We start from the raw sequence: 55,947 nt of genomic DNA, 5'->3' as shown, positions 1-55,947 counted from the left end.
CCTCGTGGGGCAGCTGAGCGCGCGGGAGGAGGAGGTCATGGACCTGATCGCGGCCGGTATGAACAACCGCCAGATCGCCGCGACCTGCTTCATCAGCGAGAAGACGGTGAAGAACCACATCAACCGCATCTTCGCGAAGTTGCAGACGTCAACGAGGAGCGAGGCGATCGCCCGCTGGCTGGGCACGGCGCACCCCGCACTGGGAGGCCCCCATGCCTGAACCCGCCGGTTGGGCCCAGGGACCCTCCCCGACCCTGGCCCTCCACACTTACGGTCACGGTGCCATGACCGTAAGCACACCGGAAGGCCCCTCCGATGAAGCGACCCACCCTCTGGCTCCCCACCCTCCTGACCCGCCTCAGGCGAGACGACGGCGCGGGCTTCGTCGAGTACGCCGGCCTTCTGATCATCATCGCGGGGATCTTCGTGCTGATCGACGGGCTGGGGCTGGACGGGATGATCTCGGGCGCCATTCTCGATGCGGTGAGCAGCGTCGTCGGTGGCTGATGAGGTGCCGGCCCAAGGATGAGGGCCAGGTTCTGCCCTTGTACGTCTGGGCGGCTGGAGCCGTCCTTTTCGCCGCGTTCGCGTTCTTCGCCTTTGCTCAGGCTGCTGTCGCCCGTAACTCCGCTCAGTCAGCGGCTGACGCGGCCGCTCTTGCTGCTGCGCAAGAGGGGCGCGACGAGCTGATGCATAATTTTATCGCTGTCATTGACGGTGCCCCCCTGCAGGACTGGCTGACGGGGAGTGGCATCACGGGGACCGGGGCGCAGCAGGCCGCACAATCTTTGGCTGCTTTCAACAACTCAAAGGTCACTGCCGTCCGGGCAGTCGAAGTCGACGGAGCTCCTGGGTTCAGAGTGGCTGTTCAGTCGCTCAAGTCAGTTGGTCACACTCTTGTCCCCGGAACCGAGGGCAAGTTCGCCGAAGCGCATGCCACTGCTGTGATCCAGCCTCGTTGTGCGGCGGACGATGCTGAAGAGGACGCGGACTCCCTGAGTTTCACCTGCACCGGAGGCCGGTCCTTTTCGTTTGATCCCGAGAAATTTGATCCACAAGATCTCCCCGATTCTTCCACTTTATTCGCGGTACACCTTGCTGAATGAATTGTGGTTGGACAAGAAAAGGATTGGTATGAATCGGCGTAGGAGGAAGCCCGACACCACGGTGCTCGTAGCTGCGGCCCTCACCACCGTACTGAGCCTCGTGCTCGGTGCCTGCGGTGACTCTGGCGACAGCGGCGACGACGCGTCAAAATCAACTGCCCCCTCTGCTCCTGTCGCCGCCAGTGGAAATCAGGGTGAGCCGTCGGAGGAACCGTCACAACCAACTGCGGACAAGACCCTGTCCGAGGTCCGGGGTGAGAACGGGATCACGCTGACGATCACCGCAGCCATGAGGGACAGTTCGGGCTTCGTCACGATCTCGGGTTCGGTCACCAATGGCACCGGGAGGGGGTGGACCGCGGCGAACTGGACCGGGGACGAGAAGGAACTCGTCAACAACGGCGGGTCAATGGCAGGAGCCAGTCTCGTGGATGGGGCTGAGAAGAAGAGGTACCTCATACTTCGGGACACTGAGGGGCGCTGCCTGTGCACGAAGTTCACCGGAGGGCTTCTTCGCGGTAGGTCCACCGACTGGTACGCCCAATTCCCCGCCCCCCCCAAAGAAACAACCACCGTAACCTTCCAGGTCGGCGCCATGCCCCCCGCCGAGATCCCCCTCACCGAGGCGCAGTGATGAGGCAGGCCGGCGTAGTGACCCTCCTCGCCACGGTCACCGTGTTCGCCCTTTCCGTGCCCCCGCTCGCCGTGGCCGACGACGGTCCCAGCGTGCCCCCGGGGAGTACCACGACCTCCCCGCCGCCGAAGGTCGACGGGCACAGCCCCGGGCTGAAGCTGGCCGACGGGGCCACCCTCGCCCCCGCCAAGGTGCTGGACATCAAGTCGGTGGTCGAGGATCTCGGCGGCGAGGAGCGCCGCGAGGACACCAACACGGACGTGAAGTTCGCCCTCCAGGCCGAAGTCCTCTTCGACAAGGACGAGTTCGACCTGAATCCCGCCGCCAGGGGCCGTATCAAGGCCATCGCCGACGAGGCCAAGGCCCAGCAGGCCCGCACCATCCGGGTCTTCGGCTTCACCGACAACCTCGGCTCGTACGAGCACGGCAAGGTCCTGTCCAAGCGCCGCGCCGACGTCGTCCACGACGAACTCGCCGCCGACCTCGGCTCCGACGTCACCTTCGAGGTGCGCGGCTACAGCGAGGACTACCCCATCGCCGACAACTCCTCCGAGCAGGGCCGCAAGAAGAACCGCCGGGTCGAGGTCTCCTTCCCGCGCGGCGGCACCGGAGCGGGCGGCGGCGGCAGCTGACCACCGGAGGGCCCGTCCCCGCCAGGGCGCGATGGAGGAGTTCCGGTCGCGCAAGCCGGACTTCAGGGTGATGAAGGGCCCCTTCGAGCGGGGGCTGAGATGTAGGCAGGCGGGGCCCTCCGGCCCCGCAGGGCGTCCGTGGCCCGCGAAAACCCCTGGAGCCCGGAGCCCCGCCGCGTGACCATGGGGCCATGCCTGAGTCATCCCCCCTGCCCTCACCCGCTCCCCGCCCCGACTTCGAGAGCCTGGTCGCCGAGGCGGATGCCGCGCCCGTCGACGGCTGGGACTTCTCGTGGTTCGAGGGGCGGGCCACCGAGGCGCGGCCGTCGTGGGGGTACGCACGGCTGATGGGGGAACGGATGGCGCGGGCCGGCGCCTCGCTCGATCTGGAGACCGGCGGGGGAGAGGTGCTCGCCTCCGCGCCCGTCATTCCACCCCGCGCCGTCGCCACCGAGTCCTGGCCGCCGAACCTCGCCCGTGCCGCCGCCCGGCTCCACCCCCTCGGCGTCACCGTCGTCGGCACTGCAGGTGACCGTCACGCGCTGCCGTTCGCGGACGGCGCCTTCGACCTCGTCACCTCCCGGCACCCCGTCAGTACGGACTGGGCCGAGATCGCCCGGCTGCTCGCACCCGGCGGTACGTACTTCTCGCAGCAGGTCGGGCCGGCCAGCGCCTTCGAGGTCGTCGAGTTCTTCCTCGGCCCGCAACCCGCGCACGTACGCGAGGGGCGCGACCCCGAGGCGGCCCTGGCGGAGGCGGAAGCGGCGGGGCTGGAGGTCGTGGACCTCCGGCCGGAGCGGCTGCGCATGGAGTTCTACGACGTCGGCGCCGTCGTGCACTTCCTGCGCAAGGTCATCTGGATGGTGCCCGGTTTCACCGTCGGGCAGTACCGGTCCCGCCTGCGCGACATGCACGATCTCATCCAGCGCGAGGGACCCTTCGTCGCGTACAGCGCGCGGTTCCTCGTCGAGGCCAGGAAGCCCGCCGCCTGAACTCGTCCTCCCGGCCCGCGGCCCGCCGGGGGCTCACGGCTTGCGCGCGACCCCCACGTACACGCCGTTCGGCCGGAACTCCGGAGCCGCGCCGCCCCGGTACCACTCCGGGCCCGTGACGAGTCCCGGTTCCACCAGGTCCAGGCCCTCGAAGAAGCGGAGCACCTCGGCGTGGGTGCGGCCCACCAGAGTCATCCCGCCCTGCGTGTACGCCCGGTGGATCCGGGCCCCGGTCTCCGGCGGGAGGAAGTCGCTGGTGCCGTGCGACAGGACCAGGAAGCTGCCCGAGGGGAGGGCGTCGACCAGTTCGCGCACGAGGGCGTACGGGTGCTCGCCGTCCGGCAGGAAGTGCATCAGCGCGATCAGCGAGAGGGCCACCGGGCGGTCGAAGTCCAGGAACGTACGCGCGTGGTCCAGGATCCTGCCCGGGTCCCGTACGTCCGCCTCGATGTAGTCCGTGGCCCCCTCCGGGGCGCTCGTCAGCAGCGCTTCCGCGTGCCGCAGCACGATCGGGTCGTTGTCCACGTAGACGACCCGGGCCGTCGGGGTGATCCCCTGCACCACCTGGTGCAGGTTCGGCTGCGTCGGTATCCCCGTCCCGATGTCCAGGAACTGGCCGACGCCCTCGCCCGCGACCCAGGCCACCGCCCGCCGCATGAAGGCCCGGTTGAGCACACAGGCCGTCCGAGCCGCCTCCGGCAGCTTCTCCGCGACCTCCTGGTCGACCAGGTAGTTGTCCTTGCCGCCCAGCAGGTAGTCGTAGACCCGTGCCGGATGCGGCCTGCTCGTGTCGATACGAGATGAGTCGCTACGGGACGCGGACGGCGACGTGTCGGTCATGTCGGCGGGCTCCTGTCGAGAGAGGACGGAGGGGACGGAGGAGACGGGGCAAGCCGTGCTGCCGGTCCGGCGGTGTCCACGCCGATCACGCCAACGCGGGGCGCGGGCAGCCCGGTTGACGCAGTCTGCCACGGCGGTGCGGCGCGCGGACCCGGGCCCCCGGCGGCGCGACGGCCCCCGGCGTCGCTCCCGCCGTCGATGCGGCATCGTTATCCGGCCCCCTTCCCCTGCCGCCGGTCACCTCGTAGGTTCAGACCATCCGCAATTCGCGTGAGCAAATCCGGTACCGCGCGGCGGAGGGGGCCGCGCGGTACCGGGAGTGCGTGGCGCCCCGCCCCCACCGGTGTGATCAGCGCGCCGGATCAGGCGCCGGGGGAGCGTTCCGCGGGGTGCGGTCGAAGGAGACCGCGTCGGCTCCCACGCAGCCGGGCAGCGACATTGGCCCCGCCCCCCCTCGGACGTCGGCCGCCCCCGGGCATCGGCCGCCCCCCCCTGGAACCTCGCCCCCCCGCTCCGCCCCTCTCCTCACCCCGCCGCGCCGTCCACCTCCACGCTCGCCCCCCGCTCCAGTCCCCAGCCGGCCATGGCGCCCGCCTCCGCCTCCAGGACGTGGCGGGCGGCGGGGCGGGGCAGGCCCAGGCGGCCCGGGCGCATCGTGCGGACGGCGAGGACGCGCAGGTCCGCGTCGAGGTAGGCCACGTCGATCGCGAAGCGCATGCCCAGGGTGTGCACCCCGCGGGCCGGGCTCAGCAGCAGGGCGCCGTCGATCCCGTCCCGGCCCAGCAGGCCGCGGCCCCGGGCGCGCGGGCTCGCGGCGACCTCCAGCGGGACGAGCGGGCCCGCCGCGCCGGACGCCCGCCGTATGCGCAGGGAGCCGTCCGCCGTACCGCCCGCCGGTCCGCCGCCGTCCGTGCTCCTCGTCATGCCGCGACCGTAGCGAGCCCGCCGCACCCCCGTGGGCCGCTTCGGTCAAGTCGGACGCTCCCCGGTCCCTCATGTGGGTGCGCGGACGGCGCGCCGGGCCCCTGCGGCAGCCTTGCGGCAGAAAAACGGCAGAAACGTGCGGGTAAGGGCCGAGAGCGGCGTGAAACGCACAGCCCGGCGTCGCCGGGTGAACTCGGAGAGTAGTTTTCCGGTGGCGATGTCCCCGTTTTCCCTCACGAAGGGTTATGGTGGAACACCCCCCCTCGGGCCGGTCCGTACCCCCCCACGGACCGGCCCGTTTTCTTTCCCGGGCGCGGCGGTGTGCACGTGAGCGCACCCGGGCGCCGCATCGGGCACGCCGAAGGGCCGGGCCCCCTCGCCGGGGCCCGGCCCTTCGCGCGTCGTGCGCCCGCCTCAGAGGCCGGCGGACGTCACCAGGTCAGCGTCAGCTCGTCGATCCGCCGCAGTTCGTCCCCGGTCAGCTCCGGCGCCGACAGCGCCGCGACGTTCTCGTCGAGCTGCCGCGTGCTGGACGCGCCGATCAGCGCGGAGGTCGTCCGGCTGTCCCGCAGGACCCAGCTCAGGGCCAGCTGCGCGAGCGACTGCCCGCGGCCCTGGGCGATCTCGTCGAGCGCGCGCAGCTTGCCGATCCGCTCCTCGTTGATGGTGGCCGGGTCCAGGGACTTGCCCTGGGTGGCCCGCGAGCCCTCCGGGATGCCCTTCAGGTATTTGCCGGTGAGCACACCCTGCGCGAGCGGCACGAAGGGGATGCAGCCCATCCCGGCCGCCTCCAGCGTGTCGAGCAGCGCGTCCTTCTCGGTCCACCGGTCGATCATCGAGTAGGCCGGCTGGTGGATGAGCGCGGGCACACCCATCTCCTTCAGCAGCCGCGCCGCCTCGGCGGTCTGCTCCGAGCTGTACGAGGAGACACCGACGTACAGCGCCTTGCCCTGCTGGACGGCCGTGGCCAGCGCGCCCATCGTCTCCTCAAGGGGAGTGTCCGGGTCGAAGCGGTGCGAGTAGAAGATGTCGACGTAGTCCGTCCCCATGCGCTTCAGGGAGGCGTCGAGGGAGTTGAGCAGGTACTTGCGGCCGCCCCACTCGCCGTACGGCCCCGGGGTCATCCGGTAGCCGGCCTTGGTGGACAGGACCAGCTCGTCGCGGTACGGCGCGAAGTCCTCGGCGAAGAGCTTGCCGAAGTTCAGCTCGGCCGAACCGGGCGGCGGACCGTAGTTGTTCGCCAGGTCGAAGTGGGTGATCCCGAGGTCGAAGGCGTGCCGCAGGATCTCGCGCTGCGAGTCCAGCGTCCGGTCGTCGCCGAAGTTGTGCCAGAGGCCCAGGGAGATGGCGGGCAGAAACAGGCCGCTGCGGCCCGTACGGCGGTACTGCATCGAGTCGTACCGGCTGCTCGCCGCACGATAGAAAGCGTTGTCTGACATGCGGGGAGCCTAAGCCAGGGCCCCGCACCCGACGTCCTGGCCCCCTTCGGACGGCGGTAGGGTGTCGCCTTCGGGAGTGCCTTTGCATGCCGCACGGAGGGGCTGACAGACGTGAACATGCGCGACCTGGTGTACCGACTCTACGCGCGCCGGGTGGGAGGGCGGCTCGATCACGAACAGGTCCCCAAGCACATCGGCCTCATCCTCGACGGGAACCGGCGCTGGGCCAAGGCGTCCGGCGGCACCACCGCCCAGGGACACCAGGCGGGCGCCGAGAAGATCGAGGAGTTCCTCGGCTGGTGCGCCGAGACCGACGTCGAGGTCGTCACCCTGTGGATGCTCTCCACGGACAACTTCGACCGCCCCGAGTCCGAACTCGTCCCCCTCCTCGGCATCATCGAGAACACCGTGCGGGCGCTGGCCGCCGACGGCCGCTGGCGGGTCCACCACGTCGGCACCCTCGACGTCCTGCCCGACCGCACCCGCACCACCCTCAAGGAGGCGGAGGCGGCCACCCACGACAACACCGGGATACTGGTCAACGTCGCCGTCGGCTACGGCGGGCGCCAGGAGATCGCCGACGCCGTGCGCTCCCTCCTGCTGGACGCCGCCGCCAAGGGCACCACCTTCGAGGAACTCGCCGAGGCCGTCGACATCGACCTCATCTCCGAGCACCTCTACACGCGCGGTCAGCCCGACCCCGACCTCGTCATCCGCACCAGCGGCGAACAGCGGCTCTCGGGCTTCATGCTCTGGCAGAGCGCCCACTCCGAGTACTACTTCTGCGAGGTCTTCTGGCCCGCGTTCCGCAAGGTCGACTTCCTGCGCGCCATGCGCGACTACGCCGCCCGGCACCGCCGCTACGGCGGCTGACACTCCCCGCGACCGCGCCCCTCCCCGGAACGCCCCCTTCCGTTTCCCCCGCCCGCCGTACCGGGCCGAGGAAACGTCACCCGAGCGCGCCCGGACATCACTCGTTCACCCACGCGCCGTCCGTCCGTCGCGCATGACCGGGCTCCGCGCCGGGAATAGCTCCCCCAGGCCGGTATCCGACTCACGGACACCGGATCTCAGCGGGCGGCAGAGCGCCGTCCGCCCGGGAGGCCCGTTGCGCCAGGACGACCGAGCGGTGCTCACTCTCACAGCCGGCCGCGCGCCGGCCGGTCGCCCCCACCGCGCCCAGGCGGCGCCCTCCGGTCCCCTTTCCCACGGGAGCCCCACGACGGCCGCGCCGTGCCCACGCACGCCCGCCGCCGCCCAGTGCGGTGCTCCCGCTCCCCGTCCTCGTCCGAGGGGGTATGTCCTTCCGTGGTGACCAGCACGCAGCGCCGTAAGCCCGACCGGCGCACCTATGTAATCGACACCAGCGTCCTGCTGGCCGACCCCAACGCCGTGCACCGCTTCGAGGAGCACGAAGTCGTGCTGCCGATCGTCGTGGTGACAGAACTGGAGGCCAAGCGGCACCATCCGGAACTCGGCTACTTCGCCCGGGAGGCGCTGCGCCTGCTGGACGACTTCCGGGTCAGGTACGGAAGGCTGGACACCCCCCTGCCGGTGGGTGACATCGGTGGCACCCTGCGGGTCGAACTGAACCACTCGGACCCCTCCGTGCTGCCCTCGGGCTACCGCCTCGGCGACAACGACTCGCGCATCCTCGCCGTCGCCCGCAACCTCCAGGCCGAGGGGTACGACGTCACCGTCGTCTCCAAGGACCTGCCGCTGCGCATCAAGGCGTCCTCGGTCGGTCTGCTCGCCGAGGAGTACCGCGCGGAACTGGCCGTCACCGACTCCGGCTGGACCGGCATGTCCGAGCTGAGCCTGCCCGCCGAACAGGTCGACCTCCTCTTCGAGCAGGAGACCGTGCACGTCCCGGAGGCCGCCGGCCTGCCCGTGCACACCGGCCTGACGCTCCACTCCGAGCGCGGGAAGGCCCTCGGCCGGGTCACCGCGGAAGGGGACGTGCGCCTGGTCCGCGGCGACCGCGACGCCTTCGGCATCAAGGGGCGCAGCGCCGAACAGCGCATCGCCCTCGACCTGCTCCTCGACCCGGACATCGGCATCATCTCGATGGGCGGCCGGGCGGGCACCGGCAAGTCGGCGCTCGCGCTGTGCGCGGGCCTCGAAGCCGTACTGGAACGCCGCCAGCACAAGAAGGTCATGGTGTTCCGTCCGCTGTACGCGGTCGGCGGGCAGGAACTCGGCTATCTGCCCGGCTCCGAGTCCGAGAAGATGAGCCCGTGGGCGCAGGCCGTGTTCGACACGCTGTCCGCCGTGACGAGCCGTGAGGTCATCGACGAGGTCGTCGCGCGCGGGATGCTGGAGGTGCTGCCGCTCACCCACATCCGCGGCCGCTCCCTGCACGACGCCTTCGTGATCGTGGACGAGGCGCAGTCCCTGGAGCGCAACGTGCTGCTCACGGTGCTCTCCCGGATCGGCGCCGACTCGCGCGTGGTCCTCACCCACGACGTGGCCCAGCGGGACAACCTGCGGGTGGGCAGGTACGACGGAGTGGTCGCCGTCGTCGAGAAACTGAAGGGCCATCCGCTGTTCGCCCACGTGACCCTGACCCGCTCCGAGCGGTCCCAGATCGCCGCGCTGGTCACCGAGATGCTGGAGGACAACCGGATCTGAGCGGCCGGTACGGGCTGACGACTCCCGTACCGGGCAAGGCAGTTGGGGAAGCCGCCCGGCAAAAGGCAAAGAGCCTAGCCGGGCGGCTTCGTGTTGCGCCCCCGTATCCAGTAAAAACACGCCGCAAACTGCGTGTGACCTATCCCACGCAACGGGGAATTGCTTACCGGCGTCCGCTTCCGGCAGAGTCTTCAGCCGTCAGGCCCCGCACACAGCAACTGCCTCAACCGGCACGTGAATCTCCTTCCGCCCACCAGCGGATCGAGCGTCACGGGCTCCCCAACTTCACAGAGACGGCTGTGTGCCACCCGTGCGACAGGGGGCGGTTTCCTCGCGAAGGCGCGGTGGAGACGCCCGTCGGGTCCGCGCCTCCCGTGACCACGAGCGAGGGAGGCCAGCGCCAGGGGCAAGATCGCGCCCGCGAGGTCACCTATGCGGGCGACGCTGGAAGGAAACCGTGTGAGCCGGATCTCGGTCCGGGGATTCGCGGTGGCTTCGGCCACCGCGGTCACCACCGTCGGAGCCGTAGTCGGTGTCGCCGCGGGCGACACCGGTCAGCAGCAGCCCTCGAACGACTTCGAGGCGGCCTCGGCAGGTGACGCGACCCTCCTCGCAGACATTCCCTCGGGCCAGCAGGCCCGGGTCCAGACGGCCACGCTGACGCAGCAGGCGGACGCGCAGGCCGACGCCGCGGACATCGCGGCCCGAAAGTCCGCGGAGGAAGCAGCCCGCAAGAGTGCGGCGGAAGCGGCCACGGCCAAGAAGGAAGCGGCGGTCAAGCAGGCCGCCGCCGACGCCAAGGCCAAGAAGGAAGCGGCGGACAAGCTCGCCAAGGAGCGCGAGGATGCCAAGGAGCAGGCCGCCAGCCGCTCCGAGGTCCGCGACGCCTCGTCCTTCCCGGTCCAGGCCTCCTACAGCGCCGCCCAGGTCCAGGCCATGGCCCGGCAGATCGTGCCGGCCGACCAGTTCCAGTGCTTCAGCAACATCGTGAACCACGAGTCCTCGTGGAACTACCGCGCCACCAACGCGGGCAGCGGCGCCTACGGGCTCGTGCAGGCGCTGCCCGGCTCCAAGATGGCCTCCGCCGGCGCCGACTGGCAGACCAACCCGGCCACCCAGATCAAGTGGGGCCTCAACTACATGGACGGCCGCTACGGCAGTCCCTGTGGTGCCTGGTCCTTCTGGCAGGCCAACAGCTGGTACTGAGCCGCGGCGTTCACCGTCCCGGCCGACGAAGCCCCTCACCCGCCCGGTGGGGGGCTTCGGCGTGTACCGTCAGGGGTCGGCCTCGGGGTGCCACGCGATAAACGGGGAACAGGGACGACATGCCAAAACCGCCGGCCTGGCTCGGTCACTTCGGTGACCGCATCACGCACATAGGTAAGCAACTGGACGAGAGACGCGCCGCGGCGCAGCAAGCCGAGGACGAGGACGGAAACGTTCCTCCGCCACCCGGCCACGCCGTGGTCGCCACGACCGCCCAGGTGCCGCCGCCGCCCGACTACGCGCCCGCCGTGCGGGCCCGCCCCGATCCGTCCGCCGCCGTGCCCTGGGGCGTGCGGGTCGCCGCCGAGGCCGGCTGGCGGCTGCTCGTGCTCGCGGCGACCGTCTGGGTCCTGATGAAGGTCATCAGCGCGGTCCAGCTGGTCGTGCTCGCCTTCGTCGCCGCGCTGCTCATCACGGCGCTGCTCCAGCCCACCGTCGCCCTGCTCACCCGCAAGGGGGTGCCCCGGGGGTTCGCCACCGCGCTGACCGCGCTGCTCGGCTTCATCGTCATCGGGCTGGTCGGCTGGTTCGTGGTCTGGCAGGTGATGGAGAACATCGACAACCTCTCGGACCAGGTGCAGGACGGGATCGAGGAGTTGCGGCGCTGGCTGCTCGACAGCCCGTTCCATGTGACCGAGGACCAGATCAACGACATCGCCAAGAGCCTGCGGGAGGCGATCGGCAGCAACACCGAGTCGCTGACCTCCGCCGGGATCGAGGGCGTGACCGTCGTCGTCGAGGCGCTCACCGGCATCCTGCTCGCCGCCTTCTCCACGCTGTTCCTGCTCTACGACGGCAAGCGGATCTGGGCCTGGTGCCTCAAGCTCGTGCCCGCCGCCGCCCGTCCGGGGGTCGCGGGGGCGGGGCCGCGCGCCTGGCACACCCTCACCGCCTATGTGCGCGGCACGGTGATCGTGGCGTTCATCGACGCCGTCTTCATCGGCATAGGAATCTACTTCCTGCACGTGCCGATGGCGGTGCCGCTGGCCGTCTTCATCTTCCTGTTCTCGTTCATCCCGCTGGTCGGCGCGGTGGTCTCCGGAGCGCTGGCCGTGGTCGTGGCGCTGGTGACGCAGGGCGTGTTCGCCGCGCTCATGACGCTCGTCGTGGTGCTCGCCGTGCAGCAGATCGAGGGCCACATCCTCCAGCCCTTCATCCTGGGCCGCGCGGTGCGGGTGCACCCGCTGGCCGTGGTGCTGTCCGTCGCGGCGGGCAGCATGGTCGCGGGCATCGGCGGAGCCGTCGTCGCCGTACCGCTCGTCGCCGTCCTCAACACGGTCGTCGGCTATCTGCGCAAGTACGCGAGGGAGGCGCACCCCACGCCCGCGGACGCCGGGGGCGGGGTGCCGCCGCAGGCGGTGGCGGCGACCCCGGCCGCCGAGCGGTCCCAGCCGCCGTCCCAGGAGCCGCAGACCGCGCAGGAGCCGCAGCAGGACACCGCGCCCGAGCCGGCCCCGCCGGCCGAGCCGGGCTGAGGCGGCGGCCCAGGAGCGGACGCGCACACCGAGAGAGCCCCGGACCAGGTGTCCGGGGCTCTCTCGGTGTGACGGGTTCCCGCGGTCGTCGCGCGAATCGCGCGGGCCACGCGGGGGGCGGGGCTCAGCCGGCCAGGACGTCCTCGGAGTCGAGGGTCACGCCCACGGCCTGGATCACCGAGGCGACCTTGACGGCCTCCTGGATGGTCTCCCGCTCGACGCCGGCCTTGCGCAGCACCTGCTCGTGCGAGTCGAGGCACTGGCCGCAGCCGTTGATCGCGGAGACCGCGAGGCACCACAGCTCGAAGTCGGTCTTCTCCACGCCCGGGTTGCCGATGACGTTCATCCGCAGACCGGCCCGCAGGTTCCCGTACTCCGGGTCTGAGAGCAGGTGACGGGTGCGGTAGAAGACGTTGTTCATCGCCATGATCGCCGCGGCGGACTTGGCTGCGGTGTACGCCTCGGCCGACAGCTTCTCCCGGGCGGCCGGCTCCAGCTCGCGCAGCACCTTCGGCGAGCGCGAGGCGATCGCGCAGGCCAGGACGGTGCCCCACAGCTGCTGCTCGGGCAGGTCGGAGTTACCGATGACCGAACCGAGGTTCAGCTTCAGGTCCTTGGCGTAGTCCGGTACGGCGGACTTCAGTTCGTCGAGGGCCATGGGTCACTCACCGGCCAGCAGCGCGACCGGGTCGAGGGTCTCCTCGCCGGACTTCCAGTTGCACGGGCACAGCTCGTCCGTCTGGAGGGCGTCGAGGACCCGCAGGACCTCCTTGGGGTTACGGCCCACGGAACCGGCGGTCACCATCGTGAACTGGATCTCGTTGTTCGGGTCGATGATGAAGACGGCGCGCTGGGCGAAGCCGTCCTCGCCCTCGACGCCGCACTCGCGCATCAGGTCGTGCTTGGAGTCCGCGAGCATCGGGAACGGCAGCTCGGTCAGGTCCGGGTGGTCCTTGCGCCAGGCGTGGTGCACGAACTCGGAGTCGCCGGAGGCGCCGAGGATCTGCGCGTCACGGTCGGCGAACTCGTCGTTCAGCTTGCCGAAGGCCGCGATCTCGGTCGGGCACACGAAGGTGAAGTCCTTCGGCCAGAAGAACAGCACGCGCCACTTGCCCTCGTAGGACTTGTGGTTGATCTGCTCGAACTCCTTGCCCTTTTCGAGCGAGACGCACGCGGTGAGGTCGTAGGACGGGAACTGGTCACCGACGGTCAGCATTGCACTCCTTGACGTCGTATGCCCCTTAAGAGGCTTACGTAGAGGTTGGGCTGCGCCCACCTTCGCACGGAGGTCATTGATCACGGAAATCAGGGGCGGTGGTGTCATTGATTGAGTTTGCTTATCGCCCCGCGTTGCCGGAGCGCCGCCCGCGCCCGACCCGGCGCGGGCGCGGGGCCCGGACACGGGGTGTACGGGGCGGGTGCGCGGGGTGAGGGCGCGGGATTGATCGTGCGTACCGGTTAGAATCGGGCGGTATTAATCGGCCCGGCCGATTAATCGGCCTCAGCCCCCACCGATACGGAACGCGCACCAGTGAGTACGGGACCAGCCCTCGCCGCGGGACACCGCAGGCGACAGCCGAGCCTCGCCCAGTTGCGGGCCTTCGCCGCCGTCGCGGACCATCTGCACTTCCGGGACGCCGCCGCGGCGATCGGGATGAGCCAGCCCGCGCTGTCGGGGGCGGTCTCCGCGCTGGAGGAGGTCCTCGGCGTCACCCTCCTGGAACGCACGACCCGCAAGGTGCTGCTGTCCCCGGCCGGTGAGCGGCTCGCCGCCCGCGCCCGGGAGGTGCTCTCCGGGGTCTCCGCCCTGCTGGAGGAGGCCGACGCCGTGCGCGCGCCGTTCACCGGGGCGCTGCGGCTGGGCGTCATACCGACGGTCGCGCCGTATCTCCTGCCGGCCGTGCTGCGACTGGCCGCGGGGCGCTATCCGGACCTCGACCTCCAGGTGCACGAGGAGCAGACCTCCTCGCTGCTGGAGGGGCTCGGCGCCGGACGCCTCGACCTGCTGCTGCTCGCGATCCCGGTGGCCGGGCCGGGCTTCACCGAACTGCCGCTCTTCGACGAGGACTTCGTCCTGGTCACCCCGCGCGGTCACTGGCTGGGCGGACGGGAGGGGCTGCCGCGCGAGGCGCTGCGGGAACTGCCCCTGCTGCTCCTCGACGAGGGGCACTGCCTGCGTGACCAGGCCCTCGACGTGTGCCGGGAGGCCGGACAGGACAGGGGACCGGTCACGACGACGGCGGCGGGGCTCTCCACGCTCGTCCAGCTCGTCGCGGGGGGCCTCGGGGTGACCCTTCTGCCGCGCACCGCCGTCCAGTTGGAGACGGCGCGCAGTGACCAGCTGCTCACCGGGTACTTCGCCGACCCGGCCCCGGGCCGCCGGATCGGCCTCGTGATGCGCTCCGGGACGGCGCGGAGCGAGGAGTTCGCCGCGCTCGCCGAGGGGCTGCGCGAGGCCCTGCGCCCCCAGCCGGTGCGGATAGTGGGCTGAGCGGCACAGGGCCGGACGGCGGTGGTGCTTACGGCAGGTTGCGGGCCATGACGATGCGCTGGACCTGGTTGGTGCCCTCGTAGATCTGGGTGATCTTGGCGTCGCGCATCATGCGTTCGACGGGGTAGTCGCGGGTGTAGCCGTAGCCGCCCAGGAGCTGGACGGCGTCGGTGGTGATGTCCATCGCGGCGTCGGAGGCGTAGCACTTGGCGGCGGCCCCGAAGAAGGTCAGGTCCCCGTCCACACGCTCGGACTTGGCGGCGGCGGCGTAGGTGAGCTGGCGGGCGGCCTCCAGTTTCATGGCCATGTCGGCGAGCATGAACTGCACGCCCTGGAAGTCACCGACCGGCTTGCCGAACTGCTTGCGCTCCCGCACGTAGCCCTTGGCGTAGTCCAGTGCGCCTTGTGCGATGCCCAGGGCCTGGGCGGCGATGGTGATGCGGGTGTGGTCGAGGGTCTTCATCGCGGTGGCGAAGCCGGTGCCCTCGGCGCCGATCATGCGGTCGGCGGGGATGCGCACGTTGTCGAGGTAGACCTCGCGGGTCGGGGAGCCCTTGATGCCGAGCTTCTTCTCCGGGGCGCCGAAGGAGACGCCCTCGTCGCTCTTCTCCACGACGAACGCGGAGATGCCCCGGGAGCGCTGGGTGGGGTCGGTGACGGCCATGACGGTGTAGTAGTCGGAGACCCCGGCGTTGGTGATCCAGCGCTTGACGCCGTTGAGCACCCAGGTGTCGCCCTCGCGTACGGCTTTGGTCTTCATGCCCGCGGCGTCCGAGCCGGCGTCGGGTTCGGACAGGGCGTAGGAGAACATGGCCTCGCCCCGGGCCAGGGGGCCCAGGTACTTCGCCTTCAGTTCCTCGGAGCCGGAGAGGATCACGGGCAGGGAGCCGAGTTTGTTGACGGCCGGGATCAGCGAGGAGGAGGCGCACACGCGGGCGACCTCCTCGATCACGATGACGGTGGCCAGCGCGTCGGCGCCCGCACCGCCGTAGGACTCGGGCACGTGCACGGCGTGCAGGTCGGCGGCGGTCAGCGCGTCCCGCGCCTCCTGCGGGAAACGGCCCTGCTCGTCCACCTCGGCCGCGAACGGGGCGATCTTCGCCTCGGCCAGCGCACGGACCGTCTCCCGGAGCATGTCGTGCTCCTCCGCCGGACGGTACAGATCGAAGTCGGAATCAGACATCAGCATCTCATCAAGGTCGGTGCGGAAGGTATGGAGTTCCCTCCATCATGGCACCAAGTGCCATGGGTCGGGAAGGCCGGTATGTTCGTGGCATGAGTGAGCAGCGCGACAGACCGGCCGGCGACGCGGCGCGGGCGTCCGGGGACGGGCCCGCGCGACCCGGGCCCGCGCCGGCGCCGGGGGAGCGGCAGGAGAAGGCGCCCATCCGTGAACTGCTGGTGGCGGCGGCCTTCGACCTGTTCGCCGAGCGCGGCTACGACGGGGCCACCGTCGACGACGTCGTGCGCCGCGCCGGGGTCGGCCGGCGCTCCTTCTTCCGGTACTTCCCGACGAAGGAGGAGGTCGTCTTCCCCGACCACGAGCGGGTGCTCGCCGACATGAACGCGTACCTGGAGGAGGAGCTTCTGGCCCCCGACCCGGTCGGCCGGGTCTGCGGGGCGGCGCTCCTGGTGACCCGCATGTACGCCCGGGACGCCGAGTTCTCCGTCCGGCGCTACGCCCTCACCCGCAAGGTGCCCGCGCTCAAGTCCTACGAGCTGTCCATGGTGTGGCGCTACGAGCGGGCCATCGCCGGCTACCTGGAGCGCCGGTTCGCGGGCGTTCCCGAGGGCGGGGTGCGGGCCCACGTGATCGCCGCGAGCGTCGTCGCCGCGCACAACCACGGGCTGCGCGCCTGGCTGCGCTCGGGCGGCCGGGGCGACGCCGTCACCGGGGTGGACCGGGCCCTCGACCTCGTCCGCCGCACCTGGAGCGGCAGCGAGGAGACCGTCGTCCTCGTCGCCCGCCGCGACGCCCCGATGTGGCAGGTCGTCCAGCGACTGGAGGAGGCCTGGCGGGAGGAGCGCCCGGGAGAGTGACGAGCCCGGGAAGGTGGACGAGCCCAGGAGCGTGACCCGGACACGGAGCGGGGAACTCAGTCCCCTGATCCGAGCGATCAAGAGGTACCGAGTTCCCCGCTCCGTTCCACACGGCTCAGCCGCTCACTCCGTGCGCAGCCCGTCCGCGCGCATCATCCGCCACAGCACCGGCAGGCTCAGCAGCGTCACGGACAGGATCAGGGCCGCGCCCACGCCCACCATCGGCAGGAAGACGAACCAGCCGGTCACCTCCTTGCCGAGCAGCCGGACCAGCGCCGCGCCCAGCCCCAGACCGCCGACCGTGGCGAGCGCGAGGCCCAGTGTCATCGGGATCGCCGTCTGCCACAGCAGCGACCAGGCCAGCGAGGAGCGCCTGGTGCCGAAGGCCGTCAGGGCCGCGAGCAGGCGCCTGCGCTCCCGCAGTTGCTCGATCATCGTCACGAACAGCGAGGCCGCGATCATGATCATCGTGACGACGGCGCCCACCTGGAGACCGTGCCGGACGCTCGTGTAGACCGAGTCCTGTTCGGTCGTGCTGAAGGCCCAGACCCGCATCGTGGGATCGACCTGGAAGACCGCGTCGCGCACGAGGTCCGCCGCGCCCGGCACCGAGTCGTCGAGCTGGATCGTGGTGGTCGTACCGGACCCGGCGTCCAGCACCTTGGTGTTGATCGCCGACGGGGTCAGGTACAGGCCGCCCGTCAGGTCGCCGCCCGGGTCCTTGCGGGCCACCGTGTCCGTCAGGTGCCCCGGCACGGTCCACAGCCGCGGGTGCTCGCCGCCGGAGTCGAGGTCGAGCCGCTGCCCGGGCCGCGACAGGGCCCTCGTGTCCTTGTCGTACTCCTTGTCGTCCGGCATGAACACGCGGAAGGCGTCGCCCTCCGCGCAGCGCCCGATCCGGGCCATCTCCTTGAGCGTCGCGCAGTCGCCGATGGTCAGGAACACGGTCTGGATCCGGTCCGCGTTCATGTCGGCCCCCGGCCGGTGGGCGGAGCCGGTCACCGAACTCATGACCTTCTCCACGGCGGGGAGCCGGGACAGGTCGCTGGTGAGCCTGCGCGACAGGTCCACGTCGGCGACCTGGGAGTACGCGCCCATACCGGCCCGGCCCACGTCCTCGCCGGTGACCTTCTGGAAGTCCGCGTTCGTCGCGAGCAGCAGCATCTGGAGGGCCACCGCCCCGGCCACCGCGACGGTGATCCCGCTGACCGCGCGGGCCGCCGTACCGCTGCTCAACTGGAGCCTGCGGACCGCGAGCTGCCACGGGACCGGGCCCCCGCGCGCCGTGCGCACCACGTACTCGACGAGCCACGGGAGCAGCAGGGCCAGCCCGAGAAGGGTGAGCGCCGCACCGCCGCCCAGCCGGTACGGGTCGATCGCCTGGTCGGCCCGCTCCTCGGGTGTGGACCGCAGCCGCTGGTCCGACAGCAGCACGGCGATCCCGAGCACGGCGATCACCAGCCGCCACCACAGCCGGCGCCCGCGCGGGACCGCGTCCCGCACCACGCCCAGCGGCTCGATCGCCACCGCGCGCAGCGAGAGCAGCGTCACGACGACCGCCGACACCGGCACCGCGAGGCACACCAGGACGGCGATCCAGACCACCGGCGTCAGGTCTCCCGGGTACGCGCTGAACCGGCTGACGGAGAAGTGCGGGGCCACCTGACGCGCGCCCAGGAACAGACCGCCCCCCAGGACCAGGCCCAGCAGCGAACCGAACAGCGCTTCCCCGGCGGCGGTCCGCCGGGTCGTCGCGATGTCCGCGCCGATCAGCCGCAGCGCGGCGAGCCGGCGGTCGCGCCCCTCCCCGCCGAAGCGCACCGCCGTACCGATGAAGATCAGGACGGGCGTCAGCAGCACCACGCAGATCATGATGATCAGCGCCAGCAGCACCGGGTCCAGCGGGTCCGACTCCTGGGCCTTGTTCTTCGCCCAGGCGTGCGCGTACAGGAGGGTGTTGCGGTAGGGGGCGTCCGCCCGCGCGCCGGGGTCGAGGTACACGAACAGCTCGTGCGGCTGCTCCAGGCCCGAGGGGCCGATCGTCCCGGCCTCCTTGTACGGGGCGAACCGCTTCCGCAGCGACGCGTTCCCCTTGTCGGCGAGCAGCTCGTGCAGGGCGGGGGAGACGAACATCTCGCCGGGCCCGGGGAAGCGGTCCGTGCCCCGGGGCGCGGGGGCGTCCCGGCCCACCTTGCGGACGACGTAGCCGCCGATCGTGCGGTCCCGGAACTCGCTGCTCCCGTCCCCCACCCGGAAGGCGCGGGGATCGTGCGCGGCGGCCGCCGCCTCCGTGTACTGGGGGGTGCGGCTCTGCCACCGGTCGCTCTGGCGCGCGTTGAGTGTCGGCACGCAGGACGCGGTGAGCAGCAGCAGGACGCCCAGGCCCACGCCGAGCGCCGTCAGCGCGGCCCTGATCCAGCCCTCCCTGCCGCCCGCCACGGCGAGCCGCACACCCATCGCCAGGTCCCTGGCCCACATGGCGACACCCTTCGGCGGGCGGCCCGGCGGCGGGGACGCTGGGGCGGCCACCGGCCGCTCGTCGAGCGCGCTCATACGTACTGCCCCATGTCGCGGGACTTGCCGTCCCGTACGACGACCTCGCGGTCCGAGTAGGCCGCGACCCGCGCCTCGTGGGTCACGAGGACCACGGCCGCGTCGGTCGAGCGCGCGGCCTCCGTCAGCAGCTCCATGACGCGCTCCCCGTTGAGGGAGTCGAGGGCGCCCGTCGGCTCGTCGGCGAACAGCACCCGGGGGCTCGTGACGAGCGCCCGGGCCACCGCGACCCGCTGGCCCTGACCGCCCGAGACCTCCCCGGGACGGCTGCCCCGCAGGTCCGCCACCTCCAGGCGCTCCATCCAGCTCAGCGCGTGCTGCTCGGCCTCCTTGCGCCGTACGCCGTTGAGCCGCAGCGGCAGCGCGACGTTCTCGACGCAGGTCAGCTCGGGCACCAGCCGGCCGAACTGGAAGACGAAGCCGAAGTCGCTGCGCCGCAGCGCGCTGCGCCGGCTCTCCGGCATCGCGCTCAGCTCGGCACCGCCGTACACGATCAGGCCCTCGTCGGGCGGCACGATCCCGGCGAGGCAGTGCAGCAGTGTGGACTTGCCCGAGCCCGAGGGGCCCATGACGGCGACGACCTCGCCGGGGTGGATCGAGAAGTCGGCGCCGTCCAGCGCCGGGGTGCGGCCGTAGGTCTTGCGTATGCCCTGCGCGCTGAGCAACGAGCCCTCGGGGATCATCCGGTCACCTGCCGGGCGAGCTTGCCCAGACGGGCGGTGGCCAGCTCCAGCCAGCGCAGATCGGCTTCGAGGTGGAACAGCGCGTGATCGCAGATCAGCTGGTCCGCGAGCTCTCCGGAGCGCTTGCGCTCGGTCAGCGAGCGCATCAGCCGCAGGTGCTCCGCGCGCTGGACGTCCATGACGTCGCGCGCGTCGCGGCCGGTCAGCAGGGCGAGGACGACCTTGGTGTACAGGGTCGACTGGAGATACGGCTCCGGCTTCTCCGGAGTGGCCAGCCACTGCTGGACGTCGGTGACGCCGGCGTCGGTGATCGCGTACCGCTTGCGTTCGGGGCCCTCCCCCGACTCGACGCCGTCGACCTCGACGAGCCCGTTCTTCAGCAGACGGGACATCGTCGAGTAGACCTGGCCGTAGTGCAGCGGCTTGTCGTGCCCGAACTTTTCGTCGAAGACGCGCTTCAGGTCGTAACCGTGGCGGGGCCCCGACTCCAGGAGACCGAGAAGTGTGTGACCAATGGACATGGCGAGCACTATACACAGGACGTATACGTGCCGTGTATACGTCCTGTGCATAGCTGGGGAAAGTGCCGCCGGTGACCCGCGTTTCGGCAGGTCACCGGCGCGTTCGGTGCTCGTGGGAGTGGTCGGCCAAGGTGGGCCCCGGCCGGTCCCGGGTCAGAGGGTGTCGCCCTCGTCCTGGGTCCGCCCCGCCTCGCCCTCCGGCGCCGGCCGCTCCCGATGCGGGCGGCCCCGGCGGGCGATCGGGGCCGCCGATCCGGGCAGCCGGCCCGCCTCGGCGAGCGCGCGCCGCAGCAGGAACTCGATCTGCGCGTTGGCGCTGCGCAGTTCGTCGGCGGCCCAGCGGGCGAGCGCGTCGTGGACGAGCGGGTCGAGGCGCAGCAGCACCTGCTTGCGCTCCGCCCGGGCCCGGCGCCGGGAGGGCTGCGGCTCCTGTTCCGGCGGGTCCGGCGGTCCGGTCACGGGTCCGGTCACTGGTAGAGCGTGCCCGTGTTCACGACGGGCTGGGCCGCGCGGTCCCCGCACAGCACCACCAGGAGGTTGCTGACCATGGCCGCCTTGCGCTCCTCGTCCAGCTCCACGATGTCCTGCGAGGTGATCCGGGCCAGGGCCTGCTCGACCATGCCGACCGCGCCCTCCACGATGAGCCGCCGGGCCGCGACGACCGCCCCGGCCTGCTGGCGCTGGAGCATCGCCGAGGCGATCTCGGGGGCGTACGCGAGGTGGGTGAACCGGGACTCGATGATCTCGACGCCCGCCGCCTCGACCCGTGCGTGCAGCTCGACCGCGAGTTTCTCGGTGATCTCCTCGGCGTTCCCGCGCAGCGACAGGCCGCCCTCCTCGTGCGCGTCGTACGGGTACTCGATCGCGATGTGCCGTACGGCGGCCTCGGTCTGGGTCGAGACGAACTCCAGGAAGTCGTCCACCTCGAAGCTGGCCTGCGCGGTGTCCTGGACCCGCCACACCACGACGGCGGCCAGCTCGATCGGGTTGCCGTACGCGTCGTTGACCTTCAGGACGGCCGTCTCGTGGTTGCGCACCCGGGTGGAGATCTTCTGCCGCGAGGTCAGCGGGTTGACCCAGCGCAGCCCGTCCACCCGGATCGTGCCCCGGTAGCGGCCGAAGAGCTGGACCACCCGGGCCTCGCCGGGGGCGACCATGTTGAGCCCGGCCATCGCGAAGCAGGAGCCGATCGCGAGCAGGATGCCGACCGCGATGAGTACGGCCTTGACCGCCGTCGAGTCGAAGGCGGAGGCGGTGATCGCCAGGCCCAGACCCACGACGAGGCCGATCAGCCCCAGCAGCAGGGCGAGCCCGCCGCCGATGCTCTGTGCGGTGAACTCGCGCACCCGCGGCTTCGGCATCTCGGGCAGGTCCCCCGGGACCGCGTCCTGAGCGGAGGGGGAAGGGCGAGAGGTGGGGGTGGTGGGCGGAGTCTCGTGCGGCTCGGTCATGACGTCCCCGTTCTGTGCGTGTCCGGTGGGTTCCGGCGTACTCGACCAGTGTGTTCCCGGCCTGCGGCATGAGCCGGGAGCCGGGCCGTCGCGACGGCTCCCGGCTGTCCGAAAGCCTCGCTCATCACTAGCTAAGTGATATCACTTTACCCTTTCCGGCAACCGTTCACGCCCGGAAGGAGTCGGAATCAGTAGGAAGCGCGCAGAGGGGCGTGCGCGCAGGGAAGTGCCGGGGAACGGGTGGGGCGGAGGAGGCGGGCGAGGGCCGGGTGCTCATTGTCACGTCCGGAAAAGACCGGATCGACGGGCGTTTGTCCCAGGGTGCGGTGTTAGTTTTCAGAGCTGACTTTTCAGCGCTGACCGAGAGCTGACCAGAAGCAACGGCCGCCACGGCGGCCACGAGGAGCGGGGCCGTCGAGCATGGGGCGAGCAGAGGAGAGACGAGCGCGTCAGCGCTCGGGCCGGGGGGCCGGTGGCGCCCGGCGCGGCGGCATACGCCGCCTGTTCACCTGGAAGAAGATCCTCGGCACGTTCTTCGGGCTGTGCCTGCTGGGGATAGCCGGGCTGGTCGGCGCGTACTTCTACGTCGACGTCCCCGAGGGCAACGCGGACGCGAGCATCCAGAGCAACGTCTACAAGTACAGCGACGGCACGGTCATGGCGAGGACCGGTGAGCGCAACCGGGAGATCGTCGGGCTGGACCGGGTCCCCAAGGCGGTGCAGCACACCTTCGTCGCCGCCGAGAACAAGTCCTTCTACACGGACAAGGGCGTCGACCTGAAGGGCACCGCGCGCGGAGTGCTCAACACCCTCGCGGGCAAGGGCAAGCAGGGCGGATCGACGATCACCCAGCAGTACGTGAAGAACTACTACCTCACCCAGGACCAGACGGTCAGCCGCAAGCTCAAGGAACTGGTCATCTCTCTGAAGGTGGACCAGCGTTACTCGAAGGACGACATCCTCGCCGGGTACATCAACACGAGCTACTACGGCCGCGGCGCCTACGGCATCCAGGCCGCCGCCCAGGCGTACTACGGGGTCGACGCGGAGGACCTCAAGGTCGGGCAGGGCGCCTACCTCGCGGCGCTGCTCCAGGCCCCCAGCCAGTACGACTGGTCCTCGGCCACCCCGCTGGGCAAGGAACTCGTCACCAAGCGCTGGAACTACGTCCTCGACAACATGGTCGAGAAGCACTGGCTGGACGCGGGCGAGCGCTCCTCGCTGAAGTTCCCGGTGCCGCACGGCCCCAAGCCCGATCCGGGCCTCAAGGGCCAGGCCGGCTACCTCAAGGAAGCCGCGCAGAACGAGCTGATCCGCCGGCTGGAGACCCAGGGGCTCTCGCACGACGAGGCCAAGGCCAAGGTCGAGGCGGGCGGTTACACGATCACGCTCAACATCGACCGGAAGAAGCAGAAGCAGCTGGAGGCGTCCGTCAAGCGGCAGCTGACCTCCAAGCTCGACCCGAAGGCCCGGCAGGTGGACGCCGACGTGCAGGCCGGCGCCGTCTCGGTGAACCCGAAGAACGGCAAGGTGCTCGCCCTGTACGGGGGCGCGGGCTACCCGGAGCACTACACCTCCAACGCGACCCGCGCCGACTACCAGGCGGCGTCGACCTTCAAGCCGCTCATCCTCGCGGCCGCCCTCCAGAACGAGGCGACCACGCAGGACGGAAAGCCGATCACCGCGTCCACGATCTACGACGGCACGAGCAGGCGGCCGGTCAAGGGCAGCGGCATAGGGTTCGCCCCGCCCAACGAGGACGACGTCGACTACGGTCCCGTCACCGTCCAGAAGGCCATGAACAAGTCCATCAACTCGGTGTTCGCGCAGATGGGCGTGGACGTCGGCATGGACAAGGTGCTCAAGACCGCCGACGCCCTCGGCATGGACGCCAAGGACCTCCAGGCGGTGCCCGCGCAGACCCTCGGCTCGATGGGCGCCAGTCCCCTGCAGATGGCCGGCGTGTACGCGACGCTCGACAACCACGGCCGCAAGGTCAGCCCGCAGATCCTGAAGTCCGTGCAGCACGAGGGCGCCGACATGGACCTGCCCAGCGCCATCGGCGAGCGGGTGATAAGCCGCGAGGCCGCCGACTCGGTGACCTCCGTGCTCACCGGGGTGGTCGACGACGGCACGGGCGCCGCCGTGCGCAACTCCCGCCAGGCCGTCGCGGGCAAGACCGGCACCTCCGACGACAACAAGTCGGCGTGGTTCACCGGCTACACCCCCGACCTCGTGACCTCCGTCGGCGTCTTCGGGGAGGCCGACGGGCCCCGCGAGGTCAAGGGCAAGACGCTCCGGAAGGGCAGCCAGGTCTCGGTGAGCGGCGCCGGCGGGGGCGGCCGGGTCAACGGTGGCGGGTTCCCCGCGCAGATCTGGGCCGACTACACCTTCGACGTCCTGGGCGCGCCCAGCGAGTTCGACCTCGACACCGACATGGGCGCGGCCGTCGCCCCGCCGCCGGAGCCGAGCCCCTCGCAGTCGCCCTCGCCGCAGGACTCGCCCTCGTCGAGCCCGACGCCCTCCCCCTCGGAGTCCTCGCCGTCTCCGTCACCCTCCTCGCAGACGCCCGAGCCGCCCTCGCCGTCCGCGGACGAGCCCTCCTCGCCGGCCTCGCCCTCGCAGCCGCAGCCGCCCGACGGGGAGAGCCCCGGGGGCCCCTCGCAGCCGCCCGAGCCCGACCTGCCGCAGTTGTTCGGCGGCGGCGACGACCAGTAGCGCCGCGCCCGTATCGCCGGTCAGGACGACGGCGACGGCACGGAAGGGGCCCCGGCCCGCGCGCTCGACGCGTGGAACCGGGGCCCCTTCCGTGCGGCCGGACGCTCCCGTCAGGGCTGTCCGACCTTCGCGGCGATCCGGTCGCCGATGTTCTTGTCCACGTTGCGCCAGTACTGCACGGCGCGCGCGAGCACCGGCGGGGTCACGCCCTGAAGCAGGTGACCCGACACGTTGTCCACGAAGCGGTCGCGGGCCGCGTCGTCGAAGACCTTGCGGACCATCGTGCCCGCCTGGCCCCAGTCGTCGTCCTCCCGGCGCAGTGTGTACGCCTCCCGGACCATCTCCCCGGCCGCGTGCCAGCCCGCCGGGTCCCCGAAACGCCCGACGTCCGCCGCCGGACCGCCGTACGAGTTCGGGGCGTACGGCATCGCCGTGTTCGACGGGACGTACCGCATCGGCCCGTCCTTCGCGTACGAGTTGACGGGGGAGTGCGGGCGGTTCGGCGGGAGCTGCGCGTAGTTCGGGCCGATCCGGTACCGGTGCGTGTCCGGGTAGGAGAACAGCCGGCCCAGCAGCATCTTGTCCGGGGACGGGCCGATGCCGGGCACCATGCTGGAGGGCTCGAACGCGGCCTGCTCGATGTGGACGTGGAAGTCCTCGGGGTTGCGGTCGAGCACCATCCGGCCCACGTCGATCAGCGGGTAGTCGGAGTGCGGCCACACCTTCGTCAGGTCGAAGGGGTTGAACCGGTAGTCCGCCGCGTCCTCGAACGGCATGACCTGGACCTTCAGCGACCAGCTCGGCGCGTTGCCCGACTCGATCGACTCGAACAGGTCCCTGCGGTGCTTGTCCGCGTCGTGACCGGCCAGCTCGTCCGCCTCGTCCTGGGTCAGGTAGTCCAGGCCCTGGTCGGTGTGGAAGTGGTACTTGATCCAGAACCGCTCCCCGGCGCCGTTCACCCACATGTAGGTGTGCGAGCCGTAGCCGTTCATGTTGCGGTACGTCTTCGGGACGCCCCGGTCGCCCATCAGGTACGTCACCTGGTGCGCCGACTCGGGGGACAGGGTCCAGAAGTCCCACTGCATGTCGTTGGAGCGCAGCCCCGTGCGCGGATGCCGCTTCTGCGAGCGGATGAAGTCCTGGAACTTGATCGTGTCCCGGACGAAGAAGACGGGCGTGTTGTTGCCGACCAGGTCGTAGTTGCCCTGCTCGGTGTAGAACTTCAGCGCGAAACCGCGCGGGTCGCGCCACGTGTCGGGCGAGCCCTGCTCCCCGGCGACGGTCGAGAAGCGCGCCAGCATCTCGGTGCGTTTGCCCGGCTGGAACAGGTCGGCCTTCGTGTACTGGCTGACGTCGTTGGTCACCTCGAAGAACCCGTAGGCGCCCGAGCCCTTGGCGTGCACGACGCGCTCGGGGACCCGTTCCCGGTTGAACTGGGCCATCTTCTCGATGTTGTAGTGGTCCTGGAGCAGGATCGGTCCGTCCGGCCCGATGGTCAGCGAGTTCTCGTCGCTCTCCACGGGGATACCGGCGTTGTTCGTGGTGTACGGGGCCTTCGGGTTGCGCACATCCTCGGTCACGAGCGTCCTCCCGGTCAGTGGGGGTGGGGTCGGGTCGCTTCGTCCACCAGGTCAGTCAACTGGGCGGGGTGCGTGTCGGCAACACGGAGTGCGTGTCGGCTACGCGGGGTGGTGGGCGTGCCTCTGGGGGTCGAGTGCCCTTGGGGGGCGGGGGTAATCGGCCCTTCGGGCCTCGTCCTCAAGCGCCGGACAGGCTGGAAATGGGCTGATGCTGGGGGGCGTGGCTGTGCGGCCCTTCGGGCCTCGTCCTCAATCGCCGGACGGGCTGGAAATGGGCTGATGCTGGGGGGCGTGGCTGTGCGGCCCTTCGGGCCTTGTCCTCAATCGCCCCCCAGACTTCGTCCGGGGGGACCCCCAGGACGGGCTGGAAAATGGGCTGATGTCGGGGAGCGGGGAGCGGGGAACGGGGAATCGGGGGATCGGGGTCAGAGGTTCAGTTCGAACCAGACGACTTTTCCGGTGCTCAGGCGGGTGGCGTCCCAGCGGCGGGCCAGGCGGTTGACCAGGTAGAGGCCGCGGCCCCCCTCGTCCGTGGAGCGGGCGTTGCGCAGCCTCGGGAGCTGGGGGACGTCGTCGCCCACCTCCACGCGCAGCACGTCCGTGCGCAGCAGGCGCAGGGTCACCGGCCGCGAGGCGTACCGCACCGCGTTCGTCACGACCTCGCTGACCAGCAGCTCCACCGTGTCGACGTGCTCGGACAGGTCCCAGCGCTCCAGGGCCTCCCGGGCCAGCCGGCGGGCCCGGCCGACCGCCGCCGGCTCGGCGTCCAGGAACCAGAACGCGACGTCGCTGGGCGCGATCCCGTCGAAGCGGGCGGCGAGCAGCGCGATGTCGTCGTCCCGGTCGCCCGGGCCCAGCATGTCGAGGACCTCGTCGCACAGGGCCTCCAGCGGCGGCGCGTGGTCCACGCCCGTCAGCCGGGCCGTCGCCACCAGTTTCTCGCGCAACTGCTCGATGCCGGTCCACACGTCGCGCAGCCGCGACTCGACGAGGCCGTCCGTGTACAGCAGCAGAGTCGCGCCCGCCGGGGCGTCCAGCTCGACCGCCTCGAAGTCGACGCCGCCGACCCCGATCGGCGCGCCCGACGGTACGTCCAGGACCTCCGCGTGGCCGCCCAGGTGCAGCAGCACGGGCGGCGGATGCCCCGCGTTCGCGATGGTGATGCGGTGCGCGACCGGGTCGTACACGGCGTACACGCAGGTCGCCATGCGGTCCGTGCCCAGCCGCTGCGCCTGCTCGTCCAGATGGTGCAGGACCTCCTGCGGGGGCAGGTCCAGGCCCGCGAGGGTCTGCGCCGTCGTCCGCAGCTGGCCCATGACCGCCGCCGAGGTCATCGAGTGGCCCATGACGTCGCCCACGACGAGCGCCACCCGGGAGCCGGGCAGCGGGATCGCGTCGTACCAGTCGCCGCCCACCCGCGCCGTCTCCGCCGCCGGCAGGTACCGGCTCGCGAGCCGTACGCCGGTCGGGTTCGGCAGCGTCTCCGGCAGCATCATCCGCTGCAACTCGTCCGCGATGTACGCCTCGCGGCCGTACAGCACCGCCTTGTCGATGCCGAGCGCGCTGTGCGTGGCCAGCTGCGCCGTCACCAGCAGATCGTCCGCGGCGAACGGCACCCGGTCCGGGCCGCGCAGGAACACGGCCGCGCCGATCACCCGGCGCCGGCCGCGCAACGGGGCGAGGATCGCCCGCTGCCCGTCCTCGCCGAGCAGCGGGGGCACCGCGTCCTCGCCCAGCAGCTCGGGCAGCGCCGCGAGCGCGGCGGGCGAGCCGCCGAACACCGGGCGCACCCCGCGCAGCACCTCGGCCAGCGCCCCGCCGCCCCGGACCCGGCACAGCTCCGCGCCGCGCACCCCGCCCTCGGCGGTCGGCGCCGCCGGGAGCAGCGAACCGGTCACCGCGCTCGTCTCGCTGTCGGTCTGCCCCTCCGGGATGCGGTCGGTACGCCGCAGCCGCAGCACGAGCGGGCCGCTCGGCCGCTCCTCGCCCACCGGCAGCGGATCGCGCAGGTACACCAGGATCGCGTCGGCGAAGGTCGGCACCGTGGCCCGGCACAGGCCCATCACGATCTCGTCGAGATCGATGCCGCGCGCGATCCGCCGGGTCGCGGAGCCCACGAAACGCAGCCGCTCACCCTCCCGCCGCTCCCGGGCCTGCGGGGAGGACAGCGCTTTCTCGTCCTCCGTGAACGCCCGCATGCCCGTCGAGGCGACCCCCAGGCCGAGCCCGGGAACGAGCCCGGGGTCGGACTGCCGCGGCTGCTCGCCGCGTGGGCGCGCTCCCTCCCCGGCGCCGCCGCCGGGCTCCCCGTCCCTCGTGTGGCCCAGCGGTTCGCCCGGCCCGGTGTCACGCTCCCCGCCGGGGGCGGGGCCGTTGTTCTGGCCGGGCAGCGCGACCGGCCCGGCGGCCTCGGGGGCCTCGGCGCGCAGTAGCGCCCCGCGCGGGTCGGCGGGGGCTTCGGGGCGGCGGCCACTGTGCTGCCGGCCCTCGGGGGAGGTGGGATGCTCGGTCACGCGTTTCGAATCCGTCCGTCCGGGCTGCGCGCCCCGCGCTCAGGCGCGTCGGCAGTTCAGGAAGAGCTGGTACTCGGGTGGGGCGTCGGTGGTGGCGGGGGCGTAGGCGTACGAGTCCTCGGCGAGGATCTCGAAACCGGCCCCGCCCACGACTTGGCGCAGCTCGGCGCGTAGATATCCGGATACCCGGATCTCGTGCCCGAGGAACGGGATGCCCGCGTCGTCCAGGTCGGCCTCGACCATGGACAGCGCCAGCAGCCCGCCGGGCCGCAGCAAGGAGCGCAGGGAGGACAGAGCGTAGGGGATCTCGGTACGCGGAAGCATCAGCAGCGTGAAGAAACAGGTGATGCCGTCGAAGTGGCCGAGGCCCTCGGGGCCGTCCGGGCGCAGCGCCGCCACGTCCCGCCGCAGGAAGGTCCCGCCCGGCACGTTGGCGCGGGCCAGCCCGACCATCCCCGGCGACAGGTCGACACCGGTCACCTCGTGCCCGTCCGCGACGAGGGCGCCCGCCGTGGGCAGCCCCGTACCGCAGCCGACGTCGAGTATCCGGGAGCCCGCCGCCAGTTCGCCGGACAGCCAGGCACCCGCGGCGAGCTGCCCCTCCTTGTGCGGGAAGGCCGCGTCGTAGTGCCGCCCGATGGCGTCGAACGCCTCGGCCTGACCCGTACGGTCCGGTGCCCCGGCCCCGTATCCCTCGTACCCCACGCTCACGTACCGTCCGCCCCTCATTGACACTCTGTCAACCACCGTGCACGTACCGGGTGTTGTCCCGCGCCGAGGCCACCGGACCGGGCGGCCTCGCGGAGGACGATCCTACGTTTCGACCTCCGGGGCGGGGCAAGGGTCTCATGCCGTCAGTCGTTCGGGCAGGCGGTCCCAGTCGGCCGGAAGAGCGGGAACCGGCCAGCGCGGATCGGGCCGCCAGTCCTGCCAGGCGTCCCGGAACGGGGCGCCCCACTCCTCGATCACGGCGACCGCCGCGCGCCCCGCCGCCCGCACCCGGGCGGCCTGCGCGGCGTCCATCAGCCCGTCCTGCCCGGCCTGCGCGAACTCGTCCTCGTCGCGCCAGCACCACGTACGGTCCTGGTAGACGTCGATGTCCAGGAAGTGATCCCGCGAATCCACCCCGCCGGACCAGCGCACCCGCGGTTCCTCCAGGTTCACGTACCAGTGCGCGAAGCGCCAGTCCTGCTCCCACCACAGCCACACCGACCAGGGCTGACCCCAACGGGCCACCTTCAGCACACCCATTCCGTACCACTCGTCGTGCGCCAGCGCGCGCGGCTTCGTGTACCGGGTGGCCAGCGGCTCGTGGTGGACGGGGGTGCCGTCCGCCAGCACCGGCTTGACGCACCGCGTGCCGGGCGCGAGCCAGGCCGCGAGCAGCTCCTCCGTGTCCTGAACCACCGTCATGGGGCGGCAGATGTGGAAGCGCTCGCCGCCGTTCTCGCGGTAGCGCCACAGGATCTGGGTGCCGGGCGGCCAGGGGCCGGTGGCGTGTGGGCTCATGCGCGGATTTTACGGCCGGGTCCGGCGGGCCCCGTCGTCAGGGACGCCCCGCGAGGGCCGCCGGGCGGGCGGCCACCCGGCCCGCCCGCCCGGCAGGGGCCCGCTCACGGGTGCGTCATGCTCAGGACGTCCAGGGCCTCGTCCAGCTGCTCGACGGTGAGGTCGCCGCGCTCCACGTAGCCCGACTCCAGGACGACCTCGCGGATCGTCCTGCGCTCGGCCAGGGACTTCTTCGCGACCTTCGCCGCCTCCTCGTAGCCGATGTACTTGTTGAGGGGCGTCACCACGGACGGGGAGGACTCGGCGTACTCGCGGGCCCGCTCCACGTTCGCGGTGGTGCCGTCGACCGTGCGGTCGGCGAGCAGCCGCGACACGTTCGCGAGCAGCCGCACCGACTCCAGGACGTTCTTCGCGATGACCGGCAGCATCACGTTCAGCTCGAAGTTGCCGGCCGCGCCCGCCGCCCCGACCGTCGCGTCGTTGCCCACGACCTGCACCGCGACCTGGAGCACCGCCTCCGGGATCACCGGGTTGACCTTGCCCGGCATGATCGAGGAACCCGGCTGGAGGTCCGGCAGCGCGATCTCGGCCAGACCCGTGCGCGGGCCCGAGGCCATCCAGCGCAGATCGTTGGCGATCTTCGTGAGGCCGCCGGCGATGGTCCGCAACTGCCCGCTGGTCTCGACGATCCCGTCCCGCGCGCCCTGCGCCTCGAAGTGGTCGCGGGCCTCCGTCAGCGGCAGGCCGGTGACCCGCGCGACCTCCGCGATCACCGCGGGCGAGAACCCGGCCGGCGTGTTGATCCCGGTGCCCACCGCCGTACCGCCCAGCGGCAGTTCGGCGAGCCGGGGCAGGGAGGCCCGCAGCCGCTCCACGCCGTAGCGCACCTGCGCCGCGTACCCGCCGAACTCCTGGCCCAGGGTCACCGGCGTCGCGTCCATGAGGTGGGTGCGGCCCGACTTCACGACCTGCGCGAACTGGTCGCGCTTGCGCTCCAGCGCCGCCGCGAGGTGCTCCAGGGCCGGGATCAGGTCCTCGGTGACGGCCGCCGTCGCCGCGATGTGGATCGAGGAGGGGAACACGTCGTTGGAGGACTGCGAGGCGTTGACGTGGTCGTTGGGGTGGACCGGGGAGCCCAGCCGCTCGGTCGCGAGGGTCGCCAGTACCTCGTTCGTGTTCATGTTGGACGAGGTGCCCGAACCGGTCTGGAACACGTCGACCGGGAAGTGCTCGTCCCAGCGGCCCTCCGCGACCTCCCCGGCCGCCTCCTGGATGGCCCGCGCGATGCCCGGGTCCAGGACGCCCAGCTCCGCGTTGACCTTCGCGGCGGCCCCCTTCACCAGGGCCAGCGCCCGGATGTGGGCCCGCTCCAGATGCTGACCGGACACCGGGAAGTTCTCCACCGCCCGCTGCGTCTGCGCCCGCCACTTGGCGTGCGCGGGCACCCGCACCTCGCCCATGGAGTCGTGCTCGACGCGGTACTCGTCCGCCGGTGTGCTCGTCATCTCGTCCTGCCTCCTGAAGGCCGTCCCGCTGATGTCCGTGACGATCAAGGTGTACCCCGCATGTCCCCAGGGTCCCTCTGGACGCAGCGAACCGCCCCGGGACGCTATTCCGTCAGCGTCCCGGGGCGGCCGGAGGATCACACGGCGCGAGGCGCCCGCGCGAGCCGGGGAACGCGCGCGCCAGGCGCGCGCCCGGCGGTCAGACGAGGCCCGGACCGCGCACCGGGATCGACGTGAAGGTGGGCGCGGGGGCCGGCTCGGTGAAGAAGTCGTTGCCCTTGTCGTCGACCACGATGAAGGCCGGGAAGTCCTCGACCTCGATCTTCCACACCGCCTCCATGCCCAGCTCCTCGTACTCGACGACCTCGACCTTCTTGATGCAGTCCTGCGCCAGGCGGGCGGCCGGGCCGCCGATCGAGCCGAGGTAGAAGCCGCCGTGCGTCGCGCACGCGTCCGTGACCTGCTTCGAGCGGTTGCCCTTGGCGAGCATGACCTTGGAGCCGCCCGCCGCCTGGAACTGCTCGACGTAGGAGTCCATGCGGCCCGCCGTCGTCGGGCCGAAGGAACCGGACGCGTAGCCCTCGGGGGTCTTCGCCGGGCCCGCGTAGTACACCGGGTGGTCCTTCAGGTACTGCGGGATCTCCTCGCCCGCGTCCAGGCGCTCCTTGAGCTTCGCGTGCGCGATGTCGCGGGCCACGACCAGCGGGCCGCTCAGCGAAAGACGCGTCTTGACCGGGTGCTTCGACAACTCGGCGAGGATGTCGTCCATCGGCTGGTTCAGGTCGATCCGCACGACCTCGCCGTCCTCGGCCAGGTGCTCCTCGGTCGTCTCCGGCAGGAACCGCGCCGGGTCCGTCTCCAGCTGCTCCAGGAACACGCCCTCGGCGGTGATCTTCGCGACGGCCTGCCGGTCGGCGGAGCAGGACACCGCGATCGCGACCGGGCACGAGGCGCCGTGCCGGGGCAGCCGCACCACGCGCACGTCGTGGCAGAAGTACTTGCCGCCGAACTGCGCGCCGATCCCGATCTTCTGGGTCAGCTCGAAGACCTTGTCCTCCAGCTCCTTGTCCCGGAAGCCGTGGCCCAGCGGGGAGCCCTCCTCGGGCAGCTCGTCCAGGTAGTGCGCCGAGGCGTACTTCGCGGTCTTCAGCGCGAACTCGGCGCTCGTGCCGCCCACCACGATCGCCAGGTGGTACGGCGGGCAGGCCGCCGTACCCAGCGAACGGATCTTCTCCTCCAGGAACTTCATCATCGAGCCCTCGTTGAGGACCGCCTTCGTCTCCTGGTAGAGGAAGGACTTGTTGGCCGAGCCGCCGCCCTTGGCCATGAAGAGGAACTTGTAGGCCCCGCCGTCCGTCGCGTACAGCTCGATCTGCGCCGGGAGGTTGGAGCCGGTGTTCTTCTCCTCCCACATGGTCAGCGGCGCCATCTGCGAGTAGCGCAGGTTCAGCTTCGTGTACGCGTCGTAGATACCGTGCGCGAGGGCCTTCTCGTCCTCGCCGCCGGTCAGCACGTTCTGGCCGCGCTTGCCCATGACGATCGCGGTACCGGTGTCCTGGCACATCGGGAGCACCCCGGCCGCCGCGATGTTCGCGTTCTTCAGCAGGTCCAGCGCCACGAACTTGTCGTTCGAGGAGGCCTCGGGGTCGTCGATGATGCGGCGCAGCTGCGCGAGGTGCGCGGGACGCAGATAGTGCTGGATGTCGTGGACGGCCTCGGCCGCCAGCGTCCGCAGCGCCTCCGGCTCCACCTTGAGGAAGGTCCGCCCGTCCGCCTCGAAGGTCGTCACTCCCTCGGAGGTCACCAGCCGGTACGGCGTCGTGTCCTCTCCCGTAGGCAGCAGATCGGTGTACGCGAACTCCGGCATCGTGGCCATTCCTCGTGTGGGTCTGCGGGCCACTCCTCCGGCCCGGCGTGCCTGCCTTGGCAGCGCCTTTCAGCGTAGAACGTGCGGCGGACGGCGCGGCTGTGAGGTAAGGCTCAGTGCGCGGGCCGGGCGGGACGACCGGGGGACTGCCGAGGCGAGGGGCCGCTGGGGGGCTGCTGGGGGGAGGTGAAGGGCCAGGAGTCCTCCCGGCGTCCTCGAAGAGCGCCGCCTCTGCCTCTGGTCGCGATCTATCGCGTTTGGGTACGCTGGGCCGGTGGACCTCGAAAAGCGCCCTCAGCCGCCCGCCACCACCGCGCCCCCCGCCCAGGCGCCGCCCGCCCTGCGGGCCTCGGACGCCGACCGGGACCGGTTCTCCGACATCCTGCGCGAGGCCCTCGCCGAGGGCCGGCTCACCGCCGAGGAACACGGCGAGCGCGTCGACGCGGTCTACCGCGCCAAGACCCTCGCCGAGCTGGAGCCGCTCGTCTCCGACCTGCCCCGGGCCGGGCATCCCGCGGCGGGCCCCATGCCCCGGCAGGCCCCGGCCGGCTACGCGGGCGCCGAGGAGAACCTCGTCGCCGTCCTGTCCAGCTCCACGCGCAAGGGGCGCTGGCGCGTCCCGGCCCGCATCAGCGCGTACTCGGTGTTCGGCAACATCGAGATCGACCTGAGCGAGGCCCTGTTCGAGCACCAGCAGGTCGTCGTGCACGCCGTCTCGGTCTTCGGCAACGTCGAGGTCCGGGTCCCGGAGAACGTGAGCCTGCGCGGCAGCGGCAGCGGAATCCTCGGCAACTTCGAGGTGGACACGCTGGAGTCCCGCGACCCGGGAGCCCCCGTCGTCCACATCCAGGGCTTCGCCGTCCTCGGCAACATCGAGGCGAAGCCGAAGCGGGGCCGCATCGTCCGCGACCTCACCCGGCATCTGCGCAAGCACCTGGGGCATTGAGGGGGCGGCCAGGGGGCGGACGGCTCCGTACGGGCCCGCCGCGGCGGCCGGGACGCGTGCCGCGCGGCGGGGACTCGGTGCACTCAGTGCATAGGCGTGCGTACAGCGGGTAGAGCTTGCTCCATCGTCTCTCGCTCGCGAAGCCGTCGTCAGGAGTAGACCGTGCTGCATTCGCCGCGTCAGTCCCTGCAGGTAGCCGCAGTACCCGCGCAGCGGGTACCGGTGCCGGAGCGAGATCAGGACTCGCCCTGGCATACGGAGGCCGTCTGCCGTCGCGACGAGGCGGGACTCTTCTTCGCGCCCTCCAAGGAGCCCACGGCCGCGCGCCTGTCCCGGGAGGACGCCGCGAAGCGGCTCTGCGCGGCCTGTCCGGTCCGCGTCGAGTGCCGCGAACACGCGCTCCTGCAGCCCGAGCCGTACGGCGTGTGGGGCGGCCTGACCGCGGCCGAGCGCCGCGTCCTGCTGGCCCGCCGCAGGCGCCGGGACCTGGAGATCAACAAGAGCCCGCGGCACGTCGCGGCGGCGGGCTGAGCCCTCGCGGCAGCCCCCGCGCGTACGGGCGGCCCCGTCCGGCGCCCGCCGACCCCCGCACGAGGTCCGAGGGCGCCGGAAGAGACCCGCTCAGCTGGCCCGGTCGAAGTCCACCGAGCTGTAGGCGCGCAGCTTCGACAGGCGGTGGGTCGAGTCGATCTGGCGGATCGTGCCCGACTTCGAGCGCATCACCAGGGACTGCGTCGTGGCCGTCTCCGAGCGGTAGCGCACGCCGCGCAGCAGTTCCCCGTCGGTGATCCCGGTCGCCACGAAGAACACGTTCTCGCCGGAGACCAGGTCGTCCGTGGACAGGACCCGGTCCAGGTCGTGGCCCGCGTCCAGCGCCCGCGCGCGCTCCGCGTCGTCCTTGGGCCAGAGCTTGCCCTGGATGACCCCGCCCAGGCACTTGATCGCGCACGCGCTGATGATGCCCTCGGGCGTGCCGCCGATCCCCATGAGCAGGTCGACGCCGGTGCCCTCGCGCACCGCCATCACCGAACCGGCCACGTCGCCGTCGGAGATGAACCTGATCCGCGCCCCGGTCTCCCTGATCTCCTTGACGATGCCCGCGTGCCGGGGGCGGTCCAGGACCATCACGGTCACGTCGTCGGGCGCGGAGTGCTTCGCCTTCGCCACGCGGCGGATGTTGACCGCGACGGGCGCGTTGATGTCCACGTAGTCGGCGGCCTCGGGGCCCGTGACGAGCTTGTCCATGTAGAACACGGCCGAGGGGTCGAACATCGTCCCCCGGTCGGCGGCGGCCAGGACGGCGATCGCGTTCGGCATGCCCTTCGCGCACAGCGTCGTCCCGTCGATCGGGTCCACCGCGATGTCGCACTCGGGGCCGCCGCCGTCGCCGACGTTCTCCCCGTTGAAGAGCATCGGCGCCTCGTCCTTCTCGCCCTCGCCGATGACGACCACGCCGTTCATCGTGACGGTGGAGGTCAGGGCGCGCATCGCCTTGACGGCCGCCCCGTCCGCGCCGTTCTTCTCCCCGCGCCCCACCCAGCGGCCGGCCGCCATCGCGGCGGCCTCCGTGACCCGGACGAGTTCGAGGGCGAGGTTGCGGTCGGGGGCCTCCGGCGAGACCTCCAGCGGGGCCGGGAGATGGTGATCGGGCTGGTGATCGGACATCGGGACGCACCTTCCTGATGCGGAGCGGCCGCGGCCGCCACGTCCTGCCGGGGCGAAGGGCCCGCCGGGGGCGGTGGACGTGGACGGACAGGCCGGACGAGGGTTGCCTCCGACTGTATCCGTAGTACGACAATATGAGCACGGGGGCCCACGGATGAGCGCGGCCCCCGCCTGAGACCATGGGACCGTGGCAGGGAAAAAGGGCAGACAGACGGTACGGGACATGATCCTGTCGCTGGGCGTGATCGTCGCCATCGCGGCCGGTATCTACATCTTCGTCCCCCATGACGAGCACCACGACCCGATCAAGCGCGTGGACTACCGGGTCGAGCTGCTGACGGCGCAGCGAGCCGCGGCCTACCCGGTGGCGGCGCCCCGGGGGCTCTCGAAGGACTGGAAGCCGACCTCGGTGCGCTACCGGGGCACGGACGGCGACGCCTGGCACCTCGGCTATCTCGACCCCGAGGGCAAGTACGTGGCCGTCGAGCAGTCCACCCAGGAGCCGGCGAGGTTCATCGACGACGTCACCCAGGGCGCGCGGAAGGCCGGCGGCGCGACCGAGGTCGACGGCAGGTCCTGGGCCCGCTACCAGGGCGACACGTACGACGCCCTCGTGCTGCGCGAGGGCAGGTCCACCACGGTCGTCACCGGCTCGGCCTCCTTCCCGCAGCTGGAGCAGTTCGCCGCCGCCCTGAGCACGGACAAGGCCCCGGAGCCGGAAGCGGCGTGACGCGGGGGCGCCGCGTGGGTCCGGCCGGGCGCACGCGCGATCAGCCCGTCTCGCCCAGGCGCGGGTAGTCGGTGTAGCCGCGGTGGTCCCCGCCGTAGTAGCCGCGCCGGTCGGGGGTGTTGAAGGGGCCGCCGGCCGCGAGGCGTTCGGGCAGGTCGGGGTTGGCCAGGAACAGGGCGCCGAACGCGAGGACGTCCGCGAGGCCCTCCTCGACCAGGGGCAGCGCCTCCGGTCCGGTGTGCGCGGGATGGGTGAACGGGTTGAGGACGAGGACGCCCGGCCAGTTCTTGCGCAGCCGGTGGGTCAGTTCGCGGTCGGCGCCCTCGACCAGGTGGAGGTAGGCCAGGTCCAGCCGGGCCAGACCGGCCACCAGGGCCGCGTACGTCGCGTCGAGGTCCGCCGGGTCGGTCTCGGCGACGTCGTTGAAGGGGTTGCCCGGCGAGACGCGGAAGCCCGTACGGTCCGCGCCGATCGCCGCCGCGACGCGCTCGGCGACCGCGATGCCGAAGCGGGCGCGGGCGGCGGGCGAACCGCCGAACGCGTCGGTGCGCCGGTTCGCGTGGGGGGCGAGGAACTGGTGGACGAGGTAGCCGTTGCCCCCGTGGATCTCCACCCCGTCGAAGCCCGCGCCGATCGCGTTGCGGGCCGCGTGGGCGAAGTCCTCGATCGTCGCGTCGACGCCCCGCGCGTCGAGCTCCCGGGGCGTGACGAACTCCTTCGGGCCGTCCTGCGTGTAGACGCTGCCCTTCGCGGCGACCGCCGAGGGGCCCACGGGGACCAGTCCGTCCGGCAGCAGGCTGGGGTGGCCGATCCGGCCGGCGTGCATGAGCTGGGCGAAGATCCGTCCGCCCGCCGCGTGGACCGCCTCGGTGACCCGCCGCCACGCCGCGACCTGGGCCGCCGAGTGCAGGCCGGGGGTGTCCGGATAGCCCTGGCCCACCGCCGAGGGCTGGATTCCCTCCGTGACGATCAGCCCGGCCCCGGCCCGCTGCGCGTAGTACGTCGCCGTCAGCGCGGTCACCGTGCCTCCGGGCCCGTACGCGCGGCTGCGGGTCATCGGGGCCATGGCGACGCGGTTGGCCAGCCGGACGCCGCCCAGCTCGATCGGGTCGAAGGCAGTGCTCATGATCAGCTCCCTGGCGCGTGGTGATCGTGGCGCCAGTGTTCCGCCGCCGCGCGCGGCCGGGAAGGGCGTGTCCGGATACAGGGACGGGGCGGGCGCGGGGGACGGCCTCGGGAGCCGCGCGGCCGGGTACGACAGTGGCCCCCGGGAGTTCCGGGGGCCACGTGCGCGGTGCTGTGCCGCGTGGGCCCACCCCGCCAGGGGGGACCGCGAAAGTCCGGCTCAGACGGTCTTGACGACGTCGTCGTACGTCAGGCGCGGCAGGCGCGGGAACGGCGCGGCGTCCTCGGCGGGCTTGCCGATGTTGATGATCATCAGGGGGGAGTGGTCCTCGTCGAGGAACTCCTTCTGGACGCCCGGGAAGTCGAAGCCCGTCATCGGGCCGGCGGCGAGACCGGCGGCGCGCACGCCGATGATGAAGTAGCCGGCCTGGAGGGTCGCGTTGATCGGGGCGACCTGCTCGCGCACGGGGCGCTCGGAGAAGAACATGTCCGCGATGCCCGGGGCGTGCGGGACCAGGCGGGGCAGCTCGGCGTGGAACTCGTTGTCCGTCGACAGGATCGCGACGAGCGGGGCCGACGCGGTCTTCGGCTGGTTGCCCTCGGCCATCAGCGGGACGAGCCGCGCGCGGGCCTCGGCCGAGCGGACCAGGGTGATGCGCAGCGGCGACTGGTTGAACGCGGTCGGGCCGAACTTGACCAGGTCGTATATCGCCTGGATCTGCTCGTCGCTCACCGGCTCGTCGGTGAAGGAGTTGGCCGTCCGGGCCTCGCGGAACAGCAGGTCCTGGGCGGCGGGGTCAAGAACGAGAGACATGTGCAGTCGTACCCTTTTTCGTGCGGGGGTGGATCGGGGTCCGCGGGTCTTCCGATCCGCCGACCAGACCGACGGTACGACGGTTACGTTTAAAGTTCAACAAAGGTCGGGTGTGGAGAGATCCACATCCGGAGCCGCTGGCCCGGACCCCGCAGGCCCGCCTCGCCCGGTCGCGCGCGGGCCGCCGGAGCCCGCTGGGTTGCGCCCGGGCCGTCCTCTTCCGCCCCCGTCCCCCGTCCCCCGTGCCCACGGTGCCTCAGCCCTCCTCGTCCTCCTGCGCCGCGTCGTCCCGCGTGCCGGTCCCGGCGGACCGCTCGTCCTCCGGGGCGGCCAGGGCGGCGTCCAGGCGGGCGCGGGCGCCTTCCAGCCAGGTGCGGCACACCCGGGCCAGCTCCTCGCCGCGCTCCCACAGCGCGAGGGACTCCTCCAGCGTCGCGCCGCCGGCCTCCAGACGGCGGACCACCGCCACCAGCTCGTCCCTGGCCTCCTCGTAGCCCAGGGCGGCCTGCCCCTTCGGGCCGGTGTCCTCACTCATGCCGTTTCTCTCCTCGTCCTTCGTCGTACCGACCGTGTGCGCGCCGCCGGTGCCCGTGCCGGCCCTCGCCATCCGCTCCCCGCCTGTTTTCGTTCAGGTCCTCGCCGGGCGGCTCACCCCTCCGGTGCGTCCGGTACGTGCCGGACGGTGAACTCGCCCTCGGACACCCGGGCGCGCAGCTCCTCGCCGTCGGGCACCTCGCCCGGCGAGCGGACCACCGCCCCGTCCGGGCGCTGGAGCACCGCGTACCCCCGGCGCAGGGTCGCGGCGGGGGAGAGGGCGACGACCCGGGCCAGGGTGTGCGTCAGCTCCGACTCCGCGCGGTCCAGCAGGTGGCCCACGGTGCGCCGGGCACGGCCGATCTCCGCCTCGATCTCCTGGTCCCGGCCGGCGATCATGGTGTGCGGGTCCCGGAACGCGGCGTGCGTGAGCGCCCCGCGCAGCCCGTGCTCCTCACGCTCCAGCAGCGCCGTGACCGTACGCCTGGCCCGGTCCCGCAGCTGCCGTACGCGCTCCAGCTCCTCGCCCACGTCCGGGACGACCCGCTTGGCCGCGTCGGTCGGTGTGGAGGCCCGGACGTCGGCGACCAAATCGAGCAGCGGGGAGTCCGGCTCGTGGCCGATCGCCGAGACCACCGGCGTACGGCAGTCCGCCACCGCCCGCACCAGCTCCGCGTCCGAGAAGGGCAGCAGGTCCTCGACGCTGCCGCCGCCGCGCGCCACGACGATGACGTCGACCTCCCGGTGGGCGTCCAGATCGCGTACCGCGCCCACGACCTGCGGGACGGCGTGCACGCCCTGCACCGCGACGTTGCGGACCTCGAAGCGCACGGCGGGCCAGCGGCGCCGCGCGTTCTCCAGCACGTCCCGCTCGGCCGCCGAGGCCCGCCCCGTGACGAGCCCCACGAGCTGCGGCAGGAAGGGCAGCGGCCGCTTGCGGTCGAGCGCGAACAGGCCCTCCGCGGCCAGCTCCTTCTTCAGCCGCTCCAGCCGCACCAGCAGCTCCCCGATGCCCACCGGCCGTATCTCCACGGCCCGCAGCGAGAGCTGACCGCGCGGGCGGTACCACTCCGGTTTCGCGCGGACCACGATCCTCGCGCCCTCGGACACGACGTCGGCCACCGCGTCGAACACCTGCCGGTAGCAGGTCACGCCCAACGAGATGTCCTGCGCGGGATCGCGCAGCGTCAGGAAGACGACGCCCGCGCCGGGGCGCCGCGAGAGCTGGGTGATCTGCCCCTCGACCCAGATGTCACCGAGCCTCCCGATCCAGTCGCCGATCAGCCGGGAGACCTGACCGACCGGGGCCGGGGTCTCGGCGGACGTGTGGAGAGCCATGCGAGTGAGCGTAACGGGGCGCACCGACAAACCGGACCGGCGGCCGGGGAGCCGCGCGCCCTGCTGTGAACCCGTGCCGTCCGCCGTCCGCCGTCCGCCGTCCGTCTTCAGCCCTCCGCCCTCAGCCCGCGTCCGCCCCGCCGTCCGTGCCGCTCAGCGCCGAGGTGCCCCGGCCCCGCTGGAAGAAGAGGACCAGCAGCCCCACCGCCAGCCAGCAGGCGCCCACGATCTGGGCCGTGCCCGTGGCCGACACGATCACCGCGATCGTGATGGCCGCCCCCAGCAGCGGCAGCAGCCCGTGCCGCCACCAGCTCGGCCGTCCCGAGCGGCGCCGCACCGCGAACCAGCCGACGACGCTCGCGTGCAGCAGGACGAAGGCGGTGAGCGCCCCGATGTTCACGACCGACACCAGGTGGTCCATGCCGTCCGCGCGGTCCGCCGCCCACAGCGCCGCCGCGCAGGTCACGACCGCCGAGAGCAGCAGCGCGGGCCTCGGCACCCCGCTGAACGTCCGGGACAGGACCTTCGGCAGCCGCCGGTCCCGGGCCATCGCGAACACCAGGCGCCCGGCCGCGGCCTGACCGGCGAGCGCAGCGAAGGCCGCGCCGATCGCCTTGCTCGCGGCGACCAGGTCGTGCAGCCAGTCCCCGACCGAGGCGTCGACCGCGTCGTAGAACGCCGAACCCTGCTCCTCGGGGTGCGCGGCCAGCTGCGCCGAGGAGGCCGGCTCCAGGAGCGCGACCAGATACGTCTGGAGCACGAACAGCACCCCGACGAGCGCGAGGCAGAACAGCACCGCGCGCGCCACCCGCTCCGAGGCCCCCGTGGTCTCCTCCGCGAAGGACACGATCGCGTCGAAACCGAGGTAGGAGAGCACCGCGACCGACACCGCGCCCAGCACCGCCGACACCTGGAAGGTCCCGTCCCCGGCCAGCGGCGACCACCAGTCCCGGGTGGCCCCGTCCCGCGCGAGCACCACGATCGCCGTCACCGCGAAGACCAGCAGGACCACGACCTCCATGGCCAGCACCGCGAAACCGACCTGCGCCGCCGTCCGCACCCCCCACAGGTTGAGCGCCGTCGTGATCACCACCGCGAGCGCCGTCCACACCCAGCGCGACACGTCGGGCAGCAGCGAGTTCATCGCGATGCCGGAGAAGAGGTACGCGACCGCGGGGATCAGCAGGTAGTCCAGCATCGCCATCCAGCCCGCGATGAACCCCGGCGCCTGACCGAGGCCCGCCCGGGCGTACGCGAACACCGAGCCCGCGTGCGGCACGACCCGCACCATCTGCGCGTAACTGAACGCGGTGAAGCCCATGGCGACCGTGGCCACGAGGTAGACGAGAGCCACCGCGCCGTGCGACTTCGCGTCGAGCGTGCCGAAGATCCCGACCGGGGCCATCGGGGCGATGAACAGCAGCCCGTACACGACGAGATCGCGGAAGCCCAGCGTGCGCCGCAGCCGCCCCGCGTCCGGCGCGGCACCGGGGCCCCCGACGGGCGGCGGCGCGGGCGTCGCACCGTCACCGGCCCCGCGACCGCCGCCGGCCCCACCGGAGTGGCCGTCGCCGTGTCCGCCGGGGCGGCCCTTCCCGTACCGGTCCGCGCCGGACCCGTTCCCGCTTCCGGTCATCACGCCTCCGTGGTCCTCGCTCGCGTCCGTCGACACCGCCGCTCGTACCCCGGCGGGGCCGTCCACCACCGCCGCCGTCCCCTCCGCGCGGCCGGCTGCTCCCCAGTCTCCGCGAGGACACGATCTTCGACCTGCCAAGCGCGGCCTTACGATGGGCTGCATGACTGCTACGTCCAGCCCGACGCCCGACCGGTCCCCCGCCGGGGACACCACGGGTCGCGCGGCCAAGCGCGTCCTGCTCGCCGCGCCCCGCGGTTACTGCGCGGGTGTGGACCGCGCCGTGATCGCCGTGGAGAAGGCCCTGGAGCAGTACGGGTCTCCCGTCTACGTCCGGCACGAGATCGTCCACAACAAGTACGTCGTCCAGACGCTGGAGCGGAAGGGGGCGATCTTCGTCGACCGGACCGACGAGGTCCCCGAGGGCTCCATCGTCATGTTCTCCGCCCACGGCGTCGCGCCCACCGTCCACGAGGAGGCGGCGCAGCGCCGGCTCGCGACGATCGACGCGACCTGCCCCCTGGTCACCAAGGTGCACCGCGAGGCCGTCCGCTACGCCAGTGAGGACTACGACATCCTCCTCATCGGCCACGACGGCCACGAGGAGGTCATCGGCACCTCCGGAGAGGCCCCCGACCACATCACGCTGGTCGACGGCCCCGAGGACGTCGAGAACGTCACGGTGCGCGACGAGTCCAAGGTCGTGTGGCTGTCCCAGACCACCCTCTCCGTCGACGAGACGATGGAGACCGTCGACAAGCTCAAGGACAAGTTCCCGCAGCTCCTCTCGCCGCCCAGCGACGACATCTGCTACGCCACCCAGAACCGGCAGATCGCCGTCAAGCAGATGGGCGCCGAGGCCGACCTCGTCATCGTCGTCGGCTCCAGGAACTCCTCCAACTCGGTCCGCCTGGTCGAGGTCGCCAAGGGCGCCGGGGCGGGCGACGCCCACCTCGTCGACTTCGCCGAGGAGATCGACGACAGCTGGTTCGAGGGCGTCAGCACGATCGGCGTGACCTCCGGGGCCTCGGTGCCCGAGGTGCTCGTCGAAGGCGTACTCGAACACGTCGCCCGGCTCGGTTTCGAGGACGTCGAGATCGTCAAGGCCGCCGAGGAGTCCATCACCTTCTCGCTGCCCAAGGAACTGCGCCGCGACCTGCGCGCCGAGGCGGCGGCGCTCGCCGCGCAGGCCCCGGCCACGGGGAGCTGACCCGGGGACCGTCTCCACGCCAGTGTCACGCGCCGCACGCCGCCGGTTCCCCGGTGACGCGCGGCGCGGGCGTGTTCCGGGGCGTGTTCCTGGGCGTGCGGCGCGGGCGTGTTCCTGGCCGCGGGGGCGTGCGAGCCCCGGCGGACGGGGCGTTCCGGAAGTGACGGCCCGCCATGCGTCGTACCGTGAGTCCATGCAGATCTTCGGCGTGGACATCGGCGGCTCCGGAATCAAGGGCGCGCCCGTGGACCTGGACCGCGGCGACCTGGCGCAGGACCGGCACAAAGTGCTCACCCCGCACCCGGCGACCCCGGACACGGTCGCGGACAAGGTCAAAGAGGTCATCGACCACTTCGAGTGGAGCGGACCGGTCGGCGTCACCTTCCCCGGGGTGATCACCGACGGGACGGTGCGTACGGCGGCCAACGTCGACAAGAGCTGGGTCGGCATCCACATCGAGGACCTCCTGCGCGAGCGCCTGGGCGAGGACTGCCCGGTCACCGCGCTCAACGACGCGGACGCGGCGGGCGTCGCCGAGATGAGCTTCGGCGCGGGCAGGGGCCGCACCGGCACCGTCATCCTGCTGACCTTCGGCACCGGCGTCGGCAGCGGCCTGTTCACCGACGGCCGGCTCGTCGCCAACACCGAACTGGGCCACCTGGAACTGAACGGGCACGACGCGGAGAAGCGCGCCTCCTCCAAGGCCAAGGAGGACCACGACCTGAGCTGGTCGCACTGGGCGCGCCGCGTGCAGAAGTACCTGGCCCACGTCGAGATGCTGTTCTCGCCCGAGCTGTTCGTCATCGGCGGCGGCGTCAGCCGCAAGTCCGACAAGTTCCTGCCGCTGATCGAGGGCATCCGGGCCGAGATCGTCCCCGCCCAGCTCCAGAACAACGCCGGAATCGTCGGCGCCGCGATGCGCGCGGGGGAGCGGCACGGGGCGCCCTGACGCGGACGCGGCACAGCCGGCCGTGGTGCTTCCCGCGCCGGGCGTGGCCGGAGCGGCCGGCGGCCCTCGCCTCAGCCCCTGCCGCGCCCGCCCCGGGCGGAACGTACGGGAGGGGCGGCGGGGGAAGCCGCCGGCCGCCTGCCCACCGGCCGCGAGGCCGCCGCCCGCCCGGTACGCCGCCGCATGAGCCGCACCTTGCGCACCGTGACGATCAGCCCCGCGACGAGCGTCCCGCCGTACAGCCACCCGGCGTGCAGGGCGAGAGCGGTCAGCAGCCCCATGAGATGACCGCCGATCCCGCCGGTGCCGCCCGACAGCGGCACCATGCCGAGCGCGAAGGCGATGGGCATCGCGACGGGCGGGGTGACGAGGTCGGCGGGCCGCACCCACACCCCGGCCAGGCCGCTCACCACCACGAACAGCAGGCCGTAACACAGGGGCGAGCCGTCGAACAGCAGCCAGGACACCCCCGCGACGAGGAACATCGCCACGATCGCGAAGAGCCCGGCCCCCAGCCCCGTCAGCCGCGGCCCCGGCACCCGGCCCGGCCGTACGCGGGAGCGAGCGGAACGGGACGGACCGCCCGCGGGCCCCTGGGGACGCGGAGCCCGCCCCGATCGTTCACGCGCACCGCGCGCACCACGCGCCGCCTCGGACGAGCGACCGCCCTGCGGGGGCAGCGGCGCCGAGGGGGACGAGGACAGGGGGGACCGGGGGGATCGGGGGCGCGGCTCGGGACGCGTACTGGGTTGCTCCACCGCACCAACGTAGGCGCCGGGCCCGTACGATCCCTGGCCGGGACACGCACTTTGCCCGAGGTGTGCCCGAGGTGTGGTAGTGGCGGCTACGCCACAACGGCCGTGAACCCCGTCGTCCCACGTCGGCCGACAGTGCGGGCAGACCATGCAGACCGCACCGGCAGACCATGCCGACCGACCGTGCCGGAGCGGCCGTGACCCCGTCTTCACCCGTCGGCCGACCGCGCCGCCCGGCCCCGGCCCCCGCTCGGGTGGCTACCACCCCGCCCGCTCCCTGTACCGTGATACGCGCACCGGCACGGAGATGAGGGCGCACTTGGGCCACCGGGGAGTGGACGAGCCGGAGAGCCCCGGAGTCACGGCCGTACCCAGCCTTTGCCCACCCTTTGGATTCGCGAGCGGACGTTTGTGTCATGAGTACAAGTATCGGAATTGTCGGTCTGCCCAATGTCGGTAAGTCGACCCTGTTCAACGCCCTGACGAAGAACGACGTGCTGGCGGCCAACTACCCGTTCGCCACCATCGAGCCGAACGTCGGCGTGGTGGGCGTACCGGACCCGCGTCTGGCGAAGCTCGCGGAGGTCTTCGGCTCGGCGAAGATCCTCCCGGCGACGGTCGACTTCGTGGACATCGCGGGCATCGTCCGGGGCGCGAGCGAGGGCGAGGGCCTGGGCAACAAGTTCCTGGCCAACATTCGCGAGACCGACGCGATCTGCCAGGTCATCCGCGCCTTCAAGGACGACAACGTCGTGCACGTCGACGGCAAGGTCTCCCCGAAGTCCGACATCGAGACGATCAACACCGAGCTGATCCTCGCCGACCTCCAGACCATCGAGAAGGTCCTGCCGCGCCTGACGAAGGAGGCGCGCATCAAGAAGGACGTGCAGCCCAAGGTCGCGCTGCTCGAAGAGGCCAAGGCCATCCTGGACGCGGGCGACACCCTGTTCGCGAAGGGCTTCGCCCAGGGCACCGAGAAGGCCGCCCCGCTGCACGACCTCCACCTGCTCACGACGAAGCCCTTCCTCTACGTCTTCAACGTGGACGAGGACGAGCTGACCGACGACACCTTCAAGGCCGAGCAGCGCGCCCTGGTCGCCCCCGCCGAGGCGATCTTCCTGAACGCGAAGCTGGAGGCGGACCTCGCCGAACTGGACGACGACGAGGCCCTCGAACTCCTCCAGTCCGTCGGCCAGGACGAGCCGGGCCTCGCGACCCTCGCCCGCGTCGGCTTCGAGACCCTGGGCCTCCAGACCTACCTGACGGCAGGCCCCAAGGAAACCCGCGCCTGGACCATCAAGAAGGGCGCCACCGCCCCCGAGGCCGCCGGAGTCATCCACACCGACTTCGAACGCGGTTTCATCAAGGCCGAGATCATCTCCTACGAGGACCTCCTCACCACCGGCTCAGTAGCCGACGCCCGCGCCGCCGGCAAGGCCCGCATGGAGGGCAAGGACTACGTGATGCGCGACGGGGACGTGGTGGAGTTCCGGTTCAACGTGTGACGGTGGCGTTTCACCACGTCACTGATCTGGCAAAGATGCAGGTCAGAGAGGGTCCGGCTCTTCGGGGTCGGGCCCTTGGTTTTTGCCCGTGCTGGGATGGTGCCGGGATGGCTGACTCCTCTCACCTGTCGTCATCCCTGGTCATCCGTACCGTGCTGGGATCGTGCTGGAATTCGGGTGGCTGCCCGTGCTGGGATTACCCGGCAGCCCTTGAGGAGGATGTGGTCTGGCTCCGGAAACGACGCAACTCCTTCGCGCACCGGTTGATCGATGACGTTGACCTCCAGTTACGAGGGCACGTTCCGGACTGGGACTTCGATGGCGGGGCAGCGGGCGAAGCCCTGCCAGGGGTCGGGCAGATCGCGTCGCTGCTGGAGGAGGGCTGGGAACAGCAACTGCTAAGTGCTGGGAGGTGACCTGTCCTCTGCCCTAGTACTCCAGCAGCGGTTCGTGTCCTGAGCTGGCTTTTGTCGTTCTCCTGGCATGAGGGAGATGGGTGAAGTGGCAGGCTGGTCTGCGGAGTTGGAGGCTGTGTTCGCTCGGGTCGCGAGCCGGTTTGCTCGGGCGGATCTGCGGTGGCGGATGCGGGATTATGTTCGGGGTCTGCTGGCTCGTGTGGCGCGTAAGAACGGCTGGCAGCTCGCCGAGTGGGCGGGCCACCGCAGTCCTGACGGGTTCCAGCGGCTGCTGAACTCCAGCGTCTGGGACGCGGACGCGGTGCGGGACGGTGTCCGCGAGTATGTGGCCGAGGTGCTCGGCGATGACGGTGTCCTGATCATCGATGACACCGGTTTCATCAAGAAGGGGGATCACCTCGGCGGGCGTGGGCAGGCAGTACACCGGCACCTCGGGCAAGATCGACAACTGTCAGATCGGGGTCTTCGCCGCCTACGCCACGTCTCGCGGACGCGCCCTGGTCGACCGGGAGCTGTATCTCCCGAAAGCGTGGACAGGGGATCGGGAATGCTGCCGGGCGGCGAAGATTCCCGAGGAACGGGAGTGCGCGACCAAGGGGGAACTCGCCAGGGCCATGGTTACCCGGTCACTGGCCGCCGGCCTGCCCGCGCGGTGGGTGACGGCGGAGCAGGCCTATGGGCAGGACGGGAAATTCCGGCGCCTGCTGGAGGAACTCGATGTCGGCTACGTCGTCGCTGTTCCGAAGTCCCAGCAGGTCAAGAGCCTCGCCGGGTTCTGGCGGATCGACGAGCTCATTGCCCAGGCACCCCAGGATGCCTGGCAGCGACTGTCCTGCGGCAACGGGGCCAAAGGCCAAGGCCGTGAAGTTACGGCTTTGGGCCTGGTGGCGAGGCGTATGGATCTGGCCGAGTGCGGGACGTAGGAAGCGGAGCCCCGGTAGAACTGGCAGTCGACCAAGACAGCCGTTCACAGCACCGGAGGCTCCGCTGTCGGACCAGTGTGTCATCACACGTGAAATCACGGTAGCCGGAGGGCTGTTCGCACCCGGACACCTGGGGGAACTCACCCGCATCGTTCCCTTCGAGATGGTCGATGCCGTCCTCGCCGAGACCGACGCGGGCCAGCGCCGGTTACGGAAACTGCCCGCCCGTGTGGTGGTCTACCTCCTGCTGGCAGCCACCTTGTCCGAGGAATGTGGCTATCTCGCCGTCTGGCGCAAGCTCACCGGCGCGCTTGACTCGATACCGATACCGACGATCACCGCAACCGCGTTGTGGAACGCGCGGACCCGGCTCGGGGTGCGCCCGATGAAGGCCCTGTTCGATGTGCTGCGCGCACCCGCCTCGGCGATCCGCACCGGCGGCGCACGCTGGAAGGGAATGCTGGCGGTCGCCATCGACGGTACCTACCTCGACGTCCCTGACAGCCCGCTGCACCTCGCCCGCCTGGGCAAGGGCTCCAACCAGTACGCCACCTCCGGATACCCGCAGATCTGCCTGACCACCCTGGCCGCCTGTGGCACCCGTGCGGTCATCGACGCGGCCTTCGGCCCCCGCACCAGCGGTGAAACCGTCTATGGACGGCGCCTCACGCGATCCCTGCACCACGGCATGATCGTGCTCCTGGACCGTGGCTTCGCCACCAACACCTTCCTCACCGCCGTCGCCGACACTGACGCCGCTTTCCTGGCCCGCCTGTCCGCCAACCGCAAGCCTCCCGTACTGGGCCGGTACGACGACGGCTCCTTCCTCTCCCGCTTCGGAGCCATCGAGGTCCGCATCATCGAATGCGAGATCACCGTCACCACCACGACCGGACGGCACACCGGCCTCTACCGGCTGGCCACCAACCTCCTGGACACACGCCGCTACCCGGCATTCGACCTGGTCAGGCTCTATCACGAACGGTGGGAAGTGGAATCCGCCTACTTCGAAATCAAGAAGTCGATGCTGGGCCGGCGAGTCCTGCGCTCCAAGACCTGGGCCGGGATCGCTCAGGAGATCTACGCCCTGCTGAGCACCTACCAGGCCCTGCGGATCGCCATGACCGACGCCACCGACACCGACCCGGACACCGACCTGGACACCGACCCGGACCGAGCCAGCTTCAGCATCGCCCTCCAGACCGCCCGCGACCAGCTCGTCCAGGCCGCGGGCGTCATAGCCGACACGGTGATCGACCTCGTCGGGACGATCGGCCGGGCGGTCCTGGCCCAGCCCATGCCCACCCGACGCCTCCGCATCAGCCCCCGCACGGTGAAAAGACCCCTGTCCCGATACGCGTACAAGAGCCTCAAAGTCGACCGACGCACCTACAGAGCCACCCACAGCATCGACATCTTGCAACCACCGATCAGCCCCTAACTTCACGGCCTTGGGCTTTTGGCACCCTTGATGGTGAACGCCACACCGGCCAGCCGCATGTCGTCCCGCACGGGGACGATCGCGTGGGGGATCACCTGGCGAGTGAGCCCTCTGCTGCGGAGCACGTCGTTGACCGCAGCTGTGGTGACACGGGCGTACCGGTCGCACATCTCACCGGTGGTGAGCCCGGACCCGGCGACGGACATGTCCCTGGGGGAGGTGACGGGCGATGAGGTGACGGGAGGCGGCACAGCGTCAGTACCTGGCCTGTCCATGTGGTGTGACTCGCTTTCTGCAGAGCTCTGCGGTGCGCGCCTGCCCCTGCCGGCGGCGACGTGGGTGAGGTGACGGCGTGGTGCCGATCTCCAGACCGTATGCAAGGGGAAGTGGTGCGGACCCGGCCCCGTACGCCGATGGTTTGCACGATCTGCCGGTCCGGCCGGCGAACCCCCAGCCGGGACAGCAAGGCCCTCCGCCACCGCCGGACGGCGGAACACCTCGACGGGAGAGAGGTGAGGTCATGCCGTGAGCAGGTGCTCGCTCAGCTCCCACAGGCGCCGAGCGGACCGTGAGTCGAGGGAGTGGGGCACGACGTTCTGCGAATGGATCAGGTCGGCCCCCTGGGCGTCGGGGTCGGCGGCGTCGTCCAGCGGCGAGATGTCGTTGTCCCTGAGGTAGACGCCGCCGATGTCGACGAGCAGGGGACTGGTGGCTCCGAAGACGAGGGTGGCGGCTCCCTGCTGCGGCGTCTTCTTCCCGCTCTCGGGGTCGATGACCGGCCGGCCCGATTCGTCGACCAGGCCCACGGCTCGGTGCATGGCCTGCACCTGGTCGGCGGGCATCGAGTTGCCCAGGTTCGTACCGACGACGATGCCCGGGTGCGCGGCGTAGCCATGGATTCCGTCCTCGGGCCACCGCCGGTCCAGCTCGACGGCGAACAGGACATTGGCGGTCTTGGACTGCGCGGAGGCGAGGTGGCCGTCATAGCCGGTGGCGAAGTGCGGGTCCTCCCAGCGGATGTCACAGATACGTGTGGCGCCCGAGGTGGTGTTGACCACGCGGGCGCCGTGGGCCGCGCGCAGCGCGGGCAGCAGTCCCAGCGTCAGCTGGAAGTGGCCGAGGTGGTTGGTCGCGAACTGCGCCTCGTAGCCGCGCGCGTCCAGAGTCCGCTCGGCGGGGGACATGATCCCGGCGTTGTTGACGAGGATGTGGAGTGGACGGCCGGAGTCCAGGGAGCGGGTGGCGAAGGCGTCGATCGAGGCCGGGTCCAGCAGGTCGAGCCGGGAGATCTCGGCACGCTCGGTGCCGGCGAGGGCCGATGTCGCGCGCTCCGGGTGGCGCGAGCCGACGACGACCGAGGCGCCCGCCTCGGCCAGTGCACGGGTGACCTGCAGTCCGAGCCCGACGTGGCCGCCGGTGACGATGACGTTCCTGCCGGACAGGTCGATCAGGGCTTGATCAAGTTCCGTTGAGGTCGGGCTTGTGGGTGATGCCCAGGATGGGGAGTGCTCGTTCGGGTTGGTCTCGGATGGCGCGGGTGGTCTTGGCGATGTTGGTCGCTCCAAGGGTTTTGAGGGCGCCTATCGCGAGGTTGCGGAGGGTGGTCATGGCGCGGGGTGCGTTGCCGGTGTGGACGGTGGAGGCGTCTTCGGTGAAAGTGCGGTCGCGGATGTGGTGCTGAGGGTCACCGCGTTCCAGTCGAGGTTTTCCAACTGGGTCCAGGTGGTGGGCTGGTTGGGCTTGATCACGGCCACGTAGTGCGCGTTCTTCGTCTCCACCAGCCAGGCGACGTTGGCCTTCACGGAGTGCGGTGCGTCGAAGGTGATCACGTCACCTTCCAGGTCGAGGGGGTCGAGCAGGGGCTGGAAGTGCCGGGTCTCGTTGGTCTTGGACCCGATCTCGGCCTGGGCCAGGGTGACGGGGCGGTCGTGGGTGACGGCGGACAGCAGGTGTCGGCGGGGCTGGTCCAGGCGGGCGGAGCCGCGCAGTGCCTTGCCGTCCACGGCGATCGCCCGCCGCCCGCTCCGGCCTGCCGCGGTGGCGGCGGTATGGCGTGGGGTCAGCCAGGCGCCCACGGCCGCGTCGAGTGCGTCGGCGTCGAGGTGCTTGAGGACCCTTCCGATCGCGGACCTGGACGGCGCGTGCCGCCATCGCAGGAGATGACGGCGCACTCCGAGTACGGCGAGGAGTCCGGCGTCGGCGCGGGCACCCCACTCGGCGAGTTCCTCGATGGTCCGGCCTCCCGAGACCGCGGCTGCCGCACAGACCAGCAGGATCCAGGCCAACGAGTACCAGCGCCCCCGCTTCGAGCGCGGATCGGGAACGGCCTCCAGGAAGACGCGCAGGTCAGCCATATCGTTCGGGTCGAGGGGACCCAGCTTGGCCAACACGGCAGGGATCGGGGAAGCTGAGACAGCGGACACGGGAACCTTCTTGATCACTCGGCGTATACACCTGAATGATCACGGATCCCGTGTCCGCTCTGTCATCCACCCCAGCCTGCGACATCCTCACGCCACTTGGACCATCCCGGGAACTCGCACAAGCCCTGTGAAGGCGTCGCGTCTGATGCCCTCCGACGGGTGAGCTTCTGAATGAGCGATGCGTGAGTCGTTCTCCGTAATTGGCCACTCAATGTTGACGGAATCGACCGTGATTCGGCATGGCGCCTCTGAGAGGGCAGCTTGGTGAACTCACATGGGCAGCGCGCGTATGTCACCTCGGGCGTCAGTCGTGTACACGACACCGTTTTTGATCGCAGGGAATCCTTGACGATCCGGACTCGCAAGGAGGTCGTGCGCTCGGACCTTTCGACCTGTCGGCAGATTCCATCTAATAAGTTTCGCGGTGCGGTCGGCGGTGAAGAGAGAGTCACCGGAAATAGAGGGTCGAGTGAGAAGGTGACCGTAGGTCTTCTTCTCTTTATCCCATCGAACTTTTCCAGTCTTAGCGTCGAGAGTCACAAGCCGGTTGTCTTTGTCACCGAAGACCAATATCTCGTCCGTTGCAGCCAGAGCTGCGGCGAGGTGCGCCTTTGTGTCGAATGACCAGAGAAGTTGTCCGTTCTCAGGGCTCACCGCCACGATTCGCTGTTTTGAGGAAGGCGCTTCCGGCTGCAAGGCCATGTAGATGGCATGGTCCGTCACGGCCCAATCCGGAGATAGCGGGGCTTCGGCCTTGTAGTGCCAGGCCACCCTTCCTTCGGAGATAGCCACGATGTGATCTGCACTGTTGGTTGGTGTGTCCTTGAGGATCTGGGATTCTGAAGCTGTGAATAGCGTATATCCGGCGGATGTTTGGGGCGCAGACGTGAGAGTGAGTCCGTTTGCGGGAAGCGACCAAAGGGGGCTCAGCGTCGAGGGGGTGAAAGCGTGCAGGGTGCCATTCTGGGCGGTTGCGTAAAGTACACCCTTTGAAATTCCCAGAGAATCGTCACGGATTGCCACAGGATGCGATGCTCGGCGCTTCCCGGTCCGCAGGTCAATCATTTGCAAGTGGCCGCCCTTGCCAGGGAAGTAGGCGGCACCCTCATGCAGGGCGGGGCTGCAGGGGTACCACATCTTGATCAGGGGCGACCGTTGCCGAGATTCAAGGTCGATCGCATGCAGCTTGTATGGCTCATGCACCACAAGCATGCCGTCGGACAGGACGGGCTGCCGAGCAGGGCCAAAGGCTACGCGGGTTTGCCAGGGCTCAGGCGTGGGTCGTGCTGGTGGCCCTGAAGATCTACGATTCCGGCTGCCCGTACGGTCTGCTCGCGAGGACCGAGCCTTCCGTTGCCTCCGCACCTTGGCGAGCGCGATGTCGTACTGCATCTCGCCACCCATACGCGGTGTTTGCGTGACCCCCTCTCGGTGGAGACGCTCGCAGGCAAATCGGTAGAGCTCTTGGAGGGTGACGACACCATCGCCATTGAGGTCGGCAGCGCCGCTGGATATGCCTTCGATGAGCATCCCTGTGAAGAGGGACGGCGCGGGCGTCTCGGCGTCGAGATGTTGCCCTTCCCAGGCTCTCTGCGACCTTGTGCCAGCAGTGATGACGACGCGGCCGTGCCCGGCAAGCGCCTCTTCGAATCTTGCCGTTTCGTCGCCTTTGGCCCCTGGAAGGAAGAGGCCGCTGTAGCAGCAGTCGAGGATCACGACGATGCTCCGAGCTCGGCATTCATCCATAACCTCGTGGATGAATGCCGCTGAGATCGTTGTGTAGGCGGGTCGGGCAGGATCCGTCTGACGGATGGCGAAGTGAAGCTTGTCGCTACGACTCACGATCCCGTGGCCGGAGAGGTACAGGAGACGCACGTCGTCGCCCCAAGCGCTGATGAAAAACTCGCCGATGGCCCGCTCCAACGTGGAGCGATCGGCATCGATGAGTGTCTGCACCTCGAAGGCGCCGATCTTTGGGTCACGTAGCAGGGTGTCTAGGCGAGTGCAGTCCACCTCGGGCGATCGGAGTGCCGACAGTTCCGGGTGATCGTATGTACCTGTCCCGATGAGCAGAGCCCCACGGTTTCCGTTGCCGAACGATTGGGCGGTCATATCGTCAGGACTGGTCGGCAGAGCGCTCTTCGGACTGGCTCTCGGTAGAACCCTCGCGGGGAGCGAGGAACTCGTCGATCAAACGAGTCCGCTCGGCAGCCGTGGCATCACGCAACTCGATCACGCGGCCCTCCATCTCCACCTTGATGCCACGCACAGGCCGGTTCTGCAGCCAGGTGTCGGCGAGTAGGAGAACCTGACGGAGAACAAGAGGTGCGGCCGCGACGACAACCGACCCAGTGGCGATCAGCTCGCTGCTCTTTCCTCCCTCCGAGACATGACCTGTCGAACGCCCGGACCGTACGTCTAGTACGTCCAACTCCTGGAGCGAGCGCCGTAGCTGGCCTCCAAGGCGGAGCAACTCGTCATCGTCTGTGTCAGCAAGCCCCAGAAGGTCCAGTCGTACGGTCTGGTGCATAGTTCCCCCACTGTCTGCGCTCGCTTCGTGGGACAGTTTAGGGAGAGAACCGGTTCGCTGAGGCGAGTGCCAAGTGCTGGGGCGGTCAGACCGTGATCTTCGCGTCCGCATCGCTCATTTTGCTGGGGCTCCGACGGTATGGGCGGCCCCACGAGCACAACTGGCGCAGCAACGGATGCGGGACTGTCTGCCGAGAAGGACTCAACCTCCGGATGGTGATCGATTTCGGGCGCTGTACCCCTGCCTTTGATCTAGCTGTCCCCGCCCAGCACTCTGATGTCATTTCTAACGCGAAAGTGATATCATCGCTGGGTTGTCGACGATCTGCGGAGGGGTGACTGATGGCCAGGACTGTGATCGATCTGGACGACGAGATCGTCGAGCAGGCGATGCGGGTGTACGGGGTGAAGACGAAAGTCGCCGCAGTGCGGGCGGCTATGGAGGAGGGGGTGAAGCTGCGGCTGCGCCGGGAGTTGTTCGACGCCATGGACGAGGGCGAGTTCGAGGACGTGTTCGCGGAAATCCGCTCGCAGACGGGGCCGCGGAATCCGGATGGATCTCTGAAGCGCGAAGGCGGGGCCTCGGCGGCGTGAACGGGCGCTACCTCATCGACAAGTCGGCGCTGGCCCGCCGGGGCAAACCGGCGGTGCGGGCTCGGCTGGATGTGCTGGATCGCGACGGGCTCCTGGCGGTGTGCGCCCCGACTGAGTACGAGGTTCTGTACTCGGCACGCGGAAAGCCCGAGGCGCTGCGGTTGCGCACCCTGCTCCGTGGATTCGACTACCTGCCCTGCAATGACGAGGAGTTCGAGCGGGCACTCGAGATCCAGGCTCTGGCCCTGAACGCCGGCTTTCACCGGGCGCTGTCGCTGGCCGACGTCCTCATCGCAGCAACAGCCGAGCGGCATCGAGCCACGGTTCTGCACTATGACGGCGACTTCGACATGATTGCTTCGGTGAGCGGGCTGCAGGTCGAGTGGGTCGTAGAGCCGGGCACTGCCGACTGAGCTGGAAACGCGCACTGGCGTCCGCAGGTGTTGGATGGCGTTCTCGGCGTCGAATCGTCTTGTACTTTGTCGAGGTTCCCGTGCTGGGATGGTGCTGGGATGCGTCCGCATATCCGCAGGTCAAATGGGACGTGGTGGAGTTCAGGTTCAACGTGTAGTGGGTGACTTATCACCACGTCGCTGATCTAGCAAACACACAGATCGGAGAGGGCCCGGCTCTTCGGGGTCGGGCCCTTGGTTTTTCCCGTGAAGTATCACCTGCCCGGGGCCTGGTCGTGACGGATCGACGACGAGCACCGCCTCGTCCATCTGGTGACGGACAAGGAGATCGTCGTCCTCGCCGCCCGATATCGCTACTGATGGGTGAAGGTGAGGGGGAGGGTGCGGTGTGCTGGGATGTCTCTTCCGTGCGGGGATGACCTGCTTGAAACCTCGGTTTTTGCAACGCCTCGCCCGCTTGGTGGTTCGGGAGGGTGCGGCCGCCGCTGTGGCCGGTCGGTGACTGCATACCGCCTTGGGACGGTCGCCGGGTTCCCCTGGCCTCGTTGTTTCACGGCGGCGGCCAGTTGATCTTGCGTCCGTGGTGTCGCGTTGATCCCTGTCCGGTGACGGTTCCGGTCAGGGGTGCGCGTCG

Annotated in this window: 53 protein-coding genes and 2 pseudogenes (1 of these 55 only partly in view); 26 read left to right on the top strand and 29 right to left on the bottom strand. The window is 70.7% G+C overall.

The annotated features are described in order from the left end of the window. The 6 genes from AB0J21_RS29425 to AB0J21_RS29400 all read left to right on the top strand — a co-directional run. Window positions 1–220, top strand: partial view of a response regulator transcription factor gene (locus AB0J21_RS29425; protein WP_363149193.1) — the 3' portion only. Its footprint begins 518 nt before the window's first position; only the last 220 of its 738 coding nucleotides appear in the window; its start codon lies beyond the left edge, outside the window; it ends in the stop codon at window positions 218–220. Between the two features lie 95 nt (window positions 221–315). Next, complete coding sequence (locus AB0J21_RS29420; protein WP_363149192.1) at window positions 316–507, top strand: hypothetical protein; 192 nt, start codon at window positions 316–318, stop codon at window positions 505–507. After that, a complete protein-coding gene (locus tag AB0J21_RS29415) occupies window positions 507–1,106 on the top strand; it encodes a pilus assembly protein TadG-related protein (protein ID WP_363149191.1) in 600 nt (199 codons plus the stop codon). Before AB0J21_RS29420 ends, AB0J21_RS29415 begins: the two co-directional genes overlap by 1 nt. After that, on the top strand, window positions 1,048–1,740 hold the full coding sequence (locus tag AB0J21_RS29410) for a hypothetical protein (protein ID WP_363149190.1): 693 nt from the start codon (window positions 1,048–1,050) through the stop codon (window positions 1,738–1,740). Before AB0J21_RS29415 ends, AB0J21_RS29410 begins: the two co-directional genes overlap by 59 nt. Continuing rightward, window positions 1,740–2,372 (top strand): OmpA family protein, encoded by a 633-nt coding sequence (locus AB0J21_RS29405; protein ID WP_363149189.1) that lies wholly within the window; start codon window positions 1,740–1,742, stop codon window positions 2,370–2,372. Before AB0J21_RS29410 ends, AB0J21_RS29405 begins: the two co-directional genes overlap by 1 nt. A gap of 191 nt (window positions 2,373–2,563) precedes the next feature. Then, window positions 2,564–3,364 (top strand): class I SAM-dependent methyltransferase, encoded by an 801-nt coding sequence (locus AB0J21_RS29400; protein ID WP_363149188.1) that lies wholly within the window; start codon window positions 2,564–2,566, stop codon window positions 3,362–3,364. Between the two features lie 33 nt (window positions 3,365–3,397). Here AB0J21_RS29400 and AB0J21_RS29395 read toward each other — a convergent pair whose 3' ends face one another. From AB0J21_RS29395 to mgrA, 3 genes are all read right to left on the bottom strand, one after another. Continuing rightward, window positions 3,398–4,204, bottom strand: a complete 807-nt coding sequence (locus AB0J21_RS29395; protein WP_363149187.1) for an SAM-dependent methyltransferase — start codon at window positions 4,202–4,204, stop codon at window positions 3,398–3,400. A 525-nt stretch (window positions 4,205–4,729) separates the two neighbouring features. Then, the gene (locus AB0J21_RS29390; RefSeq protein ID WP_363149186.1) at window positions 4,730–5,128 is read right to left on the bottom strand and encodes a DUF192 domain-containing protein; all 399 of its coding nucleotides are present in this window, start codon (window positions 5,126–5,128) and stop codon (window positions 4,730–4,732) included. Between the two features lie 431 nt (window positions 5,129–5,559). After that, on the bottom strand, window positions 5,560–6,567 hold the full coding sequence (mgrA, locus tag AB0J21_RS29385) for an L-glyceraldehyde 3-phosphate reductase (RefSeq protein ID WP_363149185.1): 1,008 nt from the start codon (window positions 6,565–6,567) through the stop codon (window positions 5,560–5,562). Between the two features lie 111 nt (window positions 6,568–6,678). On the opposite strand from mgrA, the gene AB0J21_RS29380 reads away from it, so the two are divergent. The 4 genes from AB0J21_RS29380 (at window position 6,679) to AB0J21_RS29365 (ending at window position 11,939) form a co-directional block, all read left to right on the top strand. Next, window positions 6,679–7,440 carry an isoprenyl transferase gene (locus AB0J21_RS29380; RefSeq protein ID WP_363149184.1) on the top strand — a complete coding sequence of 254 codons (762 nt, stop codon included), beginning with the start codon at window positions 6,679–6,681 and terminating at the stop codon, window positions 7,438–7,440. Window positions 7,441–7,875: 435 nt separating this feature from the next. Then, window positions 7,876–9,198, top strand: a complete 1,323-nt coding sequence (locus tag AB0J21_RS29375; RefSeq protein WP_363149183.1) for a PhoH family protein — start codon at window positions 7,876–7,878, stop codon at window positions 9,196–9,198. 459 nt (window positions 9,199–9,657) lie between these two features. Then, complete coding sequence (locus tag AB0J21_RS29370; protein WP_363149182.1) at window positions 9,658–10,404, top strand: lytic transglycosylase domain-containing protein; 747 nt, start codon at window positions 9,658–9,660, stop codon at window positions 10,402–10,404. 119 nt (window positions 10,405–10,523) lie between these two features. After that, window positions 10,524–11,939 (top strand): AI-2E family transporter, encoded by a 1,416-nt coding sequence (locus tag AB0J21_RS29365; RefSeq protein ID WP_363149181.1) that lies wholly within the window; start codon window positions 10,524–10,526, stop codon window positions 11,937–11,939. A gap of 124 nt (window positions 11,940–12,063) precedes the next feature. Here AB0J21_RS29365 and AB0J21_RS29360 read toward each other — a convergent pair whose 3' ends face one another. Next, the gene (locus AB0J21_RS29360; protein WP_363149180.1) at window positions 12,064–12,597 is read right to left on the bottom strand and encodes an alkyl hydroperoxide reductase; all 534 of its coding nucleotides are present in this window, start codon (window positions 12,595–12,597) and stop codon (window positions 12,064–12,066) included. 3 nt (window positions 12,598–12,600) lie between these two features. Continuing rightward, window positions 12,601–13,155, bottom strand: a complete 555-nt coding sequence (locus tag AB0J21_RS29355) for a peroxiredoxin (protein ID WP_363149179.1) — start codon at window positions 13,153–13,155, stop codon at window positions 12,601–12,603. A gap of 315 nt (window positions 13,156–13,470) precedes the next feature. Between AB0J21_RS29355 and AB0J21_RS29350 the strand changes: the two genes are divergently transcribed. After that, window positions 13,471–14,430 (top strand): LysR substrate-binding domain-containing protein, encoded by a 960-nt coding sequence (locus AB0J21_RS29350; protein ID WP_363149178.1) that lies wholly within the window; start codon window positions 13,471–13,473, stop codon window positions 14,428–14,430. A 28-nt stretch (window positions 14,431–14,458) separates the two neighbouring features. Here AB0J21_RS29350 and AB0J21_RS29345 read toward each other — a convergent pair whose 3' ends face one another. Beyond that, window positions 14,459–15,613, bottom strand: a complete 1,155-nt coding sequence (locus AB0J21_RS29345; protein WP_363149177.1) for an acyl-CoA dehydrogenase family protein — start codon at window positions 15,611–15,613, stop codon at window positions 14,459–14,461. A gap of 92 nt (window positions 15,614–15,705) precedes the next feature. On the opposite strand from AB0J21_RS29345, the gene AB0J21_RS29340 reads away from it, so the two are divergent. Next, window positions 15,706–16,470, top strand: coding sequence for a TetR family transcriptional regulator (locus AB0J21_RS29340; protein WP_363149176.1), 765 nt, complete (start codon window positions 15,706–15,708; stop codon window positions 16,468–16,470). Window positions 16,471–16,593: 123 nt separating this feature from the next. Here AB0J21_RS29340 and AB0J21_RS29335 read toward each other — a convergent pair whose 3' ends face one another. From AB0J21_RS29335 to AB0J21_RS29315, 5 genes are all read right to left on the bottom strand, one after another. Then, complete coding sequence (locus tag AB0J21_RS29335) at window positions 16,594–19,023, bottom strand: FtsX-like permease family protein (protein WP_363149175.1); 2,430 nt, start codon at window positions 19,021–19,023, stop codon at window positions 16,594–16,596. Continuing rightward, on the bottom strand, window positions 19,020–19,706 hold the full coding sequence (locus AB0J21_RS29330; protein ID WP_363149174.1) for an ABC transporter ATP-binding protein: 687 nt from the start codon (window positions 19,704–19,706) through the stop codon (window positions 19,020–19,022). The genes AB0J21_RS29335 and AB0J21_RS29330 overlap by 4 nt, the downstream gene beginning before the upstream one ends. Then, the gene (locus tag AB0J21_RS29325) at window positions 19,703–20,227 is read right to left on the bottom strand and encodes a PadR family transcriptional regulator (RefSeq protein WP_363149173.1); all 525 of its coding nucleotides are present in this window, start codon (window positions 20,225–20,227) and stop codon (window positions 19,703–19,705) included. The genes AB0J21_RS29330 and AB0J21_RS29325 overlap by 4 nt, the downstream gene beginning before the upstream one ends. A 153-nt stretch (window positions 20,228–20,380) precedes the next feature. Next, complete coding sequence (locus AB0J21_RS29320; RefSeq protein WP_363149274.1) at window positions 20,381–20,686, bottom strand: hypothetical protein; 306 nt, start codon at window positions 20,684–20,686, stop codon at window positions 20,381–20,383. A gap of 8 nt (window positions 20,687–20,694) precedes the next feature. Beyond that, entirely contained in the window at window positions 20,695–21,588 is an 894-nt protein-coding gene (locus AB0J21_RS29315; protein WP_363149273.1) for an SPFH domain-containing protein, read from the bottom strand. A 510-nt stretch (window positions 21,589–22,098) separates the two neighbouring features. On the opposite strand from AB0J21_RS29315, the gene AB0J21_RS29310 reads away from it, so the two are divergent. Continuing rightward, entirely contained in the window at window positions 22,099–24,396 is a 2,298-nt protein-coding gene (locus tag AB0J21_RS29310) for a transglycosylase domain-containing protein (protein WP_363149172.1), read from the top strand. Between the two features lie 110 nt (window positions 24,397–24,506). Here AB0J21_RS29310 and AB0J21_RS29305 read toward each other — a convergent pair whose 3' ends face one another. From AB0J21_RS29305 to AB0J21_RS29280, 6 genes are all read right to left on the bottom strand, one after another. Then, complete coding sequence (locus tag AB0J21_RS29305; RefSeq protein WP_363149171.1) at window positions 24,507–25,976, bottom strand: catalase; 1,470 nt, start codon at window positions 25,974–25,976, stop codon at window positions 24,507–24,509. A gap of 425 nt (window positions 25,977–26,401) precedes the next feature. After that, window positions 26,402–28,489 (bottom strand): ATP-binding SpoIIE family protein phosphatase, encoded by a 2,088-nt coding sequence (locus AB0J21_RS29300; RefSeq protein ID WP_363149170.1) that lies wholly within the window; start codon window positions 28,487–28,489, stop codon window positions 26,402–26,404. A gap of 39 nt (window positions 28,490–28,528) precedes the next feature. After that, a complete protein-coding gene (locus tag AB0J21_RS29295; protein ID WP_363149169.1) occupies window positions 28,529–29,218 on the bottom strand; it encodes a class I SAM-dependent methyltransferase in 690 nt (229 codons plus the stop codon). A 117-nt stretch (window positions 29,219–29,335) separates the two neighbouring features. Further along, window positions 29,336–29,998, bottom strand: coding sequence for a DUF402 domain-containing protein (locus AB0J21_RS29290; protein ID WP_363149168.1), 663 nt, complete (start codon window positions 29,996–29,998; stop codon window positions 29,336–29,338). Window positions 29,999–30,102: 104 nt separating this feature from the next. Next, on the bottom strand, window positions 30,103–31,503 hold the full coding sequence (locus AB0J21_RS29285; RefSeq protein WP_363149167.1) for a class II fumarate hydratase: 1,401 nt from the start codon (window positions 31,501–31,503) through the stop codon (window positions 30,103–30,105). A gap of 199 nt (window positions 31,504–31,702) precedes the next feature. Continuing rightward, window positions 31,703–33,370: a fumarate hydratase gene (locus tag AB0J21_RS29280; RefSeq protein ID WP_363149166.1), complete on the bottom strand. Its 1,668-nt coding sequence runs from the start codon at window positions 33,368–33,370 to the stop codon at window positions 31,703–31,705. Between the two features lie 274 nt (window positions 33,371–33,644). Between AB0J21_RS29280 and AB0J21_RS29275 the strand changes: the two genes are divergently transcribed. Further along, window positions 33,645–34,316 (top strand): DUF1707 domain-containing protein, encoded by a 672-nt coding sequence (locus tag AB0J21_RS29275; protein ID WP_363149165.1) that lies wholly within the window; start codon window positions 33,645–33,647, stop codon window positions 34,314–34,316. Between the two features lie 162 nt (window positions 34,317–34,478). Continuing rightward, window positions 34,479–34,847, top strand: coding sequence for a WhiB family transcriptional regulator (locus AB0J21_RS29270; RefSeq protein WP_363149164.1), 369 nt, complete (start codon window positions 34,479–34,481; stop codon window positions 34,845–34,847). Between the two features lie 90 nt (window positions 34,848–34,937). Here AB0J21_RS29270 and glpX read toward each other — a convergent pair whose 3' ends face one another. After that, the gene (glpX, locus tag AB0J21_RS29265; protein WP_363149163.1) at window positions 34,938–35,981 is read right to left on the bottom strand and encodes a class II fructose-bisphosphatase; all 1,044 of its coding nucleotides are present in this window, start codon (window positions 35,979–35,981) and stop codon (window positions 34,938–34,940) included. 187 nt (window positions 35,982–36,168) lie between these two features. Between glpX and AB0J21_RS29260 the strand changes: the two genes are divergently transcribed. Beyond that, on the top strand, window positions 36,169–36,711 hold the full coding sequence (locus AB0J21_RS29260; RefSeq protein ID WP_363149162.1) for a DUF4245 domain-containing protein: 543 nt from the start codon (window positions 36,169–36,171) through the stop codon (window positions 36,709–36,711). A gap of 40 nt (window positions 36,712–36,751) precedes the next feature. Here AB0J21_RS29260 and AB0J21_RS29255 read toward each other — a convergent pair whose 3' ends face one another. From AB0J21_RS29255 to AB0J21_RS29235, 5 genes are all read right to left on the bottom strand, one after another. After that, window positions 36,752–37,837, bottom strand: coding sequence for an alkene reductase (locus tag AB0J21_RS29255; protein WP_363149161.1), 1,086 nt, complete (start codon window positions 37,835–37,837; stop codon window positions 36,752–36,754). 219 nt (window positions 37,838–38,056) lie between these two features. Beyond that, window positions 38,057–38,650 (bottom strand): malonic semialdehyde reductase, encoded by a 594-nt coding sequence (locus AB0J21_RS29250; RefSeq protein ID WP_363149160.1) that lies wholly within the window; start codon window positions 38,648–38,650, stop codon window positions 38,057–38,059. A gap of 256 nt (window positions 38,651–38,906) precedes the next feature. Then, window positions 38,907–39,185 (bottom strand): exodeoxyribonuclease VII small subunit, encoded by a 279-nt coding sequence (locus tag AB0J21_RS29245; protein WP_363149159.1) that lies wholly within the window; start codon window positions 39,183–39,185, stop codon window positions 38,907–38,909. 113 nt (window positions 39,186–39,298) lie between these two features. After that, on the bottom strand, window positions 39,299–40,522 hold the full coding sequence (gene xseA / locus AB0J21_RS29240) for an exodeoxyribonuclease VII large subunit (protein WP_363149158.1): 1,224 nt from the start codon (window positions 40,520–40,522) through the stop codon (window positions 39,299–39,301). Between the two features lie 121 nt (window positions 40,523–40,643). Beyond that, window positions 40,644–42,158, bottom strand: a complete 1,515-nt coding sequence (locus AB0J21_RS29235) for an APC family permease (RefSeq protein ID WP_363149157.1) — start codon at window positions 42,156–42,158, stop codon at window positions 40,644–40,646. Between the two features lie 160 nt (window positions 42,159–42,318). On the opposite strand from AB0J21_RS29235, the gene AB0J21_RS29230 reads away from it, so the two are divergent. Both AB0J21_RS29230 and ppgK read left to right on the top strand, forming a co-directional pair. Beyond that, window positions 42,319–43,365: a 4-hydroxy-3-methylbut-2-enyl diphosphate reductase gene (locus AB0J21_RS29230; protein ID WP_363149156.1), complete on the top strand. Its 1,047-nt coding sequence runs from the start codon at window positions 42,319–42,321 to the stop codon at window positions 43,363–43,365. Window positions 43,366–43,558: 193 nt separating this feature from the next. After that, the gene (gene ppgK, locus AB0J21_RS29225; protein WP_363149155.1) at window positions 43,559–44,314 is read left to right on the top strand and encodes a polyphosphate--glucose phosphotransferase; all 756 of its coding nucleotides are present in this window, start codon (window positions 43,559–43,561) and stop codon (window positions 44,312–44,314) included. Between the two features lie 71 nt (window positions 44,315–44,385). Here ppgK and AB0J21_RS29220 read toward each other — a convergent pair whose 3' ends face one another. Beyond that, a complete protein-coding gene (locus AB0J21_RS29220; protein ID WP_363149154.1) occupies window positions 44,386–44,853 on the bottom strand; it encodes a DUF6542 domain-containing protein in 468 nt (155 codons plus the stop codon). A gap of 632 nt (window positions 44,854–45,485) precedes the next feature. Here AB0J21_RS29220 and ychF point away from each other — a divergent pair. From ychF to AB0J21_RS29195, 5 genes and pseudogenes are all read left to right on the top strand, one after another. Further along, window positions 45,486–46,574, top strand: a complete 1,089-nt coding sequence (gene ychF, locus AB0J21_RS29215; RefSeq protein ID WP_363149153.1) for a redox-regulated ATPase YchF — start codon at window positions 45,486–45,488, stop codon at window positions 46,572–46,574. A 107-nt stretch (window positions 46,575–46,681) separates the two neighbouring features. After that, window positions 46,682–46,990 carry a hypothetical protein gene (locus tag AB0J21_RS29210; RefSeq protein WP_363149152.1) on the top strand — a complete coding sequence of 103 codons (309 nt, stop codon included), beginning with the start codon at window positions 46,682–46,684 and terminating at the stop codon, window positions 46,988–46,990. 67 nt (window positions 46,991–47,057) lie between these two features. After that, window positions 47,058–47,339: pseudogene (locus tag AB0J21_RS29205) on the top strand (transposase); the annotation flags it as partial. A gap of 58 nt (window positions 47,340–47,397) precedes the next feature. Further along, entirely contained in the window at window positions 47,398–47,913 is a 516-nt protein-coding gene (locus AB0J21_RS29200; protein ID WP_363149151.1) for a transposase, read from the top strand. Between the two features lie 64 nt (window positions 47,914–47,977). Next, window positions 47,978–49,354 carry an IS4 family transposase gene (locus tag AB0J21_RS29195; RefSeq protein WP_363149272.1) on the top strand — a complete coding sequence of 459 codons (1,377 nt, stop codon included), beginning with the start codon at window positions 47,978–47,980 and terminating at the stop codon, window positions 49,352–49,354. Window positions 49,355–49,356: 2 nt separating this feature from the next. On the opposite strand, the gene AB0J21_RS29190 is transcribed toward AB0J21_RS29195, so the two are convergent. From AB0J21_RS29190 to AB0J21_RS29170, 5 genes are all read right to left on the bottom strand, one after another. After that, window positions 49,357–49,560 carry a hypothetical protein gene (locus tag AB0J21_RS29190; protein WP_363149150.1) on the bottom strand — a complete coding sequence of 68 codons (204 nt, stop codon included), beginning with the start codon at window positions 49,558–49,560 and terminating at the stop codon, window positions 49,357–49,359. A 312-nt stretch (window positions 49,561–49,872) separates the two neighbouring features. Next, window positions 49,873–50,919, bottom strand: a complete 1,047-nt coding sequence (locus tag AB0J21_RS29185) for an SDR family NAD(P)-dependent oxidoreductase (RefSeq protein WP_363149149.1) — start codon at window positions 50,917–50,919, stop codon at window positions 49,873–49,875. 39 nt (window positions 50,920–50,958) lie between these two features. Beyond that, window positions 50,959–51,708 (bottom strand): ISAs1 family transposase, encoded by a 750-nt coding sequence (locus AB0J21_RS29180; protein WP_363149148.1) that lies wholly within the window; start codon window positions 51,706–51,708, stop codon window positions 50,959–50,961. A 339-nt stretch (window positions 51,709–52,047) separates the two neighbouring features. Then, the gene (locus AB0J21_RS29175) at window positions 52,048–53,889 is read right to left on the bottom strand and encodes a PQQ-binding-like beta-propeller repeat protein (RefSeq protein ID WP_363149147.1); all 1,842 of its coding nucleotides are present in this window, start codon (window positions 53,887–53,889) and stop codon (window positions 52,048–52,050) included. A 4-nt stretch (window positions 53,890–53,893) separates the two neighbouring features. Beyond that, on the bottom strand, window positions 53,894–54,046 hold the full coding sequence (locus AB0J21_RS29170; protein ID WP_363149146.1) for a hypothetical protein: 153 nt from the start codon (window positions 54,044–54,046) through the stop codon (window positions 53,894–53,896). A gap of 602 nt (window positions 54,047–54,648) precedes the next feature. Between AB0J21_RS29170 and AB0J21_RS29165 the strand changes: the two genes are divergently transcribed. The 3 genes and pseudogenes from AB0J21_RS29165 to AB0J21_RS29155 form a co-directional block, all read left to right on the top strand. After that, window positions 54,649–54,900: a type II toxin-antitoxin system VapB family antitoxin gene (locus AB0J21_RS29165; protein ID WP_363149145.1), complete on the top strand. Its 252-nt coding sequence runs from the start codon at window positions 54,649–54,651 to the stop codon at window positions 54,898–54,900. Then, window positions 54,897–55,313 carry a PIN domain nuclease gene (locus tag AB0J21_RS29160; protein WP_363149144.1) on the top strand — a complete coding sequence of 139 codons (417 nt, stop codon included), beginning with the start codon at window positions 54,897–54,899 and terminating at the stop codon, window positions 55,311–55,313. Before AB0J21_RS29165 ends, AB0J21_RS29160 begins: the two co-directional genes overlap by 4 nt. 243 nt (window positions 55,314–55,556) lie before the next feature. After that, window positions 55,557–55,673, top strand: a pseudogene (locus AB0J21_RS29155) (type II toxin-antitoxin system YoeB family toxin); the annotation flags it as partial. Window positions 55,674–55,947: the final 274 nt, after the last annotated feature.

This window comes from Streptomyces sp. NPDC049954 (genome assembly GCF_040656295.1).
Lineage (GTDB): Bacteria > Actinomycetota > Actinomycetes > Streptomycetales > Streptomycetaceae > Streptomyces.
This window is presented reverse-complemented; position numbering and strand designations above follow the sequence as displayed.

Excerpts from the sequence above, each read along its gene's own strand:
- AB0J21_RS29250 (WP_363149160.1), bottom strand. The coding sequence starts at position 38,650 with ATGTCTCTCGTTCTTGACCCCGCCGCCCAGGACCTGCTGTTCCGCGAG.
- AB0J21_RS29285 (WP_363149167.1), bottom strand. The coding sequence starts at position 31,503 with ATGACGAGCACACCGGCGGACGAGTACCGCGTCGAGCACGACTCCATG.
- AB0J21_RS29360 (WP_363149180.1), bottom strand. The coding sequence starts at position 12,597 with ATGGCCCTCGACGAACTGAAGTCCGCCGTACCGGACTACGCCAAGGAC.
- AB0J21_RS29415 (WP_363149191.1), top strand. The coding sequence starts at position 507 with ATGAGGTGCCGGCCCAAGGATGAGGGCCAGGTTCTGCCCTTGTACGTC.
- AB0J21_RS29165 (WP_363149145.1), top strand. The coding sequence starts at position 54,649 with ATGGCCAGGACTGTGATCGATCTGGACGACGAGATCGTCGAGCAGGCG.
- AB0J21_RS29190 (WP_363149150.1), bottom strand. The coding sequence starts at position 49,560 with ATGTCCGTCGCCGGGTCCGGGCTCACCACCGGTGAGATGTGCGACCGG.
- AB0J21_RS29235 (WP_363149157.1), bottom strand. The coding sequence starts at position 42,158 with ATGACCGGAAGCGGGAACGGGTCCGGCGCGGACCGGTACGGGAAGGGC.
- AB0J21_RS29230 (WP_363149156.1), top strand. The coding sequence starts at position 42,319 with ATGACTGCTACGTCCAGCCCGACGCCCGACCGGTCCCCCGCCGGGGAC.
- AB0J21_RS29400 (WP_363149188.1), top strand. The coding sequence starts at position 2,564 with ATGCCTGAGTCATCCCCCCTGCCCTCACCCGCTCCCCGCCCCGACTTC.
- AB0J21_RS29345 (WP_363149177.1), bottom strand. The coding sequence starts at position 15,613 with ATGTCTGATTCCGACTTCGATCTGTACCGTCCGGCGGAGGAGCACGAC.
- glpX (WP_363149163.1), bottom strand. The coding sequence starts at position 35,981 with ATGTCCGATCACCAGCCCGATCACCATCTCCCGGCCCCGCTGGAGGTC.
- AB0J21_RS29310 (WP_363149172.1), top strand. The coding sequence starts at position 22,099 with ATGGGGCGAGCAGAGGAGAGACGAGCGCGTCAGCGCTCGGGCCGGGGG.
- AB0J21_RS29315 (WP_363149273.1), bottom strand. The coding sequence starts at position 21,588 with ATGCCGAAGCCGCGGGTGCGCGAGTTCACCGCACAGAGCATCGGCGGC.
- AB0J21_RS29295 (WP_363149169.1), bottom strand. The coding sequence starts at position 29,218 with ATGAGGGGCGGACGGTACGTGAGCGTGGGGTACGAGGGATACGGGGCC.
- AB0J21_RS29280 (WP_363149166.1), bottom strand. The coding sequence starts at position 33,370 with ATGCCGGAGTTCGCGTACACCGATCTGCTGCCTACGGGAGAGGACACG.
- AB0J21_RS29355 (WP_363149179.1), bottom strand. The coding sequence starts at position 13,155 with ATGCTGACCGTCGGTGACCAGTTCCCGTCCTACGACCTCACCGCGTGC.
- xseA (WP_363149158.1), bottom strand. The coding sequence starts at position 40,522 with ATGGCTCTCCACACGTCCGCCGAGACCCCGGCCCCGGTCGGTCAGGTC.
- AB0J21_RS29405 (WP_363149189.1), top strand. The coding sequence starts at position 1,740 with ATGAGGCAGGCCGGCGTAGTGACCCTCCTCGCCACGGTCACCGTGTTC.
- ychF (WP_363149153.1), top strand. The coding sequence starts at position 45,486 with ATGAGTACAAGTATCGGAATTGTCGGTCTGCCCAATGTCGGTAAGTCG.
- AB0J21_RS29175 (WP_363149147.1), bottom strand. The coding sequence starts at position 53,889 with ATGACCGCCCAATCGTTCGGCAACGGAAACCGTGGGGCTCTGCTCATC.
- ppgK (WP_363149155.1), top strand. The coding sequence starts at position 43,559 with ATGCAGATCTTCGGCGTGGACATCGGCGGCTCCGGAATCAAGGGCGCG.
- AB0J21_RS29255 (WP_363149161.1), bottom strand. The coding sequence starts at position 37,837 with ATGAGCACTGCCTTCGACCCGATCGAGCTGGGCGGCGTCCGGCTGGCC.
- AB0J21_RS29290 (WP_363149168.1), bottom strand. The coding sequence starts at position 29,998 with ATGAGCCCACACGCCACCGGCCCCTGGCCGCCCGGCACCCAGATCCTG.
- AB0J21_RS29330 (WP_363149174.1), bottom strand. The coding sequence starts at position 19,706 with ATGATCCCCGAGGGCTCGTTGCTCAGCGCGCAGGGCATACGCAAGACC.
- AB0J21_RS29365 (WP_363149181.1), top strand. The coding sequence starts at position 10,524 with ATGCCAAAACCGCCGGCCTGGCTCGGTCACTTCGGTGACCGCATCACG.
- AB0J21_RS29180 (WP_363149148.1), bottom strand. The coding sequence starts at position 51,708 with ATGGCTGACCTGCGCGTCTTCCTGGAGGCCGTTCCCGATCCGCGCTCG.
- AB0J21_RS29340 (WP_363149176.1), top strand. The coding sequence starts at position 15,706 with ATGAGTGAGCAGCGCGACAGACCGGCCGGCGACGCGGCGCGGGCGTCC.
- mgrA (WP_363149185.1), bottom strand. The coding sequence starts at position 6,567 with ATGTCAGACAACGCTTTCTATCGTGCGGCGAGCAGCCGGTACGACTCG.
- AB0J21_RS29420 (WP_363149192.1), top strand. The coding sequence starts at position 316 with ATGAAGCGACCCACCCTCTGGCTCCCCACCCTCCTGACCCGCCTCAGG.
- AB0J21_RS29245 (WP_363149159.1), bottom strand. The coding sequence starts at position 39,185 with ATGAGTGAGGACACCGGCCCGAAGGGGCAGGCCGCCCTGGGCTACGAG.
- AB0J21_RS29335 (WP_363149175.1), bottom strand. The coding sequence starts at position 19,023 with ATGAGCGCGCTCGACGAGCGGCCGGTGGCCGCCCCAGCGTCCCCGCCG.
- AB0J21_RS29390 (WP_363149186.1), bottom strand. The coding sequence starts at position 5,128 with ATGACGAGGAGCACGGACGGCGGCGGACCGGCGGGCGGTACGGCGGAC.
- AB0J21_RS29210 (WP_363149152.1), top strand. The coding sequence starts at position 46,682 with ATGGCTGACTCCTCTCACCTGTCGTCATCCCTGGTCATCCGTACCGTG.
- AB0J21_RS29325 (WP_363149173.1), bottom strand. The coding sequence starts at position 20,227 with ATGTCCATTGGTCACACACTTCTCGGTCTCCTGGAGTCGGGGCCCCGC.
- AB0J21_RS29395 (WP_363149187.1), bottom strand. The coding sequence starts at position 4,204 with ATGACCGACACGTCGCCGTCCGCGTCCCGTAGCGACTCATCTCGTATC.